The organism is Microcoleus sp. PH2017_35_SFW_U_B (assembly GCF_020737865.1).
Lineage (GTDB): Bacteria > Cyanobacteriota > Cyanobacteriia > Cyanobacteriales > Microcoleaceae > Microcoleus.
In genome coordinates this window covers 1-57,671 of the sequence record NZ_JAEQDE010000036.1, presented here as the reverse complement: position 1 = coordinate 57,671, position 57,671 = coordinate 1, and the positions used below count along the sequence as shown (strand labels likewise).

Below are 57,671 nucleotides of genomic sequence, written 5' to 3'. Positions count from 1 at the left end.
GAACTTTGAGAAAAATAACATCAGTCACCAGAATGAAGATACCAGGAAAAAAAATGGCAACTACGGAATTTAGAATCATTTTACTGCCTTTTTCTAGCGCTGTATCTCGACCATCATAAAAATAATGAAAAACTCCATAAGACATAAAAAGAAGTGCCACAACAAGTATAAAAGTGGCAGGAAAAAACAGAAATATTCCAAATAGCGTCTTTGCTAGGGTATGATTAGATAAAAGGCAGACTATACCCAGCATATCACCAATAATAAAGCTGAAGAAAATTAATGAGATGATACCTATGCTGGCGATTATAAGTTGGTCTTTGGTTAACAACGTTTTCTCGTTCATCTTATACCCCTCCCCAAGCTGGTTCCCACCCAGCCACATCGTTGAGAAATTGCTTTTTATCTGCCAGAACTTTCATACCTAACCCTGTAATTCTGTAGTACCTCCGCCGCGCACCTCCTCTTTCTTCCGGTGTCTCATCACCCCAGCGTGCTTCTAAATAGCCTTTCTCCTCTAGCTTGTGGAGGGTTGGGTACAGGGAACCAAAGCCGAGTTTAATTTTCCCGCCACTCGCCTCCTTCACCGCCTCAATAATCTCCAGGCCGTAACGTTCGCGGTGAAAGACTGATGTGAGTACAGCTTCTTCTTTTGGCGACAAATCAAAAATGCTATCTTGATTGTTTTTCATACTCTCCTGTCATTTGATGTTCATCTCATGTCTAATGGTATATCAAACTATTTGATAGTGTCAAGGGACTTTAAGATCGAGTTGCTGAAGCTAGCGTTCGCTTGTCAGATCGCTTATGCCACGGACATTTCAGGATTGGAGGCAGATGAGTAGGAAGCGATCGCCCTTTATGCTATTCTATAAGTAGATACGTTTTGTATATACAATTTCTGCCGTTTGAATATGACTATCTCGCCCAAACGACTTGAAGAATTAGAAAATATTCCAGAATCTGCGATCGATACCTCTGATATTTCTGAGTTAGATGCGAGTTTTTGGGAAACAGCTAAACTGGTAAAACCGCTAACAAAACAAGCTATTTCTTTAAGAGTCGATCGCGATGTATTAGATTGGTTTAAAAGTCAAGGGAAAGGTTATCAATCTTTAATGAATGCTGTGCTGCGGTCTTATGTTGAACATCACGTAAAAAGCAGTGAATAAATGTGGATTATCCTCTGGATCATGCTGTATCAATTCCTGTGGTTTACCATTTAGCAAAAGCATTACTTACGAAGCACGATCGCCCTCACAACTCACTCAATAATGCTACAATCCTTAATATAGGTCGTTTAGCCACGATAAAATACCGCTATGACTACCCTCACCCTCAACCTAAACCCCATTATCAAGCTGACAGACGAGCAGTTTTTTCAACTCTGTCAGGAGAATGAAAATATTAGATTGGAACGCACGGCTAAGGGAGAATTAATTATCATGTCACCAGCAGGAGGAGAAACTGGAAGCAGCAATGCAGGATTAACGGCACAGATTTGGATTTGGAATCAGCAAAAAAAACTGGGTAAAGTGTTTGACTCTTCAACAGGTTTTAAACTTCCTAATAATGCAAATAGAGCGCCTGACGCTTCTTGGGTAAAATTAGAACGCTGGGATGCTTTGACTCCCGAACAACAAAAGAAATTCCCCCCAATTTGTCCTGATTTCGTCGTCGAGTTAATGTCTCCCAGTGATAGTTTGAAAGAAACTCAGGATAAGATGAAAGAGTATCGAGATAATGGTGCTGTTTTAGGTTGGTTAATTAATCGCAAGTCTCGACAAGTAGAAATTTATCGTCCGAATCAAGAAGTTGAAGTGTTAGAATCTCCAGTCACTGTATCAGGTGAAGATGTTCTCCCCGGATTTGTGCTGAATCTTGAGTCGATTTGGTAAAGTGCGATCGCACCTGTCCAATGTTCAATAGAGTAAAATAGAGTTAAAGTTCTCGTGGAGTATTGGCAATGGTTCAAACCCTGACGTACAGTAAAGAAGAGCTTGCAGGTTCTCACCTCGTTTTACATGATATCAGTTGGGAAACCTACGAACACTTGTTAGAAATATTTGCGGAACGTTCAACGCCGCGCATGACTTACTATCAGGGAACTTTAGAACTCATGGTACCTTTACCAGAACATGAGAGGTATAGCTGGACTCTCGGGCGGCTAATTGTAGCACTTTCTGAGGAAATTGGGATTGAAATTATCGGATTAAAATCATCTACTTGGCGTTCGGAACCGAAAAAAGCTGGCAACGAAGCTGATGAATGTTTTTATATCCAAAATGAAGCTTTAATGCGGGGAAAGTTAACTATCGATCTCAAAAATGACCCGCCGCCAGACTTAGTTGTGGAAATGGATTTGACTAGCTCATCTATTAATAAAATGGCGGTTTATGCGGAACTTAAAGTGCCGGAAGTTTGGATTTGGAAGAAAGGAAAACTAATAATTAACATTTTAACTGATACGGGTTATGCCGAGTCGGAAACGAGTTTGGCATTTGCCTCGTTTCCTGTCAAAGAACTCGCACAGTTTATGAATTTAGACTCAGAAAAGGGAGAGAATGCGAGAATTAGAGAGTTTAGAGAGTGGGTACGATCGCGCTTACAGAATCAGCTACCCTAGGGAAACGGTAGTGCCACCTCCGGCGCGAGCACGGATACGAACACGGCATAATACCCGGCGGTTGAAACCGCGTCTATACAGACAAAACCCGCCTCCGCGGGTTGAAGAAGACCGGGCAGTTGAAATTATCTTATTTTCTTCAGTCCGCGGAGGCGGACTTCGTTTGTGTAGACGCGGTTTCAACCGCCGTTTCATCTTTGCACATACTGTTTCATCACGGGATTCAAACTAAACAAAGTTATCTTTTCATCTTCTATTGCATCCAATAAAAACCGATTTCCCAGAGATCGCACTGCATTGACTATTTCTGACGGGGAAAATGGTATTTTGTTGAAAAATTGCGACACACCAACGGGTTCAGGTTGATTAGCCAGGTGAATCATCACTGCCAACTCTGCCGGAGTCAAACGCCCAAAAGGTTGAGATAATTGAAATTGCAGCGATTCATCTAAAATCGGCATTTCGCACTGCAAAAACTCCGCAACTCTCCCCCCAAATAACTCTCGAATCAGGGTTGCAGTCAACTCCAACCACAGAGGATTGCCTTGATAAATATCAATCAAAGTTTCCCATGTTTCCTCATCGGATAACTTTTGGGAGTTCAAAATCTCTTTAGCTGCTACTCCTAAACTTCCCAATACAAAACATCGCACGGGACGATTATCTTTTGATAATCTGGCAATTTCTCTGGGTTTTTCCCAACTATTCAATATCAAACAACTTTGATGACAAACTTCGGCAATAAGTTTAAAAAATAACTGATAATCTTCATATCCAGTTTTATATTGTCCCGCGAGTTGTCCGCTGCTAAAAAGCATCTGTACGTCATCGAGGACAATCAGACATCGATATTTTCGCAGGTAATCGAGGAGTTGGGAAATTTTGGTTTCGATGTTTTGGGGAATTTCGGATGGTTGGGAAAAGATTTGCAGCAGGTTGGTGAGGGTTGCGTCTAGGGTTGGGGAAAAGCGGAGGCTGCGATAGATGACGTAATCGAATTGGGTTTTGATGCGATCGATTAGGCTTAGGGAGAGGGTTGTTTTGCCGATTCCGCTGATTCCGAGGAGTGCAATGAGGCGTGTGCGATCGCGCGTTATCCTGTTTTCGAGGGTGGAGAGTTCAGAAGTGCGATCGAAAAAGGTGAATATTTCCGGTGCGTCGCCTAAGTCTATGTGGAGTTGTTTAGGAGTTTGTGGGGAGTTTTGGGAATTTGTTGGACTTCTCGCCCTTTCTTGGCAAATATTGACGTTATTAATTTCTACAAAATTCTTGCCTATAGGTGATGAAATATTGTAAATTTTACCACTATCTAATATTGCTCGAAAATTTCTTTTAGTAATATCTTCTCCGAATCCCTCTGAGAGTATTTTCCATAATTCCGAACCAATATCTCTGGTATGACCTTCGCTGGAATGAGTCTCTTCAGCAATTTGTGGGTATGTCCGACCTTGGAATGTCCCTTCAAGGATAGCTTTTTGCAGATAGTCTATATGTTCTCCCGTCTTCGCGAAGATTAGTTCGTCGGCGAGTTTTAAGACTTCTGCGATGTCCATAAGTCAGTCGTGTGCTGGGATTTGTCGTATTATATCCGATCTTTCCGACATTTCCGACAAGATTCCGACATTTCCGATCTGCTTGTCTGAGGAAAGTCCCGACATTACCGATATACAAGAGTTACCTTTTGCTAGACAATATATACAAATACTTAATAATTCTTCATTATTCCTCTAATTGGTCAAGTATGAATACTTATACAGTCATCATGCTAGGGCCACGCGGCTCAGGCAAAACGGTATTTTTAGCTAGTATGTACAATCAGTTATGTACCCAAGGGGAAGGAGGCTTTTTTCTGGAGCTTGAAAGTGTAGAAAAAAGCAAACAATTACACGATATTTATACACAAATAGCTTTTGAAGAAAAGTGGCCACTTGGAACACGACGCAGCGAAGTATCAGAATGGACTTTCACTTGTCGCGTACAAACGAAGGATCTGCCTATCTATCCAGCTTGCAAGTTCACCTATTTAGATTATGCAGGTGGTTTGTTAACTGACCAGACAGACGAAGATGATCCGAAATTTGATGAGCAAGTCAAGAAAGCAGATGCTTTACTTGGCTTGCTGGATGGTCAAAGACTTTGTGCGTTGATGCAAAATGAAAAACTAGGCCAAAAGTGGGCAGTCAACGAGCTACCTAGAATTCTCAGCATCATGCAAAAAACTGGCAAACCGATCCATTTTATAATCAGCAAGTGGGATATTGTAGAAAAGAAATACACCCTCGAACAGATACGGGATTGTTTGCTGAAAGAAATTCCACATTTTAAAAATTTAGTCTTTAATTATAACAAGGCTGGAAAACCAATTAGATTAATTCCTGTGAGTGCAGTGGGTAAAGACTTTGTTACTATGAAACCAGATGGCAGTATGGAAAAAAATCTGAACATATTGCCCCAACCCTTTCAAGTAGAAATTCCTTTAGCTTGCATCCTGCCCGATTTAATTCAAGCTGATTGCAAAGAGGCCATAGACAAAATGAGAGAAGAACTTAACAGTCCGATCGAAGTTAAGGCAAATCTAAAATGGTGGGAGCAAGTGGGTCAAGTTGTTGGCGGAGGGCTAAAAGCAGCGCAAGACATCCTACCTATCCTAGGGGACTTATTCCTACCTAGAAAATATACAGCCTTGCAGGATGTAGTCCTAAAGATGGTTGAATTTGCTAGTGAATATGCGGAAGCACCAGCCAAGCAAAAGCAAGAAGCAGCAGATAGAAGATCCGAAGAATTAAGTAAGGAACGAGAAGAATTATTTAAGAAAGTAGAGGATGAAGAAACGGCTTTCAAATACGCTCTTAATTGTTTCCTATCTGTTCAAAATGACCTTTATCGCAAATTTCCAGAATCAGATTTAAAATTGCCATGAAAAATACTACAGCTTGGAGTTTTTTGGTTGGTTGTAATCAGTCTCTTGACTACCGAACAGTGGTCGCCCCAAATTTCATGTGTGAGTCTGGTATAGCTGGTTTACTTGCTAGAGTAACAGAAGGAGACTTGACGGAAAAAGGAACAGCATTCTACCGAGAAATTCATAACTCTAAAGTCGGAGATATAACTTTGATTTTCCGAGTAATAGAGGCAATAGCAGAAGATACTGGCATTTCAGGTAACGGCGTTCTCAAAGACCTTTTTGGTAGAGAAATTTATTTAATAGAAGGCATCGCTCTAAAAGGAATAGTGCCAAATATTGTGACGACTGCGAACAATCTGGAAGAAGCTCACAAGCGGGTTTTAGGAGATTATAGTAAGTTTTGGGAGGCTGAGGATTCGGTTTCTGCTGTTGCTTCAGACTCTTTTACATTGCAGATCAAAGGAGAAGAAACGGGTTTAAAATATAACAAACTTAAGCCTTACGTCGCAGGTAATAAGGTTGCAGCTACTAAGTGGGAGCGCCTGTATCCAGAACCACAACGTTTTGAAGGTGCAATTCACTCTATTGCAATTTTTCCAGATGGAAAAAATATTGCTATCCGATATGGCGATCGCAAAATTGTTGTTTGGAGTGTGCAGGACAAACAAGAACTCTATTCCTTGTCAAATTTAAGGGGGCTGACAGGAGGGTATCCCACTCCGATCGCGATCGACCCCACAGGGCATTTCCTTACAACTGCTATGATTGAGAACATCGATCAAAATAAAGTCAAAGTGTGGGACTTGGATGCAAGGGAACATAAAGATATAGGAAACTTAGGAATAGGTTTGGCTCATAGAGTTACATCAGTAGCCTTTACCCCCGATAGTAAAACAGTTATTATTGGGAGTGCTGATAGTAGGATTAAGTTGTTAGATGCTAGAGCAGAAGGGCTAGAAATTGGTACACTGTCAAGCCATGCTGGGCAGGTAAAATGTCTGGCTGTTGATTTGAATAATTGGTTTCTTGCTAGTGGGGACAGCAAGGGAGAAGTTAGACTCTGGAATTTACGAACTCACAAACAAGTTATACTTATTCAAGGACATTCACTGCCTGTTAATTCACTAGCTTTTAGTCCAGACGGTCAAACGCTTCTTAGTGGAAGTGATGACCACACAATCAAGTTTTGGAATGTAAAAACAGGCGATAATTCTAATGTTTTGGAATTCGATTATGACATTACATCAGTAGTTTTTAGCTCTGATGGGAATTTGTTTGCAACTGGAGACTACGGCGGTAATATCCAAATTTGGGATTTCCAAAGTAAGAAAGATATTTTTAAGGAGCGCGTACATTCCGCAGCAGTTACTTCAGTAGTTTTCAGTCCCGACGGGCGTACTCTGATTAGTGGCAGTAAGGATAGTACAATTGCAGTGTGGCAGCAAAAATAGGCTATACTTTCAGTTCATCATTAAAGTAGTACATCAGAATAGCAATTTAGTATCGAGAGAAGTGAGTGAAGCGCAGCTATCCCGTAGGGAATCGCCCTTATCTTCCTAAAGTGCGATCGCCTTCATGCCGAGTTTTTGATGAACTTCCACAGGTTCAAGACTGTTTTCTCCTGATTGTTTACGCTTCATTGACTCTAACAATTTCAGCTTAACTTCTTCCTTAACTTCTAAACCTGCATCAGCATCGCCCAAATATTCTTCTAAACACTGTTCAACGGTATGTCGAATCAAGTCCCGCAGTTGCTCAACTGTCATATCTTTGACTTGCATCTTAATCTCCTAGTCTGTGGGATTATCAATAAATAATAGCAACTTTAGTACAGTTGTCTCTGTAACTGAGCTATCCATTTCATGAATTTCGTTCCCGATCGACATATTCTTGAGCATCAATCCCATGCCAAATTTCCTTACCCAAACCTGATAATTCTAAAATACTGCGCTTGGGTGATAGAATCACCCGTTGACGAATATGTGTAAACAATTCAGAGATGAGTCGCATTTGCTCATCTGGTGCAAGTTTGAGAACCTGATTCAGTACCGTGCTGTAAGTAGACATAGACTCTGCATTAAGATTTTTGGGCTGATTGTCATTATAGCAATTTAGGATCGAGGGGACTGCGCGCGATCGCAGCTATCCCGTAGGAAATCGCCCTTATCTTCCCTGCATTGCGCCCTAATACACTTCACGACGATGAGCAATAACAGTCACAACCACCCGCTTTTGCTCCTCATCAATGTCATAAACAACCCGATAATCTCCAACGCGATAGCGATAGTATCCAGCTAAGTCGCCTTTGAATTGCTTAATATTTGGATGACTGCGAGGGTCAGTTTTCAACATTTCAAAACATCGATCTAGCTTGCGTTGTAAAGAAGCTGATGCTTCTTCAAAAAACTCCTGAGCATCAAAGCTAAGAACCACTGAATAAAAATTCAGATTTTCATCAGTATTTTCGTTTGAGTTGCTCAACGGTCGTCACCTTACCTGCTGCTACATCCTTTTTGGCTTTATTAAATGCTTCAACAAAGCCTGGAATTTTCAATAATTCCACCGTAGCTTCATTGCTTTCACGTTCTGCTAAATAAGCTAAAAAATCAGCCACAACGAGCAGCCGTTCAGGAGATAAGCTATCTATCGATTGCTTAAGGTTCTGGCGAAGTTCTTGAGTTTTCATAGTTCATAGCTATTGAAAATTATTAGAGCTACTTGCCTGATTATACCAGATAGTCTGAAATTCACCAAAGTGCGATCGCCCATCTTTACTTAAGTCTCAAACGGGTTAATCAGTGTGAGTTCAGCAATCCACCGAAAATCCCCTATATTTACTGCCTAATCTGCGCGTGTTCTGGTTGAGAAGCGTAGATAATATTACTGTCAAGCAGCATTATTCATCCCTGCCTGGAAGTGGACGATCTTGACGCAATTCTCGCTGCCATTCCACAGGATCGATAATATCAGCAAAGACATTACTTGCTGCAATTTTTTCCAATATTTCAACTATTCTCTGACGGCGAAGCTCAGCACTTAAAGTCGATCGCTCTTCTTGCAAAGTAACGTAAACTTTGACAGGCTCATCGCCCTGTTTTGGAACCTCATTAGCCCATTCTAAAAGGTTTCCCTTCAATATAGCCTCAAATATTCGCTGCATAGCTAATATCAACTATTCTCTATTTTTACTATTATAGCTGAATCGAGCATCATAGACTTCTCCCCGGTTCATACAGAAGATTCTCCCAATTGCAACGCTTCCCAACTCGCTACCGCAAACTCAGCCTCCATCTGTAGCACTTGAGCTTGATACTCTGGATCTTGTGCCATTTCAATCAGTGCTGCATCAATTTCCGATCGTTTATCCTGAGTTTGGGTTGTTACCCGATCGCGCATCAAAGCTGACAATACTTCTAAAAGCTGCTGTTGCTCGTCAGGAGTGAGACTTTGAGCCTGACTCAGTACCTCGCTATAAGTAGACATAGGCTTTATGTTGAGATTTTTTGGCTGATTGTTATTATAGCAATTTAGGAGCTAGGGAAGCGCGATCGCCTTTATCTTTCCAAAGTGCGATATTATTCATCCCTACCAGGAAGTGGACGATCTTGACGCAACTCTCGCTGCCATTCCACCGGATCGCTAATATCCTCAAAGACATTACTTGCTGCAATTTTTTCTACCAACAGCTTCAATTTGAGTTCTTGGGAGGATATCCCCCGATCGCGACCAGCTTTATAATCTTGCCAAGCAGCTTCACTCTCTGCTATTTCTTCTGCTGAAATCACTTCATCATCTTCTGCAACTTCTTCTCGTAACTGAATCATTTTTTTCAAGTCTTCTAATAACCGCAGTTGGTCTGCAAGCGTGAGGCTTTTAACTTGATTCAGTACCTTGCTATAAGTAAACATAGACTTGGTTGTAAGAGTTTTTGCTTGCTCTCTATTATATCTCAATTTACAATTCTGGGAAATGCGATCGCCCTTTTATTCCCAAAGTGCGATCGCTCTTATACTATCTTGCACAATTTGTTGGCTGCTGCGAATTCACCTCAAAGGCGATCGCAAACTCCACTTGCGGCAGCAATCTTTTGATAATCCGCAAGTGTTCCTCGGCGTCGTTTCGGCGGCGAAAACGCGCAACTGTCAGGCGTTGCAGGTTGGGCAGGTGACGGTAAATCACCCACGGGTAAAGTTGTTGTTTGTAGTTCATCGTTGTTCTGTCATAGATTGCGAGCAAAATGAGACACTAGAAAGGCAGGGCTGATTTCCCGTACTCTGCCCTTTTGCTGTCTATATAGACATAGTGTCTGGACAAAATTGTTTTGTCAAGCGGTCTAGACACAATGTCACATTTTGTAATGATTAAGCGAAGACAACCTCAAGAAGAAGCTGGCGAATCACTGCTGAAAAAACTGAGAGATGAGTTAGGAATGTCCCAAGAAGAATTTGCTCGGCAAATTGGGACATCGGTACGCACTGTGAGTCGCTGGGAAGCCGGAGATAACGTGCCGACATTCACAATTGCCCAGATGAAAGCTTTGGCAAATTTTTTGCGATCGCGTGGGTTAACTCTTGATGACTTGCCCGATCGCTTTGGCCCGCCTGAGTGAGGAGGTGAGAAAAATAGGATACGATCGCCCTCGATTTGCCTTCGATCGAACGAAAGAGGAGTATTTTCGCAGAGCGATCGCCCTTGATACTATATTATAAATAGATGGGAATATTGAGCCATGAATAACGTCAATTATGCTGGAATGAGCGATCGCAAATTAAAGCGATACATTCTCACCTACAGAGACGATCGCAAAGCTTTCTATGCCTATGTAGTGACTTTCAAAGCACAAACTATCGAGGAACTTCGCCAATAATTCCAAAGTTCGATCGACGATGATATAATTTTAATCCGCTGGTGAGGCTGCTGCACCATCTTCAAAGTTAAACTCATTTTCAATTGATGCAAAAAATTGGGAAATCTGCTCAGTCGATGTGATGTGATAAACACTTTTGGTACTTCGCGCCCGATCGATATATTCGCGATATTTTGGGTTCAAATATTTGTCGCACAACCAAAGCACGCGGTAACTGGTAAGCGAACTCTTTAATATTGGGGTGTTTTCCGGCCAGCCTGCGGGTGGTTTAAAGTAACCCGACATCAGTCTTTTAGTCACCCACCAGAAATGCACGTATAGCGGTAGATCGATAAAAACCAGGGTATCCGCCTCATCAAGTCGCAGCCAGAGGGTTTCTATGCAACCAAACCCGTCAATAACCCATCTGTCAGTCTGCAAAATTTCTTGATGGGCGCGCTTAAAATCTTCCTTTGGAACCTCAGCGCCGCCCGATCGATATTGAATCTTGTCTAAGATGTGAAGGGGTAATCCAGTGATGTCCGATAATCTCTTGCTGAGAGTGGATTTACCGCCTCCGGTGTTGCCAAATACTGCTACTTTTTGCATAGCTACTCCTGCGCCCGAGTTCAAGTTTAATTTTAGCCGATCGACTTTGCGAACAAGTCCAGAGCGCGATCGACTTTTCGATACCGCTGCATTCTACAATAATTGAAAATGGTATGATTCCCCGGGTTCCGGCTGCTAGCGGCGAGGTGCGTACATAATCACCAAAACGCCCAGCAATGCAATCCACCCTCCTAGTAAATCGTATTTATCAGGAGCAACGCGATCGACAATCGGGCCTATACAAAAAGCAACAAAGATTGCATCATATTATGTCCGATCGAATGTCTTGCTGCTAACATTAAATCATTGATTTTTCCAGGGATTACTGCGATGGCTAAGTCTAAAACTTACATTGGCAAATTAAAACCTCGATATTCCTTCATGCTGAACCCGTATAGCGATATCCGGTTGAGCAAATGCCCGAAGTGTGAAAAACTGACACATCTGCGGAAATTTGCTTTGTTTATCTGGATTGAGGGCCTGGGCCCACTCATACAGGGAAAAACCTGTCGCTACTGCTCGAAATGCGAGTTAATTATGGCGCATCAAGATGAATTGGAGGCAGAATTGATATTAGGCTTGCAGAAAATCGCACCGCAGGCGATCGGCAATGACTATTTTGTTGTCGGAACCTTCGATAAAAAGGTGTGGCAGGGCGGACTCAAAAATGAAGAGAATTATTTGAACTCGGAAATGTTCAACTATTTGGCTGATTTCAAAACAATGCTGGATTTGGAGGTTGAACCGGGAGGTTGGTATCTAGAGTAGGTATTCGATTTGGGGAGTTGCTGGTGCGATCGTAGGGAATCGTCTCTTATAATTAAAGACTTAGCATTTTATTTTTGAGCAGGTACGTTGTTGCGCTTGGGCGCTCTTTTTGGGATATTGGAAAGAGCGCTAAAGCGCAACAACGTACCTGGACTTAATAGTTGTAGCAGCGAGAGTTATTACTGGCGACGCACATTATATTTAGAAAATCAATGGGGTAGGCACGCACCATCCACTACCCCTACAAATTGATTTAAATCATTTAGGATTGCTATATAACTTTGCTTTTTCGCCAACGATCGCAGCGATGGGAACCGCATAATGAATTTCATCGCCTCGAAAATGCGCGCCAATCCCCAGACTGTCAACACCAATATCTTCTCTAAAAAGTTGTCGCAGCTTATCATCATCGCCGGGGTTGGGGAAAGAAGCAGCTAACTGCTGTTCTAGTTCCAATTCTACTTTATAAAATGCTAATTTGACATTTTGCAGATTCGCATCTGCGACTAATTTCGGCAACTCTTCCAGAGTCAAGGCGCGAGTATGAGATGGATCGCGCAGCTTCTCAATATAGTTGTAAGCATCCACTTTTTCCGGTGGCATTGCCACATCAGCAATCAAAATGCGATCGCCCGCGCGACACACCCGAACCATCTCCGACAGCACAACATCGGGCTGCAAGAAGTGATGGAAAGCGTAACGACTCAGCACAATGGAAAAACTATCATCGGGAAACGGTAGCGTTTCGATATCGCCTTGCAGCCACGAGAGATTAGTCAAGTTTTTTTGCTCTGCCAAAATCTGGGCTTGTTCTAGCATTGCCGGTGTTAAATCGATGCCCGTAACGCGATTGGAAACTGCCGCAAAAGCACACGCCACAATACCCGGGCCGCAAGCCACATCTAGAACTGTATCATTGTCAGATACGCTTGCCATCTTCATCAGTAAATCGAGAGACTCTTGATTTGTGTGCCCGTACAAGTTAGAGAATGGCACAGCTTGACGGGTGAACTGATCGATGATGGATTCGTGATATGCGGTCATAGTTAAATTATGTCATTTTTTATGACTAGCGGGTGTAGTAGGAGTGACTTTTGCCACTCCTACAAAATTTATCTTATCCTTGTGGATTTTGTAATACACCACCTGCGAGAGCAGTTAAAATCGCCACGCCAAAGGCCAGCCGGTACCACACAAACACCCACGTATTCTGAGTTTGTAGGAACTTCATCAGCCAGGCGATCGACAAATAAGAAAATACAAACGCCGAAATCGTTCCCACTGCCAAAGTCACAACTCCAGCGTCGCCGATTCCTTCTCCTAAAACACCCTTCAATTCCACTAATCCCACCAAAGTAATTGCCGGAATTCCCAATAAAAAAGAAAACCGCGCAGCCGCGCCTCTTTCCAATCCCATGAACAATCCTGCTGTTAAGGTGGAACCCGATCGCGAACACCCTGGAATCAACGCCATTGCTTGGGCTAATCCCATTAAAATACCGTCTTGAACAGTTAATTTTTCATAAGTGCGAGATCGCTTGCCAATTTTTTCGGCTGTTGCTAACAGCAGCGACATAAAGATCGAAGCAATGGCGATGCTGGCCAAACTCCTCAATGGCGACTTGTCAAAATCTGGAACCAATATCTTGATTAACAGCCCAAAAAAGAGTATAGGTATTGTTCCTAAACCAATCCCCAAGGCCATTTTAAATTCCTGTGATTCGTAGTCGCGCCGCATTACAGCGTTGACTGCACCAAAAGTTATAGCTGTCAAGTCTTTCCAGAAATACCAAAGCACAGCCACAATGCTGCCCAACTGAATCACAGCAGTATAAGCAACACCCGGATCGCCCCATCCCAGGGCGATCGGCACTACCTTCAAATGAGCGCTGCTACTGATAGGTAAAAACTCTGTTAATCCTTGTACAATTCCTAAAACAATCGTCTGCACTAGATTGAGTGGAGCGGGCCCGGAAACATCAGCAGCAGGCGTTTGGGCGAGGAGTGCATCAAGCAAAGCTATCATTAGTTATGAATTCCCGGTTGTCAGTTTCTAGTCATCAGTTGAATTTAACATCTTGCACCCTTCTCAGAAGCGAGAAGCCCGCGCCACAATAAATTTATTTATTGTCGGGTTGGCACTTCCAGCTAGTTCCTGAAAATGCGATCGCAAACGGTGTTCTGGAGTCAGTAGAATCACCGTGCGATCGCTACAACAAGCAAATTATCATAGTCTATCCAAAACTACCCTAACCTACTCAGGAACATTTGCATACAGTTGCTGATACAATTAGGAAAGTTTTTCCATCTGATTTCGCCAGCCTACAGCAACTGCCAACAACTTATGATATTTCCCGAATCCCAAAAATTAATTGTTACTGCTGCTTCTGGCATCAGCTCGCTGCGGAGAATCTTCTCAGCCAGTCTGTTAACTGTGACGCTGGCACTTAGCTTGATACTGCTCACCGGTCAGCCGCCCGCCTTCGCAACACTCACGGACGATCGCTTCGACGGCACCATCTTCGCTCTCTACGCCGGCAACGGTTCCCTCGTTCCTCCTAAAGTCAAGCTCACAGATTCTTTCAACCGCAAAAAACCCGCATTGTTAGTTTTTTACACTGACGACAGTAGCGACTCCAAGCAATACGCGATCGTTGTCTCAAACCTCCAGGAATTTTACGGCCGCGAAGCAGATTTTATGCCGATAAGCATTGACTCTTTGCCTTCGCAACCGTCACCAAAAATAACCGAACCCGGTCATTATTACGAAGGTTTCGTACCTCAAACTGTCATCCTCGACCAATCGGGAAAAGTAGTTTTTAATGAAAAAGGACAAATACCTTTTGAGAAGGTAGATGATGCCTTTCGGAAAGTATTCGACTTGCTTCCTAGAGAAAAATCGCTCCCGCTCAAGCGCCGTGTCGTGAACGAACTTAACATCGAATTGTCCAATAAATAGCTAAGGATCGCGAATTAAATAAGTTACAATTTTTATTGTTATTGTGGGATGGGCGTCCCGCCCGTCCAAAAAGAGCGGGCGGGACACCCCACAAACTTGTGTAAGTTATTTAATTCTCATTCCTAATAGCTAATCGCCTATTCAGGACTTACGCAATTTTATATAGGACGAACGGGTAGCCAGAAACCCGGTTTTTCACCAAAATATATCGTTGCAGGGCTGAATTCTGCCAAAAACCCGGTTTCTCGACTCTGACGAACGGGTAGCCAGAAACCGAGTTTTTTCACCAAAATTATTGGTTACAGCCCGTAATTCTGCCAAAAACCCGGTTTCTTGAGTCGGAGTGCGATCGCGAACTGTGCTATTTTTTTCACGAATTATCAACAGCATCAAATGAAGCAAATTATAAAAATATTATTAATGGCTGTTTTGACTGTACTTTTAGTTTTAGAAGCAGCCGAAGCAGGGCGATCGATAATTAGTGCTTTTGCCGATAGTAGTTCCCGCAAACCCCTAGCTTTAGAGCGACATACAGGCGTCGCCTACCTCGAACCAGTGCAGTGTACGGGTTCGGTGTTAACCGGAGGATTGTACGTACTCACGGCCGCCCACTGCCTCAATGAAGGCGGGGTCAAGGTTCCTGCTGGAACTGCTGTAACGGCAACTTTTAAATTGCCCAGCGGTCAAGTTACTATCCCTGTTAGCAACTATTATATCCATCCGGGATGGACTGGTTACGAATCAGAAGTCGGAAACGATATTGCTATTTTAAAGCTTAAAAAAACCGCACCGCGTACTGTGGAACAGTACGAAATTAACAGGAATAAAAATGAAATTGGCAAAGTGTTTACAAAAATTGGCTATGGATATATCGGCCTGGGTAATAAAGGACAAAATGAGAATTATAATTCTGAGGCGAAACGATATGGAGGTCAAAACCGCTACGATGCACTAGGCGAAATATTCAAAAGTTCTACTGAATCTGATATGTCTGAATTAGTCTTGGGGAGTCAGTTAATTTTTGATTTTGATGACGGAACCGCCGAACACGATAGTTTGGGGAGGCATTTTCCTAAATTAGCCGATCGCGGTTTGGGGAAAAATGAAATAGCTACGGCTAGCGGAGATTCGGGCGGGCCTTCGTTTGTTGACGGGAAAATTGCGGGGATTAGTTCTTGGGGTTATAGCGATCGCGGATTTTTCAAAACAAATATCGGCGATATTGATAAAATTGACGATAATGGCAGTTTTGGCGAAATTTCCGGCGACACGCGGGTATCATTTTATGCTAATTGGATTGACAAAGTGACAGGTGGAAGATAGAAGGTAGAATTTAAAATATAGACATCAATTGTTTAAACTTTAAACCATGAGTAGAACCTTAATTCCTGTGATTCTGGCCGGCGGTAAAGGCGAACGTTTTTGGCCGCTGAGTCGCAAGCAGCGCCCCAAACAGTTTCTCAGTCTCGACGGTAGCGGCAAGAGTTTGCTGCAAGCTACAGCCGATCGACTATTAACATTAGGTAACGGCTGGGAAGATTTGTGGGTAGTAACATCGGAAATGCTGGCCGACGGAGTGCGGGAACAATTGCCGCTGCTACCTCCTGAGAATTTGCTGGCGGAACCGGAAGGCCGGGATACTGCGCCGGCGGTGGCTTGGAGTGCGATCGAAATTGCGAAACGTTACGGTGAGGATGCGGTTGTCGGGTTTTTCCCGGCGGATCACTGGATTGGGGAACCGGAGGAGTTTGTCAAGACTTTGGAGGCGGCGGCTGAATTGGCGACAAAGGAAAGTGCGATCGCCACTTTGGGAGTCAAGCCGAGTTATGCTTCTACTGGTTACGGCTACATCGAACAAGGCGAGGAAATTGGCAGTTTTGGCGGTTTTCCGGCCTATCGTGTGGCTAGGTTTACAGAAAAGCCCGATCGCGCCACCGCCGAGGAATTTGTAGCCAGCGGCAAGTTTAGTTGGAATGGCGGAATCTTTGTATTTAAAGTTGGCACTGTCTTGACAGAATTGCGAAATCATGTGCCGGAAATGATGGCAGCTTTGGAAGCAAAAGGCGCTGCTGCTTACTCGGAATTGCCGAAAATTAGCATCGATTACGCGCTGATGGAGAAGACGCAAAAAGCCTGTGTATTACCTGTAGGCTTTAGTTGGGACGATTTGGGTGACTGGAATGCGATCGCCCGTTTGTTGCAAGGAGACAAGCCGAATGTCGAGTTAGCAAAACACATCGGAATTGATACCAAAGACGCTATTTTCTATGCAGCGGATGAGAATGAAGTCATCGTCACCATCGGTTTAGAAGATGTCGTCGTTGTCAGAGATGGTAATGTGACTTTGATTGTGAAAAAAGACAGGACGCAGGAGATAAAACAGGTGATTAAAGTATTGGGAGAAGATGAGAAATTGAAAGATTTACTGTAACTAATTCCGTAGGGACACGGCACTGCCGTGTCCTTACTCGATATCTATAATTCTAGAATTACATAATTTCTACTAAATCCAACACAAAACCCGGCAGTACATCTTCCCCTGAAAGAGTGGCAGGATTTTGGAGAATTTCCACATCTTGACCGGGGCGATAAATTTCTACCCGCCGATTTTGCCTGTCAATTAACCAACCCAATCTCGCACCGTTATCTATATATTCTTGCATTTTATCTTGCAGCTTTTTCAACGAATCAGTCTTTGAGCGCAACTCAACTACAAAATCGGGACATAAAGGAGCAAAACTGTCTTTTTGTTCCGGTGTTAAAGCATCCCACCGTTCTTTTTTGACCCAAGAGGCATCAGGAGAGCGATCGGCACCATTACGGAGGGTGAAACCTCCAGAAGAGTCAAAGGCAACTCCTAGATTATTTTGCCTGCTCCAGGCTTGAAGTTGATACGATAGATCCATATTGCGCTTGCTAGTTTCGCTGCCCGTTGGTGGCATAATAATTAACTCCCCTGATACTGTACGTTCAAATTGATAATCGCGGTTGTTCTGACAAAGCTGAAAAAATTGCTCGTCAGTTAAGTCTATGGATAATTCGATCGAGGTTGCAGGAGATTGGATGGCAATCATGTTTTTTATTGGGTTTGAAACACATTGAGAATTTGGCTTGTAATAACTTACTAATTCAAGTCTTTGACACAATTTTTCAACTCAATAATTTTAATTATAAAAAGATCGTGTCTGGTTTAACTGTAATATTAGCATGAGGATTAATGCCACCGCCAAAAACCGTAGCTTGCGGGGCGGAACGCCATCGCCCTCCCCCACACCCCAAAGTACGCGCGGCGCAGCTATCCCCAGCAGGAATTGCACCCATTCCCGCTATTTCTACCAAAGTTATTCCTCAAGACCAAGGTCAGCTTGGTTAACAGCGCTATCCTAGTAGTTATATAGCCCTTAAACCCGATCGACCCGGAGGCCACCACGTGTTCAGCCTAGTTCAAAACACTTCTCGCAAAGGAGAAATTCTAGAGGTCGTCTTCCGCAACGGTTGGGACTACATGAAAAGTCTCCTCACCGGCCGCAAAACCGACGCACCCAGTCTCCCAACTCCAGCGGTTCTCCGCAACATCCTCGTCGAATTAGGCCCAGTTTTTGTAAAATTGGGACAATTGTTGAGTACCCGTCCCGACCTTTTACCCGCTGCTTACATCGAAACCCTCTCTTCTTTACAAGCGGAAGTGCCGCCCGTATCATGGTTGGAAGTAGAAGCAATCGTCCGCCAGGAACTCAAACAGTCGATCGAAGAAACCTTCTCCAAATTTAACACTCAGGCGATCGCCGCAGGTTCGATCGCCCAAACCCACAAAGCTACCTTAAAAGACGGCCGCGAAGTCGCCCTAAAAGTTCAGCGCCCCGGTATTGATATTGTCATCGAACAAGACATCGCCGTGCTCCGAGGTTTAGCAGAACTTGTCATGCTGACAGACCTCGGTCAACAATACGATATTGTGGCCCTAGCAGAAGAATTTGCGATCGCCCTGCGTGCAGAATTAGACTTCATTCAAGAAGCCAGCTACACAGACGAACTGCGCCGCAATTTATCAAAAAGTCGCTGGTTTGATCCCACACAAGTTGTCCTCCCAGAAATTAACTGGGAATTAACTACAAAAAAACTCTTAGTCATGGAGTGGCTGAACGGAGTCCCAATTTTGTCAGGCGATTTGCAAGGAATTCGCCACAAAGGAGATATAAATGCCGAACGCGAAGAAATTACAACCCTGCTTTGCCGCGTTTTCTTCCAGCAGTTATATATTGACGGCTTCTTTCACGCAGACCCGCATCCAGGCAACTTATTTTATCTCAAAGACGGCCGGATAGCTTTGCTCGACTGCGGCATGGTCGGCAGATTAGACCCGCGCACCCAACAGAATCTGACAGAAATGTTGCTGTCAATTGTCGATTTAGATGCTCAGCGCTGCGCTCAATTAACATTGCAAATGGCAGAATTTGCTCAGCCTACAAGTTTAGCTAATCTAGAGAACGATTTGGCTCGAATGCTGCGGAAGTATTATAATGTCAGCTTGTCGCAAATGAACTTGTCGGAAATTTTTTATGAAGTGCTGGAAATCACTCGCAAAAATAAGATTAGGCTTCCCAGTAATCTCGGTTTGTATGCAAAAACTCTCGCTAATTTAGAAGGAGTAGCGCGTTCTTTTAATCCCAGATTTAATATTGTAGAACAGGTCAAACCGCTGATGACCGATATGTTTCGGCGTCAGTTATTAGGAGAAGACCCGGTGCAAGCTTTGCTGAGAACTGCTTTGGATCTAAAAAGCTTATCTTTACAATCTCCGCGACAGGTGGAAGTGCTTTTAGACCGAGTTACTTCCGAAACTTTGAAGTGGAACTTGACGCTAAAAGAACTCGACCCGCTGCGTCGCACTTTGGGGGATTCAGCCAACCGACTTTCTTTTAGTATTGTCGTGGGTTCGCTGATTATGGGAGCGGCAATTATCTCTTCTAACGCGCAAACTGCTCAACTATCTTTTTTGAGCAACGGTTTGTTTGGGGCGGCGAGTTTTTTGGGTTTTTGGTTGATTATTAGCATTCTCAGGTCTGGCCGTTTGCGGGGATGATTGGTACAAGATCAGTATGTGTTGTGGAACAGGCATCTTGCCTGTTCTTGAGAATCGTGGTACAAGATCAGTATGTGTTGTGGAACAGGCATCTTGCCTGTTCCTAAGAATCGTGGAAGATGTAGAATATAGCCTAATGCAACAACCGCATAAAGGTAGGCTATGTCACAGCATGATTCTTCTCTCCCAAAGTCGGCAATTAGAGACAACCGTCATCGCGGAACTGTGGGCAATTTTTTGAAAGCCAAGGTCGAGAAAAACTCAACCCTATCCATTGTTTCTGCTTACTTTACAATTTATGCCTTTGATGCTTTGAAGGAACAACTTCTAGGTATTAAAAGCTTGAAATTTTTGTTTGGTGAACCGCGCTTCATCAAGTCCCTTGACCCCAGTAAAACCGATAAAAAGGCGTTCCAAATTGAGGATCAGGGCTTGCAGCTACAGAATCGGTTGCAGCAAAAACGGGTTGCGAAAGAATGTGCAGAATGGATTGAAAAAAAAGTCCAGATACGGTCGGTCAAGCAATCTAATTTACTGCACGGCAAAATGTATCACATTGCTCATAACGGAACTGAAAATGCTATTATGGGCAGTTCTAATTTTACCATGCGGGGACTGGGATTAGGTAGGAAAAACAACAATATTGAACTCAATTTAGAAGTAGATAGTAAACGGGATACCCGCGACCTTAAAGCCTGGTTTGATGAACTCTGGAATGATGCCGAACTCATCGAAGATGTCACACAAGACGTGCTGCTGTATCTAGAGCAACTTTACCAGAATAATTCTCCTGAGTTTATCTACTACAAAACTCTGTTTCATATCTTCGAGACATTTCTCGATGACCTAGAAAAAAGCGATATTCTCAGCGAACAGCTACACCTATTTGATACAGAAATCTGGAAATCTCTATTTGAATTTCAAAAAGACGGAGTTAAGGCAGCCATCAATAAAATCCGACGATATAACGGGTGTATTATTGCTGACAGCGTTGGTTTAGGTAAAACATTTGAAGCTCTCGCGGTGATTAAATATTTTGAACTTCGCAATGAAAAAGTTTTGGTTCTTTGTCCCAAAAAACTCCGCGATAATTGGACTGTATATCTAGCACAAAACAATAGCGATCTCAATCCTTTGGTTAAAGACCGCTTCAACTATACAGTCCTGTCTCACACCGACTTGAGTCGTGACTCTGGTTACTCTGGGGACATTAATTTAGCAACGATTAATTGGGGTAACTACGACTTGGTAGTTATTGATGAATCGCACAATTTCCGCAACAACATCAAGAGCAAACGGGACGAATCTGGCAATCTAATTAGAAAGAGCCGTTACGAAAGGCTGATGGATGATATTATCAAGAGCGGTGTCAAAACTCAGGTGCTACTCTTATCAGCAACTCCGGTTAACAATGATTTAAAGGATTTGCGGAATCAACTTTATTTTATAACAGAAGGTAGCGACGCTGCGTTTAGGGAATCGCTGGGAATTGTTAGTCTGCGCGATACACTAGCTGATGCTCAGCGGAAATTTACCAAGTGGGCAAAGAAAAGTCGCGATCGCAAAACTAGCGAACTCCTGGAAGAACTAAGTTCTGCTTTCTTCAAACTGCTTGACGAATTGACGATCGCCCGATCGCGCAAACACATTCAAAAATACTACAAAGATGCGATCGCCCAATTAGGCGGCTTTCCAGAACGGCTCAAACCCATCTCGGTATTTCCTGAGATTGACCGAGAGGGTGAGTTCATGTCCTACGAACAGCTTAACAGTGAAATTTCTAAATATCAACTCTCCCTATTCAACCCTTCAAAATATGTCCTGCCGCCATACCGTTCGGCTTATGAAAATAAAAGAGTGCAAAACTTCAAACAGAGCGATCGCGAACGCTCTCTGATCGGCATGATAAAGGTTAATTTTTTGAAACGCCTGGAAAGCTCGGTGAATTCCTTCGCTATCACAATGCAGCGGACTATTGACAAAATATCCGAGTTACAAAAACGACTCGAATCCTTCAAGAATTGGCAAGACGAAAACGCGGTAATTGATTTCAACTATTTAGAGTTTGAGGCAGAAGAAGACGAGGATTTACGAGCGGCGTGGGAGGTTGGCAAGCTAAAAGTTAAAATGCTGCACCTCGATGTCGAAACCTGGTTAAAAGACCTAAAAAACGACAAGAAACAGCTTAAACAAATCTACAATTCTGCCCAAAGCATTTCTGTTGAACGCGATGCCAAGCTGGCTGAGTTAAAATCACTAATCGCCGAGAAAGTCAAGCATCCTACGACTAACAAGCATGGTCAACCAAATCGCAAGGTTTTAGTCTTTACTGCCTTTGCAGATACCGCAGTCTATCTCTACGAAGGATTGCGGGAGTGGGCTACATTAGACTTGAAAATTAACTTAGCTTTGGTGACTGGTGGTTCGGCGAAAAATCAGACTACCTTTGGCAAAAATGAGTTCAATCACGTCCTGACAAATTTTTCACCTTTCGCCAAGAAACGCGCCCAAATTCCATCTATGCGGCAAGACGGCGAGATTGACCTATTAATTGCCACAGATTGTATATCAGAAGGGCAAAATTTACAAGATTGCGATTATCTGATTAACTACGACATCCACTGGAACCCAGTCCGAATTATCCAGCGGTTCGGTAGGTGCGATCGCATTGGTAGCCCCAATCACACCGTACAATTAATCAATTTTTGGCCGACAGAGGACCTGGATCAGTACATCAATCTGAAAAATCGAGTAGAAGCACGGATGGCTTTAGCGGACATAGCTGGTACATTTGAAGATAATCTGCTGGAGGTAAAGGAGATTCAAGAACTAATTGAGAGTGATTTGAAATACCGCGACAAGCAGTTGCTGCGATTGAGAGACGAGGTGCTGGATATCGAAGATTTCACCGAAAGTGTCGCCCTAACGGAATTCACTCTCGATGATTTCCGAATGGAACTAGCCAAATACATTGAGAGCAACCGCAAACTACTCCAAGATGCTCCTTTAGGACTTTATGCAGTAGTTCCAACTAACTCGGAGTACCCGATAATTGCTCCTGGCGTAATTTTTTGCCTCAAACAAAAAGGCGATTCTCTTGATAATAAAACCGTCAACCCGCTGCAACCATATTTTGTAGTTTACGTGCGCGAAAATAAGGAAGTGCGATTGAGTTTTGCTCAACCCAAACAAATACTTGAAATATATCGGTTGCTGTGCGCGGGATGTACGGTTCCCTATGAAGAGTTGTGCAATTTGTTCGATCGAGAAACTAATAACGGATTTGATATGAGTTTGTATAACGATTTGCTCAAGCTGGCCGTTGATTCAATTGCAGATATTTACAAGAAGCGGAGCATCGGCAATCTGCTGTCTAGCCGCCGTGCTGTGTTGGTTGAGCAAGCGCATCAGGTTAAAGCAACAACGGATTTTGAACTGATTACCTGGCTGGTGATTAAATGAGCGTCAGCGAACAACAAGCCAAAGCATCTATCAATCAAGCTTTAAGTAGTTTTGCAAAGGGAAAACTAGCGGATAACGCCCGTAATTTGTTCTTTACTCTTGGATACCGCAGTGATAAAACTCTTCCGTTTTATCCTAATAGTTCGGAGAATTTTATTGCCGAATTTGACATAGATCAAAAGCTCAACTCCCAAAAAGCTCTCTTAGAGGAATGGCTGTCGGTTGATTTTCTCTTCCAGTTTACCGGGACAGAAATTGCAGATAATGACCAGTTTGTCGAATTTGATACTAGCAGTGGTGAGAGTGCCTTTTTTACTTCGTACTTGTTTTTCGCGATCGCACTGCGGAGGAGTGCGTACACTATAGAACAACTTGACGGGATTATCCGCGAGATTAATAAAATTTTACCGATTCCCGCGATCGTTCTTTTTCAGCATGGAGAAACTCTGACTTTATCCATTATCAACCGTCGCCAACACAAACGCAATGAATCTGAAGATGTATTAGGAAAAGTCAAACATATTAAAGATATCCCATTCGCCAGTCCGACAAACTCTCATTTAAAAATGCTCTTCAATATTTTTTTGACAGAGTTGTATGAAAATCATGGCTTTAGCAACTTTGACGAATTTCATGAAGCTTGGCATAAAACTATTCCTGACAACATCGAATTTAAAAAAGATCGTATACTGTCAGATTCGCTTCGGGTTTACCTGCAACAAATCTGTCGAATTCCCCTGCTCAAAGCTTACGAAGAAATTGAATTAGCTCGTAAAATTGCTGAGTTAGAGTTAGAGGGGAGCCGAAAAGCTAAAGACAAAATGGTAGAGTCTAACTTGCGGCTGGTAGTCTCAATCGCTAAAAAATATCAAAATCGAGGGCTGGATTTCTTAGACTTGATTCAGGAGGGAAATATCGGTTTAATCAAGGCTGTAGAAAAGTTTGATTGCACGAAGGGAACCAGGTTTTCTACCCACGCATATTGGTGGATTCGTCAGGCAATTACGCGGGCTATTGCCGATCGATCGCGGACTATCCGCCTACCAGTTCACGTTTATGAAACTATCTCGAAGATTAAGAAAACTACCAAACAGCTTTCTCAAGAAATCGGCCACAAGCCTACCGAAGAAGAAATCGCTACTAAAATGGAGATGACAATTGTAAAAATGCGATTGGTTATTCAATCGGCTAAATCTATCATTTCCTTAGATACTAAAATGGGTGATTATGAAGACTGTACATTGGGAGAGTTGATTGAATTCGATGGAGAAACACCAGAAGAACAAGCATCTAAAAAATTGTTTACCGAAGATTTAGAAAGCGTTTTAGATACTCTTACCCCTCGACAACGTGACATTATTCGGATGCGATTCGGATTGGATGACGGCAGCGAGAAAAGTCTACAGGAAATCGGCAATATATTTAATCTTACCCGCGAGCGGATTCGGCAAATTGAGGGTAAGGCTTTACTAAGATTGCGCCATCCCAACCGCAACAGCATTTTAAAAGATTATATTCGCCCTACACCAGTTTATCAAACTGAGACAAAAAGACCGATCGCCAAACCGAGCCAGCCCAGACAGTTCAATATCTCAGAAAACTTGTCTCCCAGCCGCGACACTTTCTTACTGGAGCCTGTTCGTGATAAAATAGTTGAAACAGCTAATACGACCGAACCATTAATTCCTTTTAACAATTTCATAGAAAAATCAAATATAGAACAAACAAAGTTGGCTCAGACTCACCTGTCAAGTGCCGATGGAAGTCAAAACAATCTCACCTATGCAAATTTGAACGAGCATAATTTCCACATTGCCGAACTGACAGAAAATGACTTAAATAAAGCGATTAAACCGATGAAACAAAATTCAGCAGACTTACTCAAACAACTCACCGCACTAGAAGATGTTTTTTCCCAATTAGAGAAACGGCTGTCAGAGGCGAGTCGAAAGTTGCTAAACCCTGGTATACCTATATCTCAAAAGCTGATTCAAGAACTTGACGAGTCCCATAAAAAGTTTATTCAGCTTCGCGACAAGGTGCTAGAAGTGGCTGAATATTTGGCAGTATCGACAACGCTGAAAGTTGAAGAAATTTGTTCTTTAACAGATATCAGGTCTGTACTTGAGCGTGTGGATTTGGCCGAGAAGCAAAAAAGTGCGATCGCCCTTGTCCGCGACTCTGCTTTGAGGGTTCTGGAACGAATTTTAGCGATCGCCCATCGAGTAGAGAGCAATTTTCAGTCATTGCTGGAATGTCAGGAAAAAGCCCGCGAACTTCAACGCGCCATCTCCGAATCCCACAAGTCTGACTTGCATCCCGACACCCAAATCTTGGCTGATGGCAATCATCCATTCTGCAAACTTCTAACACTAATTTCAGAATGGGAAGAAGCAGATGACGAGCATTTAGCTTCTTTACAGGATGCCGTAGCAGAATCATTTGGAAGAACTCTGGCGATGGCAGCAGTAAGAGGAAAACTGATGATCCAGGCGGAAGCAATACCAGATTTGCCTGCTGTTTCTACTAACAATAACTTAGACGAAACTTCCTTAGTTGATGAGCCGGAATCTGAAACTGTTCCTGTTGTCGAACAACCACCAGTAGCAGAGTTGAACTCGGTATTGACAGAGGAGGCGATCGCGCAGCCAACCCCTGAATATATCCCAGATATTCCACCAACAGAACCGCCAACCACAACTCAGATTGAGCTGCCAAATTCTGAAAATAAGCAAGGAAAAAAAGTTGAAAATCAGGCTGATTATACCAGAATTTGCAGTGTATTGGAGCAAGGCGATATCCTGACGGCTAAGGAATATATATCTATGCTGCAAGAGCGGCGATCGCTTCCTGAACCAGAGGAAAAGAGAGATGCTTTTAAAGACTTCTTTGGGCATAAGTATGCTGCGATCGAAAAAGTGCTTGAGGAGTGCGATCGCGATCGACAAAAAAAGCAAGAGCTAATTCCCAATATTTCCAAAGGAAAAAGTATCGCCAAAATCCAGATACCGCAGGGGGCTCAAGCCAAAAAAGCCGCTGAAATGCTAGACGCTTGGTTTGCAGCCAAGGGAAGGAAGCAAGAAATCACAGAGAAAGATGCTCGCCAAATTCTCAGCAACCTCGGTTTTAACATAACATCTCTTACATTTAAAAAATCAGGACAAAATACCTGGATTGACGTTAAAGCTGAGCCGATATTTGACCAAAATCGCTGTCCTGTGTCTGCCTATGGTTCAGCCGCGAAGGGTCATTACCGCATTCTTTGCGTATGGGATAGACCGAACGAACAGGATCTCCTCAATGCCGTTGGAGAAACTGCTCTTGGAGGGCCGGTCTTCGTCTTTCATTTTGGGCGAATGACCGTCAAGAGACGCCGAGATTTGGCTGATTTATGTCGGCAGCGTCGGAGCACTTTCATTGTTATAGATGATGTGCTGATGCTCTATCTTTGCGGAGAACAAAAAACACGCCTACCTGTATTGTTTGATTGTACCTTACCCTTTACTTTCCTAGAACCGTATAAAACCGCAGCAGGAGAGGTTCCCCCTGAGATGTTTTACGGGCGAGTACGAGAACGGGAATCCATAATCGATCGAGAAGGTTCTTGTTTAATTTATGGAGGCCGCCAGTTAGGTAAAACGGTTTTGCTTAAATATGTACACCGGACTTTTCACGCAACCGACGCGGGCAGGAACGCCCTATTTTTGGATATCAAAGAAATTGGACGCAAGCAACTGTTAGATAAGATTTGGCATCTACTAAACGAAGAATTGGATAAATTAAAAATTCCCGATACCAACCGGCGAAATTCCGTCCGCGAAAGCAGCTTGCAGCGGATTAAAAGTTGGCTAGAATCGGACAATCAGCGGCGCTTTTTGCTGTTGTTGGATGAGGCAGATAATTTCTTGGAAGCTGATGGTAAGGAGGATTTCCTGCGCTGCGATGAGTTCAGAAAATTAATGACGGAAACTCACCGACGTTTTAAGGTGGTCTTTGCCGGATTGCACAACGTTCTGAGAACCACTAGACAAGCAAACCATCCGCTGGCTCACTTTGGCGCGCCTATCTGCATTGGGCCTCTGCTGAATAATGGTGAAATGCGAGCCGCAACAGCTTTGGTAGAACGTCCGCTGGCTAGTCTTGGCTATCGTTTTGAATCACCAAATTTAATCCCGCGCATTCTGTGGCAGACTAACTATTATCCGAGCTTGATTCAACTTTATTGCGAGCAGCTACTCAAGCACATCACTAACCCAGATATCCCTACTTTCGATCCTAAAATTAGTCCGCCTTATGTGATTACTTCTCGCCATGTAGAAGAAGCTTATCAAAGTCAAGACCTTCGCAATAATATTCGCGATCGCTTTAAGTTGACACTGGGACTCGATCCGCGCTACGAAGTAATTGCCTACTCAATTGCTGATGGTTCTCAGCAGAATGAAACAGGTATGGAGGATGGGTTTTCTGTATCTTGGATTCGCGAGCAAGTCTTGTATTGGTGGTCTGACGGATTCGCGGGAAGGTCATCGGAAGATGAAATTCTTGCTTTACTAGAAGAAATGATAGGATTAGGAGTTTTACGAGAAAGCAATCCAGGTTACTTCACTCTGAGAAATTCTAATTTAGCCTTGCTTATGGGTACGCAACCAGAAATTGAAGCAGAACTTCTGAGACACCGCGAACCTCCACATGAATACGAACCTGCTACTTTTCGGTCTCCTCTTTTGGTTAAAAATAAAGCTGATTCCCAGCGCAGTCCTTTAACTGTTAAACAGGAATCAGAACTTCTGCTCCGCGAGTACGGTGTCTCTATTATATTTGGGTGCCAAGCCGCAGGAATTGACGATTTGAGAGTTTTTATGGAAGCAGCATTTAGTAAGAAGGATTGCAAAGTTCACTATTTAGAAAATCTCTCAGATCGATCGGATTTCAGCCAGCGTTTGACAGAAATTAGTAACCGTCGCAAGAAAGATACCACGACGCTCGTTGTTGTATCAGCCACCACTTCTTGGAGTAAGGATTGGGTTGATGAGGCAATTAAGAAAATCAAAAGATTGAAAAAAGAGGACTCATTTCTCCAGCTTGTTTTTGTCGCCTATCCTCAGAAGGCTTGGCAGTTAGTTATTCATAATTGGACAGGTTTTGATTCCTTTAAGGAACTGAGATTTTTAAGTCTCAAACCTTGGCACGATGCCGCGCTGCGACATTGGTTGGAAGATGCCAATTTGCCGAGCAAACTAGAAGTTAGAAATAAGATTACGGCAGTTACAGGGAATTGGTCAAACCTCCTGCAAGAATTCTATCAATTTGCTCAAGCTAATCCGCATTGCTGGCAAGATTCCTTGGCCCAACTGAAGAATCAATTTAATAAATCTGACAAATTAATTAATTCAATGGGTTTTGACGGTTGCGAACCTCAAAGAAAACTGGTGATGAGAACTTTAGCTGAATGGGGAGAAGCAGTCGCGATTGAGGTATTAATTGAGGTTCTTGATGATGTACCGCCTGAAGTTGTCAAGCAGACTCTCAGATGGGCTGAACTCCTCAGTCTTGTCTCGCATTTAGGAAATCAGAAGCAAGATGGTAAGGATTACTGGCAGATTGACCCTGTAGTTGGTCGTCTGCTCGAATCTATGGCAGAGTAATACGCACTTTCTGCTGTGCGATGTACTTAAGCACATCTCTGACTTAAGATAGGCGATCGCCCGCAGCAACTAAGTCTAAACTAGAAACTGTAGTTAGATTCAGGTTTGTATTAGGGACTTTAGTCCCTCCAAATTCAGGACTTTAGTCCTGACTACAAACCTATGTTAAAGTAAGATTAGAGATAGATATTATTTTAAATGAGCAAACTTAACCCAGTGTTATTAAGTCAAAAACAGCCTGAATTAGGATTGGTCTGCATTACGACTTCCGATGCAGTTCGTTTCCGCACAGTCACGCGGAAGCGGCTGTTGCAACTTACAGAAATAGAACAAGAAAAAGTATTGCGCGAGTTGTATGCAGATAACTTAAAAAGACTTGACAAAGCGCTTGATTTCTGCTACGCCAATGGGATTAAATTGTATCGCATGACTTCTGCACTCTTCCCTTTTGCAGATATAGATTTGGGGGAAACAGTTTTAGATTCGATGAATGAGGAATTGCGAAGAGTTGGCGATCGCGCAATTGACCTCAATATCCGTTTGGTGTTCCACCCCGATCAATTCGTCGTCCTCAGTTCCGACAAGCCGGATGTTGTGAAAAACAGCATTAAAATTCTGGCGACTCATGCTTTAATTATGGACAAGTTGGGACAACCCCGATCGCCCTGGGCACTGATGAACATTCACGGCGGTAAGGGCGATCGCACTTCGCAACTCAAATCAGTCATCCGCGACTTACCCGAATCTATTCGATCGCGCTTAACCTTTGAAAATGACGAATACGCCTACAGTTCGTCGGAATTGTTAGACGTTTGTCTCGATACAGGCGTAGCAATGGTTTTTGACGCGCACCACCACGTCATTCACGAACATTTAGAAAGTTACAACGATCCAAACGTTGCCGAAATGCTCGCAGCAGCCCGCACTTCTTGGCCTGTTCCTGAATGGCAATTAGTCCACATATCAAATGGCAAAGAATTTTTTGCAGATCCGCGCCACAGCGACTTGATTGTAGATATGCCCAATTGCTATTATGATGCTCCTTGGATTGAAGTAGAAGCTAAATTCAAAGAATTAGCTATTGACAAGTTGCGCGCCGAATGGTTGTCTGCAAATGTTCCACAATTTAGCAGTGTCTCCTAGGGGCGGGTTCGCCAACAATCTCGGCCTAATACGAATAATCTCAAAAACCCGCCCCCACCCAACGGTAAATCGCAATCTACTTTCTTGTTAATACCAACTATAAATTATGTGCGGCAGATTCACGTTAAATACTCCAGCTAAAATCATCGCCGAATTCTTCAAACTCTCGGAAATTCCCGACATCAAACCGCGATACAACATCGCCCCAAGTCAATCAATTGCTACCGTCACAGTTTCTCCCGAAAAAAATCAGCGACAGTTTCAATTTATGCGCTGGGGTTTGATTCCCAGTTGGGCAAAAGATATGAAAATCGCCAGCCATACGATTAATGCCCGATCGGAAACAGTAGCAGAAAAACCTGCTTTTCGCAGCGCCATCAAGCACAGGCGGTGTTTGATAATCGCTGACGGCTTCTACGAATGGCAACCGCAGGGCAAGAAAAAACAGCCTTACTATTTTACAATGACAAACAGCGAACCTTTTGCGTTTGCCGGTTTGTGGGAAAATTGGGAATCTGCCGAAGCAGAAAACATTGTATCTTGCAGTATAATTACTACTGCTGCTAACGAAACAGTGCAACCCGTGCACGATCGAATGCCGGTGATTCTCCCCGCAAGCGATTGGGAACAATGGCTCGATCCTTCTGTTGACAAGGCTCAGGAAGTTTTGCCACTGTTAAAGCCCTACGATCCAGCAGCAATGATAGCAAATGCCGTAAGTGCGATCGTCAACAGTCCAACTAAAGACAGCCCCGAGTGTATTCAAGCTATCCCCTTATAACTCGGCGGTGTGAAACCGCGTCTACACACAGGAAGTCCGCCTCCGCAGACTAAGAAGTCGAGGAGTATTACAGTTAAACTCAGTTGTGATATTCTTAAAGACTTTTCTTCATCTTAACATCACTGAAAGGACAAAAAATATGATCGGATACGTTACAATCGGCACAAACAATATTGAACGTGCAGCCAAGTTTTATGATACTTTGCTTGCTGAAATTGGCGCTCAACGATTCATGGAATTCGACCAATTTATCGCATGGAGCGTTTCTCCAGAGATGCCAGGACTTGCTATTACAAAACCATTTGATGGCAACGAAGCAACTGTTGGTAATGGCGTAATGATCGCACTTCAAGTTGACAGTCCAGAAAAAGTCAATTTAGTTTATAACAAGGCGATCGCACTTGGCGCTCAGGATGAAGGAGCAGCAGGGCCGAGAGACGCTTTGCCGGGGTTTTATGCGGGATATTTCCGGGATCTTGATGGAAATAAGTTGAACGTGTTTTGTATGATTGAACCAAACAGTTAAGATTTTTCGGATCCGACTAAAGAAACCGGGTTTTTTCGAGTTTCTCCACTGTCATCAAGTATTCTCGTAAAAACCCGGTTTCTGACTACCAGTGCGCTAACGATAAAAGATGAGAACATCAGAAGCAGAGGTAAAGCTGATTGATTTCAGCCAAGAAAAGGCAACAGATTTTTTGTTGCCTCAGCCCGCTGTTCTGACAAGTTCGGGATGGGATAAAATCTATTACGAACACCATCAACAGCCGCAGTTTGACACGCCCGAACATCAAGGTACATGGCACGTGATTGCTCATTGTCCTGCTTTTGATGTATCGGGAGAGCGATCGGGAGAACGATGGTTGGATGGTAAGCTGAAAACAGAAGCGCGGAATCAGGGAGACATTGCGGTGATTCCGGCGGGTATTTCCCAGCGCTGTAATTGGAATAGGTTATCTGAGTTTACCATTTTGGCGATCGCCCCTACACTCCTGGAACAAGTGGGTCAAGATTTGGTAAATTGCGATCGCATTGAACTCATTCCTCATTACATGGAAGAACAAGATATCCTGATTCAAGGGATATTCGGTGCTTTAAGACAAGAATTAGAATTTGGACAAATCGGCGGTTATTTGCTGATTGATAGTCTTAAAACCGCATTAGCGATTCACCTGTTGCGGAATTACTGCACCACACAACCTCGGCTTTCTAGCTATACGGATGGATTATCTAAACCCAAACTGCAACAGGTGAGGGAATATATTAACGAACATCTTCATCAAGAGATAAAACTAATTGAACTTGCTGCGATCGCCCAAATCAGCCCTTATCACTTTTTACGTCTGTTCAAGCAAAGCATGGGCATAACACCTCACCAGTATATCTTGCAGCGCCGCATAGACACAGCCAAGTACCTATTGCAAGACAGTAAACTAAGCATTGCAGACATTGCTTTCCGAGTCGGATTTTGCGATCAAAGTCACTTGACTCGATGTTTCAAGCGCCTGCTGGGGATGACACCGAAACAATTTCTGTCAGCGCGATCGCAATAATCTACCAAAATCCCGCAATTTTTTTCTAGAATTCAGAATCGCCAATTTTCTAAGCTATGAGCAGGATTAGAAAACTGAACGAGCGAAGCTGGAAAAAGCAAATGAAAAATAGCGAAATTAATACCACAACAGTCAAAATCCTTAACAACAACTTACAAATCGATGCTTACTTAGCCCAACCAGTAGAAAAGGGAATTTTTGCTGCGGTTATTGTGTTTCACGAAATCTTTGGTGTCAATGAAAATATTCGGGATATTACCGAATTGATAGCACAACAAGGATATATAGCAATTGCACCTGCGATGTATCAACGTATTGCTCCCGGTTTTGAATTTGGGTTTAGCGAACCAGATATTGGTTATAGTCCAGAAGCTTACCAATTGGGGTTGCAATACTATCAACAAGTCAAATATTGGGAAATATTCAGCGATATTCAAGCAACTATTGCCTATCTAAACACATTACCCAACGTTAAAGCTGATTCTATTGGCTGCATTGGTTTTTGCTTTGGTGGTCATATTGCTTATATGGCTGCAACCTTACAGGATATCAAAGCAACTGCTTCGTTTTATGGCGGGGGGATTACAACTTCTAGCTATGGAGAATATACTCCAACTATCGATCGCACATCGGCAATCAAAGGCACGATTTATACATTTTTTGGTACGAAGGATACATTGGTTTCACAGGAAGAAAACCAAAAAATTGAGGCAGAATTACAGAAACATCAAATCAATCATCGTGTATTTCGATACGATGCAGGACATGGATTCTTTGGTGGATTGTTCGTAGATAAGTACCCGTTTTTAGCACACCATCCTAATATAATAGGATACAGAGAAGCTGCTGCTGATGCGTGGCAACAGGTTATTGAACTCTTTCAAAACAAACTTTAAAGCTTACCAGCGAGATCGTTAGTATTTGAAAGCAGATGGTAGAAGGCATAATTAAAAATTCAGCTTTCTACCTTCTGTCAACTGTCAACTGTCAACTGTCAACTGTCAACTGTCAACTGTCAACTGACTAAATTAACTGTCGTACATCCGGGCTTCGGCCGCGTCGGGATTTTCTTCGCAATACTCGTCAAAAGCCGTTTTTTCAAGCTTGATCGATCGCTGGTGAGCGGCCTCAGCCTGCATTTCCTCTACGATGTCCCAAGCTACCGCGCACTGTTTAGAAGTAGCACCTTTCTCTGAACAGACTGTTCTAGCATCGGCGATCGCCTTTTGAATTTCATCCTCAAAGACAACACTCTTCGGCTTCTCAACAAAATCACTTTTTGTCAAAATATCCGTTACCGAAATAATGCCCAGCAGTTTGTCCTTAATCACCGGAGCTCGACGGATGCGGGTATTGGCGAACAACCTCGCCACATATTCGACGCCCAAGTCGGGATTCACCGTGATGCACGGTTTGGTCATAATCTCGAAGACGCGGACTTTTTGCGGGTCTACTCCGTAGGCTGTTACTTTGTAAACAATATCCGTTTCTGTGACTATGCCATAGGCGTCTTGTTCGTGGCGGCGTTCCACAATTAGCGCGCGCAGACACAGTTCGTTCATCATCGCCACTGCTTCAGCTACCGTTGCCGAACCACGAATGGTGACAACTTCCTTTGTCATAATATCTTGGGCTTTCATCATCATTTTTTCTTGCTCCCAGCTCATACACTTAGAGTGTATCGCGATTGTGGGACGCCCGATTTACCATGACTATCGCAACTTACGCCTGGGATCGCCTCCGCCTCCGAGAGTCCGCTCTTGGACGATCGGGCCCGCCTGTGTAGGACGATCGCCATCGCAAGAGTCAAGCATTCGGGCGATCGAGCCTTCAGCTTATTTTGCCCAATTTATCAGCCCCAGTCTCAAAGAAGTAAAAGTTAACACAAACAAACCAACTGCTTGCGCTCGCACAGATCCCCGCCTCTGATAAACTTGATGGCTGGGAGTGCAAAAAGCACAAGGCACGCAAGACTTAGTTGGGAGTATATAGTTCGTGGATAATGCAATCGGTTTAGAGATTATCGAAGTAGTTGAGCAGGCAGCCATCGCCTCCGCTCGATTGATGGGCAAAGGCGAGAAAGATGAAGCCGACAGAGTGGCTGTAGAAGCAATGCGCGAGCGGATGAACAAAATTCATATGCGCGGCCGCATCGTGATCGGTGAAGGCGAACGCGATGACGCACCCATGCTTTACATCGGCGAACAAGTGGGTATTTGTACTCGTGAAGATGCTAAAGATGTCTGCAACATAGATGAATTGATCGAAATTGATATCGCTGTTGACCCTTGCGAAGGTACTAACCTGGTTGCTTACGGTCAAAACGGTTCGATGGCAGTTTTGGCAATCTCTGAAAAAGGCGGTTTGTTTGCTGCTCCCGATTTCTACATGAACAAATTGGCTGCTCCTGCGGCTGCCAGAAATCATGTAGATATTCGCAAGACACCAACCGAAAACCTCAAAATTATCTCTGATTGTCTCGGCCGTAGTGTTGAAGATTTGGTGGTTGTGGTGATGGATCGCCCTCGTCACAAAGATTTAATTAATGAAATTCGCCAAGCTGGTGCAAGAGTTCGACTGATCAGCGACGGCGACGTTTCTGCTGCGATTTCTTGTGCGTTTTCTGGTTCCAACATCCACGCCTTGATGGGTATTGGTGCAGCACCTGAAGGTGTGATTTCCGCAGCAGCCATGCGCTGTTTGGGCGGTCACTTCCAAGGACAGTTAATTTACGATCCGGCTGTTGTAAAAACTGGTTTGATCGGTGAAAGTAAAGAGAGCAATATCGCTCGACTTACATCAATGGGCATCACAGATCCAGACAAGATTTACAATGCTGAAGAATTGGCATCTGGGGAAACAGTTCTGTTTGCGGCTTGCGGAATTACTCCCGGAACGCTGATGGAAGGAGTTCGCTTCTTTGGTGGCGGCGCTCGTACTGAAAGTTTGATTATTTCTTCTCAGTCGAAGACTGCTCGGTTTGTGGATACAATCCATATGTTTGACCAGCCTAAATCTCTGCAATTGAAATAATCATTAGTTAGCGGTTAACAGTTAAATTTTAAATGTTAATTTTTGACTATTAACCGTTGACAGTCACCAGTGATTAACAATTAGCGATAAACTAAGAGTTAATCACAGGTGACTGTAGATAACTAAGAAATAAATAGTGACAAATGACAGATATGAATATTGCAGTCGTAGGTCTCAGCCACAAAACAGCGCCGGTTGAAGTTCGGGAAAAACTCAGCATTCCAGAACAAAAGATTGAAGCGGCGATCGCCCAATTGCGCGGCTACCCCCACATTCAAGAAGTTGCAATCCTCAGCACTTGCAACCGTTTAGAAATTTATATCGTTACCACAGAGTCAGAGCCGGGAGTGCGAGAAGTGATGCAGTTCCTTTCGGAATGCAGTAAACTTCCTTTGCAGTCTTTGCGCCCTCACCTGTTCATTTTGCTGCACGAAGATGCGGTGATGCACTTGATGCGAGTGTCTGCGGGCCTCGACAGTTTGGTGCTGGGAGAAGGACAAATTTTGGCTCAGGTGAAACAAACTCACAAACTCGCCCAGCAGTACAAAGGTGTTGGCAGAATTTTAGAACGTTTGTTTAAGCAAGCTTTGACAGCCGGGAAGCGTGTTCGCACAGAAACTAGCATTGGTACTGGTGCGGTTTCGATTAGTTCAGCGGCGGCGGAATTAGCTCAATTAAAAGGTCAGCATTTAGCAACTAGCCGGATTGCAATTATCGGTGCTGGGAAGATGTCGCGCTTGTTGGTGCAGCATTTGCTGTCGAAAGGAGCGAGTCATATTGCGATCGTCAATCGATCGATGCGAGGCGCTGAGGAATTGGCCGGTTTGTTTAAAGATGCTACACTGCACTTGCATTTGCTCTCGGACATGATGCAGGTAATTGGGGATTCTGACTTGGTGTTTACCAGTACAGCCGCTACAGATCCGCTGTTAAATAAAGCTAAATTAGAAGCTGTCTTAAAACCCGATCGCCCTTTGATGTTGGTGGACATTTCTGTGCCGCGCAACGTTGACTCGGATGCTAAGGAATTGGCTAACGTCAAGTCGTTTAATGTGGACGATTTGAAAGCAGTGGTAGCTCAAAATCACGAAAGCCGCCGCAAAATGGCAATGGAAGCTGAGGGCTTGCTGGAACAGGAAGTCGAGGCTTTTGATGTCTGGTGGCGCAGTCTAGAAACTGTTCCTACCATTAGCTGTTTGCGGGATAAGATCGAATTAATTCGAGAACAAGAGTTAGAAAAAGCTTTATCGCGTCTGGGTTCCGAGTTTTCGGAGAAACATCAAGATGTGATTGAATCTTTAACAAGAGGGATTGTGAATAAGATTTTGCACGATCCGATGGTGCAGTTGCGGGCGCAGCAGGATATTGAGGCGCGCCGACAAGCGATGCACACTTTGCAAACTCTGTTTAATTTGGATGTTGATGTCAATCAGCAGTACAGTTAACAGTTGACAGTTGACAGTTGACAGTTGACAGTTGTCATTGGTGATGTTTTGCATCAGCTTTTAATGTAATTAGGACTTACCCATTTGCTCATTAAGTAATGGGGTTTCTTAACTCAAATTTAGGGTTTTATATCCTTTCTGTTTGCATTGGAACGATCATTTTGTGCATTGCTGTCCCTGCTGGCGAGTCGCGCGAGCGGGGACAGCACTGTATAATTCCGATGTAACTGATATCTTGCACCATTCTTAACTAGCCTTTCACGGACGGGCAGGATGCCCATCCCACAAGAAAATTTATTTTTTGTGGAACAGGCATCTTGCCTGTTATTGAGAATGCGGCAAGATGTGAGATGTAACCGCAAAAAATATTACTTGTTACCAGGCTGGAGCCTGGTAACGCAGATTCGGAGGTTCTGCCTCCATTTTTGGATGAGGCAGAGCCTCTCGATATCGGTTCCCTGACAACTAACAACTAACAACTAACAACTAACAACTAACAACTAACAACTAACAACTAACAACTAACAACTAACAACTAACAACTAACAACTAACAACTAATGACTATTAAGCGAATTCATCAATTAATTCTATTGCTTGTAGGGCTGTGGTTAGTTTTTGAGTTTTCCTCGCGGATTGTGGCAGAAATGCTGTGGTTTGAGGAAGTTGGATATCTTCAGGTTTTGCTGTTAAAACTGAAAACTCAAGGGTTGCTGGGCGCGATCGCACTTTTGGTATCTTCCGCCTTCTTCTGCGGAAATTTAGCCCTAGCCCGCCGCCTGCAACTTCCCACCGAAAACATCAAATCACCTGTTTTTAGGCAGTTAATCGCGCCCGCAAGTGGCAAAAACACGAAGAAAAATCATCAATCACCTGCTGCTAAATCTCAAATTGCGTTTCCCTGGCTGTTGTTGGCGATATTTGGATTAAGTGCGATCGCCAGTTTAACAGTAATTCACTGCGGGCTCTTAGCCACCGGTAGCATCGGCGATTTTAGGATAGTCGGGGGTTTGTCTGCGCCGCCAATTCACTTCGGATTTAAGTCAATCCAGGTTGGCGTGGTGCAGCTATCGTCTGATTGGTGGCAGTTGGGCTTGCTGCTGGGGATGATGTTCGCTGTAGCAATTAAGCCGGATTTTTGGTTGCGGGCGATCGCTCTTTTGCTCAGTTTGGCGATCGGGATAATTGCCGCTAGTCGCTGGACTAAACTTTTACACTATTTCCACCCTACTAATTTTAACATCACCGACCCGATTTTTAATCAAGATATTAGCTTTTATGTATTTATTTTGCCCATCTTAGAATTACTAAGTTTCGGGCTGACTGTTGTATCTGTGTACGGTTTAGTATCTTGCACTTTAACCTATTTGCTGTCTGGAAACAGCCTGAGTCAAGGGATATTTTTGGGGTTTTCGCGATCGCAACAGCGGCACTTGTACGGCTTGGGAGCAGCTTGCATGGTAGCCATCTCGCTCCGGTACTGGCTGGGCTGTTACACCTTGCTGTACTCGCGCGGAGACGTTACCTACGGGGCTGGTTACGCTGACGTGACAGTGCGGCTTCCCGTCTATGGCTTTTTGAGTGTGGTGGCTGGGGCGATCGCACTTTTCATGCTTTGGCCTGTTTTCCAATTAAACATCAACAATAATAACTTAAAAAAAATCATCTTAGCATTTTTAACTTTAAGTATATCTCTAGGTTTGCTGCTGCCAAAAATCGTGCAGCAACTGATAGTCAAACCCAACGAACTAGCCCGCGAACAGCCCTACATCCAGCGCAGCATTGCCTTTACTCAACAAGCTTTTGACCTCAAGAAAATTGAAATCAAAACCTTCGATCCAGGCGGAAAACTTACATATCAAGACTTAGAAAAAAATCAACTTACTATTAGCAACATCCGGCTGTGGGACAAACAGCCACTGCTGCAAGCCAACCGACAGTTACAGCAAATTCGACCTTATTATACATTTCCTGATGCTGATATCGATCGCTATACAATCAAAAACGCCACAGCAAAAAAGGGAGATGTGGAAAGCCAGCAAGTAATTCTGGCGGCGCGGGAATTAGATTACACAGCGGTGGCGCCGGAAGCTCAAACTTGGGTAAACGAACACCTCGTGTACACTCACGGTTACGGCTTTACTCTATCTCCCGTAAACACAGTCGGTGCCGGCGGTTTACCCGATTATTTTGTCAAGGATATTGGGGTGACAGCCCAGACAGGAGATACTGTTTTAGATGTCACTAAAGATAGCATTCGGGCCAGTATCCCGATCGGCTATCCGCGCATTTACTACGGCGAAGTCACCGATACAGACGCCATCGCACCGACAAAAGTCAAGGAATTCGACTATCCCAGCGGCCAAGACAATGTTTACAATACCTACAGCGGTACGGGCGGAATTGCGATCGACTCTCTATGGAAGCGCTTGCTGTTTGCGAGTTATCTCAAAAATTGGCAAATGGCGCTAACCCGCAATTTCACACCCGAAACTAAGTTACTTTATCGCCGCAATATTAACAAAAGAGTCCGGGCGATTGCTCCTTTTTTGCGCTACGATTCCGACCCGTATTTGGTAGTAGCAAACGCCAATCTCAGCAAAGGCGAAATCGAAAAAAAACCGGATAAAATTGGCAACAAGATTAAACCTTCACCCTCGGTAAACGATAAATCTCCCAACTATCTTTACTGGATTATCGATGGCTATACAGCGAGCGATCGCTACCCTTATTCAGATCCAGGAAGCAATGAATTTAACTACATCCGCAACCCGGTAAAAGTCGTCATTGACGCCTACAACGGCTCTGTCAACTTCTACGTTAGCAATCCTTCCGATCCGATTATTAAGAGTTGGATGGCTATCTTTCCCGGACTCTTCAAACCCCTGGACAAAATGCCTCCGGCACTCCGCAAACATATTAGATATCCCGTAGATTTGTTGAGCATTCAATCGGAACGGTTGTTAACTTATCACATGGAAGATCCGCAGGTATTTTACAATCGGGAGGATTTGTGGCGCGTTCCTAATGAGATTTATGGTGGCAAACAGCAGCCCGTAGAACCGTATTATTTGATTACAAAACTACCGACAGAAACATCAGAAGAGTTTATTTTGCTATTGCCATTTACGCCAGTCAGTCGTAATAATTTAATTGCTTGGATTGCAGGGCGATCGGATGATGATGATTATGGTAAATTGCTATTGTATCAATTCCCCAAACAGCGATTAGTTTACGGCCCGGAACAGATAGAAGCTTTAATCAACCAAGATCCGGTGATTTCCGAACAAATATCTCTGTGGAATCGGCAGGGGTCAAAGGCGATTCAAGGCAATTTATTAGTAATTCCGATCGAACAATCTTTGCTGTACGTGGAACCTCTTTATTTGGAGGCTGAACGCAATAGTTTGCCAACTTTAATTAGAGTGATTGTTGCCTACGAAAATAGAATTGTGATGGCGGAGAATCTCGACAAGGCACTGAAGGCACTTTTTCAGCCAAAATCTACGAATAAACCCGCAATTGTGAGGCCAGTAGAAGGCGCAGCCCCCGCGTTGAATTGATAATATTTGTAGGGAAACGGCATTGCCGTGTCCGGCGCGAGCCACTTACCATAATACTTGTAGGGTGTGTCGCCATCAACAATCTCAAAAAAAGATGAAAAATCTCATAGCGACGCACCTCATCCATCAACAATCTCAAAAAAAGATGAAAAATCTCATAGCGACGCACCTCATGTCTATATCCGGTAAAAACAAGTATTAGGTTTATTTCCAGAAGCCCTTGAATAGCAAAGGTGCGTCGCTATGAGATTATCGCTCTAATTCAGAGATTTTCTAGGGCGACGCACCCTACAATGACTGATCTCTTAGTCCGCGGAGGCGGACATTGTTTGTGTAGACGCGGTTTCAACCGCCGGGTGCTCAAGGCGATCGCGAATCCCCACAATTATTGCTACAATAACAAAAACCAACCGCCTCACCATCTCACCAATGTTAGATAAAATCTGGCGCTTCCTCAAACAATTAATTCAGCGGATTTTGTGCGCTTATACTCAGTATTTTAACCCCCCCTGGCCCCCCCCCTTGGTAAGGGGGGGGACAAGAAAGAAAATCTTGCTTCCCCCCTTAGCAACAGCGGGGGGGAAAGAGGGAACAAATCTTGCTTCCCCCCTTAGCAAGGGGGGACTGAGGGGGGTTCTTCCAACTTTGACTGATGCGGAATACGAGGCGAAGTTGATGAAACTTCTAGAATGGGTGAATCAGGGCTGGGGAAGAGGCGATGTTGCGGAATTCTTAATCGCAAAACAAATTAAAAATGGTGATTTGGCGGCTTGGTTGCCGAGGTTTGGATCTCGATTGTTGGAGGGCGCGCAGGGGAGTACAGCGTCTGCGGATGCGGTGTCATCGCTTCAGGAATTGGCGCGGGGGCTGGAGGCTGAGGTTTGGTATAAGCGAGGGAAAGAACAAAATGATTTAGGCTTGTTTGAACAGGCGATCGCATCCTACGAAAAAGCTTTAGAATTCAAACCAGATTTTTACCAAGCCTGGATTAATCGGGGCTGTATTCTTTGTGACAATTTCAACAAATATGAAGAGGCGATCGCATCCTTCGACAAAGCTTTAGAAATCAAACCAGATTTTGACAAAGCCTGGTACAATATGGGCATTGCACTGGATAATTTCGGAAAGTTAGAAGATGCCATCGCATCCTGGGACAAAGCTTTAGAAATTAAACCAGATGAGCACAACGCATGGTTCAATCGGGGCCTTGCACTGCGTAAGTTAGGAAGGTTAGAAGAGGCGATCGCATCCTACGACAAAGCCTTAGAAATTAAACTAGATAAAGAGGAAGCCTGGTTCGATCGGAGCGGTGTACTGTATCATTTAGGAAAGTTAGAAGAGGCGATCGCATCCTGTGACAAAGCTTTAGAAATCAAACCAGATGACCACGCAGCCTGGAAAAATCGGAGTATAGCAGTCGAAAATGCACCTAAACATAGGCTGCTAGTTTATGAAATCTTACAGGGACAATTCCCTAAATCTCCACCAGTAACCAGAACTCTCATAACTCACAACCTGACACAGCGCGGCTATGAAGGTCAAATATTAACATTAAAAACAGGCTTAGAGTATTGCCAACAAAATACCCACCCCGAAGGATATGGAGAACTGCATCAAGCACTAGGAGATGCTCATTATAGTCGCGGAAAACTCACTTCTCCCAACACCTATTGGAATAAAGCCACCACCAACTACCAAGAATCCCTCAAAACTCTAACACCAGATACTTTCCTAAAACTGCATCTACAAGTATTGCAGAAATTAATCAAAACCTTAGTCAGCTTAAAGCAAACTGATGAAGCAAATAAATTACGACGAGATGCCACCGATTTATTGCAACGCTTACTGAAACAGCAAAACTATTCCCAACTCACCCAACAGCAACTCACCGACAAATTAGTTAGCTTTGAACAATTAACCGTAAATATATTCATGCAATCTGGGCAGTTTGCCGAAGCCTTAGCCACAGCAGAAACCGATAAAAATGTCTGCTTATCTTGGCTGGTGGATGCCTTGCCAATTCCCGATTACGAAACAGAAGAGACAGTCACTCACGCCCAAATTCAGCAACTCCTCAATCCGACAACAGCCGCGATTTACTGGCATCTCAGCGACGCATCCCTGACAACATTCATCATTAAATCCGATGGCTTGTTGTCTCCCGAAACCTGTTTCAGCGATTTTCCCGATGAACTTGAAAAATGGGTGAAGGAGTGGAATCAACAATACACCGACTATCAATCTAAGGAGAAAACAAGTCAAGTAAATCATCCTTGGCGTGGGGGAATGGCAAGTAAATTTGCCCGACTCAATGCAATCCTGAAAATTGATGCGATTGAACAGCAATTAGAGGGAATTACCCAGTTAATTTTGATTCCGCATCGGGACTTGCACCGCTTCCCGATTCATGCTTTGTTTAGTCGGGATTTTGTGGTTAGTTATTTGCCTAGCGCTCAATTTGGGTTGAATTTGAAACATCGGTTGAATCCTCCAACTGCGGCAAATACAGCAAATACACCAAATACAGTCGGCGAATGGAATTCGCGGCTACACAGACAAAACCCGCCTCCGCGGGTTGAAGAAGGGGAAGTGAATTCTATCCTCAGTATCGAAAATCCCAACAGTATAATCATTGATGAAAACGGCAAACGAAAAGAATTGCTTCCTTTACCAGCCGCCGAGATAGAATCCGAAATTATTTGCCGAATGTTTGCCAACTCTACCCGACGGGGAGAAAATGCAGCTACCCTCGATGAAGTCACCAAATTATTGCCACAGCCCCACAACATTTTTCACTTTACCGGACACGGTAGCTATGATTTTGACAATCCTCAACAATCAACTTTATACTTAAGCGATACTCACCGATTAACAGTCAAAGAAATCATCCAACTCAACCTCAGTAACTACAAATTAATCTGCCTTTCCGCCTGCGAAACCGCAGTCACAGACAAGCAAACAATTCTCGCCGAATATGTAGGATTGACTAGCGGTTTTATGCGGGCGGGAGTTGGCTTTGTCGTCAGTACCCTGTGGCCAGTCCAATCCGGGGCGAGTACGTTATTAATGATAGACTTTTACCGACGGTGGCGAGAAGAGGGCGATTCGCTACCCGTCGCCTTAGCAAATTCTCAAAAATGGCTGCAATCAGCCACCCGCGAAGATTTAGCCGCTTGGTATCAGCGGGAAATTGACAAGATTTCCGAAAACAGCAGCGAACTTTCTGTAGCTGAAGTTAGCCTGCGCCGATTCTTTAAAAGCAATCAGCAAAACTTGGCTAAAATGGAATCAGACCAACCTTATCAACATCCGTATTACTGGGCAGCCTTCACTCTAACGGGATTATGATGAAAAATAATAATGACGATATTTTTACAGCTTTCATTGGCGCGGTACTCCAACAAACAGAACCGCTACCCGCACCAGTTCAATTAGAGTTTAATAAAATTGATGAAGCTTTCACAATTATCGATATCGAAAGACTTGCCGAATTGCATCCCCCTCTGCTAGCTGCTTATGAAGAAACTCATAATTGGTTGATGTATCATAGCAATGAACGTAGCAAAGGATTAGATGTTTTGCCGGATAGTGAATCTGAAAAAGAAAACACTACTAACCCCGAAATTAGTAACGCAGCCAGCGATATCAGCGATTTAACAAATTTACCAAAAATCATCAATGAAATCGATACCAAAGTTAAGCCGCGAGGGTTAAAAAAAATTCTGGGAAAAATCTTGCAAGCTGGGGATTCAGTGCAAGCAAGTCGCGATACAATTTTATCGTCAATAGCAGACAGTTTCACCCATGACTAACGAAAATTGGCTGATTTACCCTACCGTCGATTTGTTTGTCTACGATTTAGCCGACGGTATCGGACAAAGTGAAGACAAAATCAGCCAAAACCGCCAGCAGTTTTGGCAAAAAATCTATGGCGATAAACTCTCGCAGCCACAGCAAACACAAATCGAACAAGCTGAAACCGAAATCGGTGATTACATCGATTTACTCGGCAACCAAAAAGTAGTAGCATTTGAATCTCCCCTCGATGGCTATGCTTATCCTGTCAAATTCGGCGATACTTATGCGGTGCAGTTTGACTTATCCGGCAAAATAGAACCCGACAGCGATAAGAAATTTGTACCCAAAGAAATCGATTGTTTAGAATGGCTGAAATCTACAATCATCTCGCGCTTCAATCAACCTGCTACTATCGGTCAAAGTTGGCTAGTTTGGGGTGAATTGACTAGCGGGCAAGATGCTTTAAAAACTGCCAAAAATTGCTACAACAAACTTGAGTTAGTCCCGAATGCTAAATGGGATCGGGATTTAAAAGCATCAGGGCAATTTTTAGGGGCAAATTTTTATGAATTGTGGCTACCTCCGGGAGATAGAGGCAATATCAGCCAAAATTATCATGTGTTAATTTGCTTGTTTTCTAACAGTGGCGAGGCATCAATTCCCACTACTCGCCAAAAAATGACTAAACTTTATCCGCAGTTCCTCCGATTATTTGGATACCGCAATAAAGTGATTTGGGCTTATCAACAAAGCCGCCAACTTAAGTCGAATCTCAAGGATGCTTCGCGGAAGATTCAAGAAATTGTCAGCCTACTGCCAGAACAAGTCAATGCTGCTAAAGTTGACTTGAAACAATTGCAGCAAAATTTGGTCTATTGCTTGACAATTTTTTCGATTTATGCTAATTATATTAGTCGATTGGAAGAACAAGAAAATACAATTAAAACTAATCTGAACAACTATAATAAACGGCTAGAAACTATAGCGGAAAGAATGGGAAATGACAAAAATGAGTTAAAATTTATGGCAAGTTTCAGCGATTTTGCTGAGGAAAAGTATGTCACCCAAGTTAAAGCGGATAATAGAAGTTTGAGTGCGGGTTTGCGGTTGTTGGAAAATGCGATCGAGACTGTAGAGGGGATTATCGAGATTGAGAGGGCTAAGAGCGATCGCACTTTAAACTTTACCATTGGTACAGTGGGCGTGGGAATTGGCACCAGCGGAGTCGCCGCCAGCATCTACGCCAGCCAAATCAAAAGCCCCGCTAGCCCGGAAAATCCGATGTCGGCCAGTCAAGTTCTCGTGTTGAGTCTGCTTTTGGGAATTGCAGGAGGCTTAGTCAGTGCGGGTTTATTAAAATTGCTTGACAGAATTCGGGGCTCGAAATAAACCGCAGATGGGGCTGAGGGCGCACAGAGAAGACAAGGGGAGAAAGTTATTGAGGGTTGATAACTCTGAGGATTTCTGTTAGTTAGCAGGCTTGACATCTTCCCACCAAAGTTGGACATAAGGCCAGAATACTTTATCATCATCTAGCCTGACTGTCACTTCATAGCGATCGATCTGAGTGAGTTCGCCTGTTTTACCATTGAATTGCAATTGTTTGGGATCGTCAGTGTGAATTTCTACCTTCTGATTCAACAGCGGCAGCATTTGCTTTGAAGAACCATGAAACGGATTTTTGCCTCTGAGCACATAGCCACCAATGAAAGATATGTACATTAAAGTTAGGAAAAATACTGTACAGAAACTCACAATCAACAGTGTTTTTGGTTGTGAAAAATTGGTATAAACGCTCGTAACTCCTACTACCATTGTTCCGAAAAATAACAGACTCGGCAGCAAGAGTCCATCTCCCAGAAACTCGCTACAAAAAAGCATCAGGGGTATCTGAAAACCAAATAATGCAGCTACCCAAATCCACCCACTCAGCAAGGATTCAGATAGTAGCCAATTCATTCCTACTGTAAGGCCGATCGCAATTCCTATCGCCCAAATCGGTGCCGCATAATCGTACTGTCTGAAGGGAAGAACTACAAAAAAGAATACAGCATAAATAAAACCCGCAATAGCTAAGGCTAATCCACTAATTATTTCGTTCCAGTTCAGCATTTTTAAATTCGGCGCAAATAGTGAAATCTTAATTAATATTATGTCGGCTTGAACAATAGTCCGGACATTTTTTTATCGCGAACGGTATAATAAGGGTTTCAGCTTCTTCAGACGCTGAAATCTTAACGGTAGAATGCCAGTTTCAGCCACCACCCCAAAAAAACTGTCCGGATTATTGCTCGAACAACCCCTATAAAATAGGTTTGAGGGTTCGGACTTCTCAGAACAAACGCATCTTATTTTTAGGATGCTTGCTAGACAAAGGTTTGGGCTATTGTGCATTTGTGTTCCCAAATGCTGAAACCCTTGCTAGGTAATGCTTACAGAATTCATGCCAATTTGAAAAATTAATGCAACAATATTGGTAGGGTGTGGATTCATCGATCGTACAAAAAAAATACAGAAAATCTGACAGCGACACAAAGCGCGACAATACTTGAGTAAACAAAGTCAACTAAGAGTGTTGCAGCAAGGATTTTTTAAATTGGTATTAGATGCGTTTGCCATGGGACTTCAGTCCTTTGATTTTTGATGCGGACTGAAGTCCGAACGATCAAACCTTATAAATGATAAAAATTAATAAATTAGACAGGAGAAGGAAAAAATTTGCGATCGCCCAAAGATGTAAAATCTAATTCCGCTAATGCTTTCTCGCTTATTTTGATGTGTTCTCAATCTGTGAATAGTTACCAATTAACCGGGCTGGCAATTACAGATTAAGGCTATCACAGACTTTTGCTACTTGCTGTCGATGGTGATAGTCCTTATTGAAGCTAGAAAGCGGAATTTTCAGACCGATATATCATTTAGGGTCGATCGACTTGACAAATTGTTGCACAGGCTGCGGTAGAGCCGGTACAAAAGTCTTTCTAAAACCCCGAGCATCCAACACTCGCCACAAAATACCCACCGCTACCGTCAAGAAAAATAACGCTCCCAAAAAATTGAACGCACCAGACAGAAAACCGCCATCCCTTTTTTTCGGAGGCGTAATGTGTTTGATCCGATATACAGCCGGCTCGTAATCTTTCCGTTCCTCGCGACTGGGCACCGGCTTTTTGGCATTGGTGCGCGAACTCTTACGGGGGCTCCCACTCAAACCCGTTTGATTAGTTTTAGTAGAACTACTGGGCGAGTCCAAATCAGAAGCGCCACGCATCGTGAACTTGCTAACAGATGTCCCGGTTTTGCCAACACCAGCATTCTGTATTCTACTGTTAGAGCGCTGAGTTGATTGGCGATCGGCTAAAGTTCGCATCAAACTTTGCAATTGCTGAGTCGCAGCCGGCGGGCGTTCCGCTTTCCTCGCCCAATTTAACAGCATCGCCGCAGTAATGCCGCAAAGATTCGCAGCCCCCACAGAAGCTATCCGCTTCAGCAGAGGCTGACTGTTGGACACAAACACCACCAGTGCGTCGGGATGTTCCTGAGCCAGACCGTAAACGCACTGAGCTGTAGCTACTACTAGCATTGCTTGTGCGCTTTGATTTTTCATCGAGGGTTCTAGGCCCCGATGCGTTTCTTGAGCATCAGTCACAATCCAGCCACTATCTGCAAAAAAGCGCATAAACTCTCTGGCCACTTGCTCTTGAGCTTTTTCTACCGCTTTCCCTGTCAGATAATCTATTTCGTCATACACTACTTCCGGGAGATAGCAACTTCCCACCTTGGCATATTCTTGCCAAACTTGGGTTCTGCCAGCCATCAAAACATCCGCATCAAAAGTTACCAATACAGGAGGAAGTTGATTAGCCATAACTTTAGCCTAGATGCTCATATCCGTGATTTTTACTTGCTAAATTAAGTTTAAACAAATTCCGAGCTTTTCTATTGGGTTAATTCATAAATATCTGGGGTGCGCCCAAGCGCACCCAGCCCACCAATGGTCAGATGATTAGTTGCCAATTCCTAAACGCCCAGCTAAAGCGGGAGTCAAGGGCAAAAGTACAGAAATCATTAAGAACAAAGCCAACAAACCCAAAGCTGCGCGAGCGTCGTCAGGTTCAGTCAGCTCGTTAAGGCTCGGCCGCTCCAGATTCCGCTGTAAAATCAGAATCACGATCGCCCAATACAAAGCCAAAGGATTAACTAAAGAAGCGATCGCCAGCACCACAAACGTCGCCAAAGTAGCGCGACTGGCAATTTTCCGGCCGTAGATTGCTTGCACAATTCTACCTCCGTCCAACTGTCCCGCAGGCATCAAATTAATCGCCGTGATTACCAAGCCCAACCAACCAATAACTACCAGCGGGTGAACGTCAACAATCTGTTGCTGCAACGCCGCACCCAAAACCACTTTTGCCAAAGTTCCCACCAAAACCGAGCCCTTGAAATACTCTGCGGGAATTTGAAACAAACTGCCGGGGTGAGAAAGCAGCAAACCCGTTACCAGCATGAGCAGAGAAATTATTCCCCCAGCGGCTGACCCAGCAAAAGCAATGTCAAACAAAACTTTACGGTTGGGAAGCAGCGACTCAAAACGCTCGATCGCCCCAAAAGAACCTATCTGAAAAGTTGGTATAAAAAACGGCCAACTCAAGCCAACCTTGTACTGATTTGCCAGCACTCGGCGAGCAATTTCGCCTGAACCTAAAACCGCCCAAATTCCCGCCGCAATTGGCAGCACTTCTGGATATCTACCAGGCGAGTTAAAGAAATCGAAACTCAGCAGCAAACCGGCTGTTTCCAAACTGGTAGCAATTGTTGCTAGTAGCAGTACGACTGCGAGGATTTTTTGAGATAGGGTAGTGGGCTGCGGGTCGTTTGTGCTGGGCAAGATAATAACTACCGGCTTCTCGTCCTGATTTTCTACTAAAAACAGGCGGTAGCGATCGTTCAATCTTTCTTGCAAACTTGCCGTCAAACGCGAGTGTACTTGTTCTGGGTCTCCCCGGAGATTGCCTTTCAAGATTACCCCATCTTGATAGGGAATCGTTTCTATAGCAAAGAAAGTATCGATGCCAAAGATGCCTTGAATTGCCTTGAGGTCTTCAACTGGAACGGGAATTATTTCTAATTCATTAGTTGCAGGCGATGTGACGATCTTAATAATTTCTTTTGCTGGTACCCGTTGTTCGTTTGCAGGGGAGTTTCCATCGCTTTGGGACTCGATCTGGGCCGGATCGGGGCGCGAGTCGATCACTGCATCGGCTGCTGCCTTCCGCAATTGCCTGCCCAGATAAATGTACAATCCCGTGGATGTCACCAGCAGCAACAATACCGCCACTAGATTTAGGTAAATCCCGGCACCGAACAAACCAAAGAACAGCAGCCACGGACTCATCAGCACCACTGACTGCAACCAAGCTAACATTCCCAGTTTGCCAAAAGGTCTGGCGCGATAAAATCCCCAACCCAGAATTCCCACAGCAACCAATACCAGTGCAATTGTGGCGGTATTTTCCGATGCCACGATCGGCATTCCGGTTGCTTGCGCCAATATCGGCTGTAACTGGTCGATCGCGCTGCGGTCTAGTAATAGCATTAAATTTTGGGGTATATGAAATAAAATTGCTCTTAACATATCCAAACCTGTCCAAAAATAGCCCGATCACTAAGGATAACTCCTGAGGGCTTCTCGACCCACAATCGCCTGCTGCTGTTTTAACTTTTGGGCGATCGGCTATTGACACAAAAGACTTTTTATGATAACACATCCGGTGTGTCAATCGATTTTAGATTGTAGATTTTAAATTTTAGATTTTAGAGGCGACCCCACGGATAAATTCGGGGGAAGAGAGGATTTGAGATTTTCGATTTGGGATTGATTCCACCGATAAATCACGTGGCGGAACATGCAGAAATTCGCTTGTCAAACATAAGAGGAAGAGGCGTAGGAGTGTCGATCGCGCGGAAGCCGGAAGATTTGCCAAATTTGGCAGGTCGGGCTTCAGGACGAATTTCATGGTGTTTTGGATGCCCGAATCCGCAACAACTGCGAAACAAACAAGGTTTCAGGTAGTCTGTCAGCTTTGGGGAAAACGTCTGAAACTATTGTCATGTATAGGTTTGGTTAACGGGTACGGCAGGACTTGAACCTGCGGCTCGCTGCTTAGAAGGCAGCTACTCTATCCAACTGAGTTACGCACCCAACTCAAAAAGTCTTTAACAGTATCATTGTATCGGTGGAGTGTGCGATCGAGCAAGTAAATATTTTTTAACTTAGACAGAAACCGGTTCTATCTAAAAAACTACGATGTGGAGCGCGGCGCGATCGGGAGCGAACACGCTAGTGATGAGAGTGCCCTTGCGTCCAGGATAGCAATTCACAAAAGCTGGAGGGACTCACCTGCAAACAACACAATTGTTAAAATTCGATAGTGACAAAGCCTCAAACGTAGGCCACAAGATCGAAAAACCAGAAATCCTCCTCTGATTTTAGGCATGAGTTGAGGCAATCGTGACTAACTTGCCGATCTTTGATGATGTTTGCCAACATTCTGCTCGACTTGATATTTGAGAAAAATGTGGTAGAACTAGGATTGAAAGACTCAGGTGAAAATCCCTGATGGCAGGAAGCCTATATATAAGCTTCCTCTACGGCATCAAAGCAAAATAGTCAATCGCCCGATCGGCACGAGCTCAAAAATCAAGCGTTGCCAGTACAGCAGTCGTAAGTTGTGCGCGGGGGAATTTCCTTCGTGCATTAGTTCATATGCCATGGTTGAGAGACAATCTCAGCTTAGATACTTGTTAGCATTTGTTAGCAAAAAAGTATCGGAACGCTTGAGGAGGGGAATCCTGCTAATTAAAGTGAAATCGTTGAATCAAGCATCTCCGAGCCTAAAAGCCTGGAGATCTTCAAAAGCACAGCACCTCGGCCATGACAGGAGTCAAATCGCAGTGTCATGTTTATTCTGAAACGGCAGGATGTTGAAATATCCAATTTTCAACACCCAAAACGGGATCAACAAATTCCCATTCTCAATTATCAGGGGCAGACTTTTCGTCTCATTAGCGCCTTCAACGGCAAGCAAGCAGAAGACGCCAGAGCCTTGTGGCGGGATTTAACCGACAACCGAGGCAAAGCCTGTGTTCTGCTAGAAGAGCCGGATAGATACAGCGTCTGGGGAAAAGTCCGTCTAGATCAGCTTGCCGGTGAAGAACCGGCAGGTACAGAATCCGCTAAAGCACCGCTATTCGCGCAGGGTTGTCTGCTACTCCTCCAAGCTGTTTACTTTGACGTAGAAGACCTCTTAGGCGCAAGGCAAGCCACATCGTTTCAGAAAGATATCACCAAGGTATTTCAGCAAGGAAACTTCCCCCAGGCAGACTCCGCTGATGCGATCAAAAATTGGCTGACCGTTAGTCCCTTGCAAAATCATAAGGTGCCCCCTTGGCAAGAGCAACATCTCAAAACCTTATTGCAAGAACTTCACCGTTTGGGCAAATCATATTTTGGCAATACCGACTTCGCTGAGGGAGTGAGCGATGTGCTGCAAGATATGCCAGCACAGGATCGCACTCAGTTTCTCGATTGGCTGAAACAATCAGCCCTCAACAAGTTGTGGATCGCAGCATAGAAAATCTTTGACAATTGCTCTGACAATTGGGCCCAGATAATCGAGCTGAGATAATTTCACTGTCGGGGGCAAGGGAGATACAGGTTGGATTGCCAACTTGTATCGATCGAGCGACATAACTGTTAAATCAGTTAAGAGGCCAGCTACAGTCTGGCAATTTAACTAAATTTTGATCGCAGTTCCCACCCAGAATCATTGATATGAGTGGGGGAGTGTGAAAGCCAAAAACAGAGAAAACAACATTTGAGGATATAACTTCCGAGTTTAATAGGTACGGTAAAACCCTTAATGGTGAAGGCGCAGACCGTATTTTTATCATCTATTCCCGGGGGAAATATCGACTAAGAACTAATTCTTTGAATTAGTAAATAGATACTATTCTTGCTTAGTCTTCCGAGAGTGTACGAAGGCCAAAGTCCCGATGACACGCTGAGGACGGCAGTTTTTCCCGGAGCGTCAGATCAAGGTTCTTTGGCGAAAGAATCCTCATCTACAATCAAAGATTGAGATGGGGTGCGTTCAACCGCTAGTTAGGTATCGTGAAATCCCTATGAGTAGCACTTCAGAAAAGTCATCTACATCTACATCTTTACTATCAGCTCAGACCCTCGTGATTGTGGGCATTGTCTGGGCTGTCCTGGCGCTGCTGTTCTTTTTGCTGTTCAGTGTTCCGCTTTCACAGCAAGATGGTTTACCGCCTTGGTACTCGATCGGCACTTATGTTTTTGAATGCGGGGCATACCTTGGAGCGTCTTTAGTCTGTTTGAGAAACTGGAAAAGCCCCCACATGGCAAGCGGGCGTAACGTCTGGCTGGGAATTGGTTTGGGGATGCTCTTCTATTTTATCGCCGGCGTGCTGTTCGGGATTTGGGAACTCTATTTCGAGTTAGACCCAGATGTGTCCCCAGCAGATGCGTTTTATCTGGGCAGCTATGTGGTACTGATCGGAGGCATGGTTCTAGCTGTGACTTCCAAGCGACTGAATCTAGAATTTTGGCAATGGGGTTTGTTAGCGGCAATAGCAGCCTTTGGGATTGCTGTAGCTATCTGGGTTGCTGCGCCCGACTCTTGGAGACAACAGCTAGGAATGGCTCCGGCTGCTCCCCAGGAAGTAGTTACAGGATCTGCACCTGACTCAACGGCTGCCAAAGGAAAAGCCCCTGCTTTGGACAATTCTGCCCAGTCAAAAGCAAAAGGAACGGCAGCGGCTGCTAAATCGGCACCGGAAGAAGAATCAGCAGAAGCAACTAAAGCTCCCGAATGGGTGATGGCACTTGACAAGCAACTATCACCTTACGCCTATGCAATCAATTTGTTTTACATCGTCGGGGACGTTTTTCTGCTGATTATTGCTACTGCGCTGCTGCTGGCGTTTTGGGGAGGACGTTTCTCCCAATCTTGGAGAATGATTGCGGCTGCAACTTTTTCGCTTTACATCGCAGATATGTACTTCAAATGGCGCGATACTCAGGCTGAGGGTAGTTATCAAAGCGGCAGTTTACTGGAAGTCTTTTTTGTTTTCAGTGGCATCCTGTTCGGAATAGGAGCTGTTTTGGAACATGACATCTCCACCCGTTCTCGTCAAAGCAGGCGGACTCGTCGCTCCGCGTAGCGATTTGAGATTGGGGTTGCTTCGGCAAGGGAGGGGAACGTGAAAGCTTTTTTGCCCTTCCCTGCATCTGTCAACTTCAAATCGAAAATAAAAAATCATACTTTGCCGATCGCACTTCCTACGTCTTTTCACGTCTTTTTGGTGGAAAACTTGGCATGACGCCCACAAAACTCTCCGATTCAGACAAACGGGAACTCCTCAGGCTGTACCGACAGTCGGACGAGAATACTATCACTCTGGCCAAGCGCTACGGAGTGAGTAGTTCGACTGTAAGGCGCATCCTTCAGGGGGCTTTGTCCGAGTTAGAATACGCATTTCTAGTCCAGCAAAAACAAAAGCGTTCGTCCGATCGTAGCACCAGCAGCCTTTCTCAACCAACAGAAACGGCTGCTGAATCGCCGGCTAAGAACTCCATCGCCCCTGGAGATACTCCCCTGTCTGAGTCACTCCCCGTCACGCAGTCAGCCCCAAATTCGAGGCCGACGATCCGAAAGCGTTCTGTATCAGCCACCCAACCTGTACCAGAAATCGAAATTCCAGGAACTTTACAGTCGGATTTCGAGGTTTCTGATTTACCAGATGCCCCCGTCGGCAATCTTGCCGAACCCAGCCACCGTGCTGTTGTGACTGGGGAACTACAGGCAATGCTTGGTGGTGAAGATTTTAGCGATTTCGACGAAGATGAGGATGAGGAGGAGGATGAGGATGAGGATGAGGAGGATTTAGATGACGACTTCGACGAAGATTTAGAGGATGAAGATTCTCTGTTTGAAGCGAGTCTGCTGGGTTCGATGTCCGGGGAGTCGATAGAACTTCGGGCTGGCCCGATTCAAGTTTTGCCTTTAAGCGAAGCATCTGTGCCCAAAATTTGCTATTTAGTAGTCGATCGGGCGGCAGAGTTAATCACCAGACCTCTGAAAGCATTTGGCGAACTCGGTCAAATTCCGGCGGCCGAAATTCGCGAGAAAACCCTACCAGTTTTTGATAATCACCGAGTGGCGCGCCGATTTTCTACTCGCAATCAAAGAGTTTTCAAGATTCCCGACGGCAGGCTGTTGCAAAAAGCCGCGCCTTACTTGCTAGCCAAAGGAATTACTCGGCTGCTGATTGAAGGTCAGGTTTATTCCATCGAAGGTGTGAAAAATTAACTTAATATTCTGCGGTGTCCGAGTCTTCGGGATTTGCTTTAAATCTAGGACGCGAGTCTTGGGAATCTGAAAGGTTCCAAAGCGGTTGTAGCACTGCACCGCCTATCAGTCCCGCACTAATGCTCATGGCCAATACTAATCCTACAGGAATCTGTATGGATTTAAACAAGATAAAGCTTAAGGCTACTGGCGCGGCGTTCTGGACTGAGATTATGCCGATCGCGCTTGCTAAAATTGCTACTAAAAAACTTATGGCGAGCAGAGGAATTATTTTCATAAACTGGCAGACAACCTAACACTTTAACTGATATTACTGCTTAATAATTTAAATTTATATCAAAATATGATTTTGGCAAACCTCCCATTGTTAAATAATATACAATAAGATTAGGGGCAAAGTCAAGTAGATACCGGAGAATTATATTTTTTGTTAGATTCAATATAAAAAAAATTACAACTCCAACTATATTGCAAGTATATAATTGGCTGCTATCTCAAGTAAATTGAATGATGTTAATGTTACCTTCATGTTGGCAATTTAACTTATAAATGTACCTCACAAACCTGAAATACGCTGTATTTATAACTTTTAAAACATGGACTATTTCACATCAGTGATCGGACAAAATCGAGCAGTAGAATTGCTAAGCCAAGCAGTCGAGCGCAACCGAATTGCTCCCGGCTATCTATTTGTCGGCTCCAACGGCACCGGCAAAAGCTTAGCAGCACAGTGTTTCATCGAGCTTTTATTCTCAGTAAATCTTCCCGAAAGGCGATCGAGAGAATCCGTGCAAAATCGCGTCCGACAGCGAAATCATCCAGACTTACTCTGGGTAGAACCAACCTACATGAACCAAGGCAAACGGCTTTCCGCAAAAGAAGCAGAGGAAGCAGGATTAAAGCGAAAAGCACCGCCCCAAATTCGCCTAGAACAAATTCGCGAAATCGGCGAATTTCTGAGCAGGCCACCACTAGAAGCTGGGCGTTCAGTCGTAGTTTTAGAACAAGCAGAAACAATGGGCGAAGGAGCCGCCAACGGCTTGTTGAAGACCTTGGAAGAACCGGGAAAAGCAGCGCTAATTTTAATTGCTCCGACTGTGGAAGCTTTGCTACCCACGTTGATTTCCCGCTGTCAAAAAATCCAGTTTTCGCGGCTGAATCCCGAAGCAATGGGACAAGTTTTGCAGCAAGGGGGATTTGCCGAAATTTTATCCCATCCCGAGGTAATCGGGATGGCGCAGGGAAGCCCTGGGGAAGCAATTGCTATTTGGCAGCAACTGCAATCAATACCCGAGGATTTGCTGCAAAAAGTTAAGCAGTTGCCTCAAAATTTGCGCTCAGCTTTGGAATTGGCTAAGGAAATTGATAAAACTTTAGATACTGAATCTCAGTTGTGGTTAATTGATTATTTACAGCATTGTTACTGGCAGCAATTTTTGGCAGGCCGAATTAGCCGATCGCCCTTAGAACCCTTAGAAAAAGCCCGCCAATATTTGCTAAACTACGTACAGCCGCGATTAGTCTGGGAATGCACACTAATGGGAATCTGTCAACCATAATAAGAGTGCCAAGTTTGAGCCCAATACAATAATTAAATAAATTCACCTAATTAAAAATAAAATATCGATCGCTAAAAAGCTTGCTGTATATGTCTTATCACTTCTCTCGGGACGATAACTAAAGCCGTCCTCCGACTTCTATTTCTGTTCTTCCTTCTTCCGACTTCCATTTCTATTCTTCCTTCTATCAACTGTCAACTGTCAACTGTCAACTGTCAACTCTTCCTTCTTCTTAACACAATGGAAAAAGCCACATTTGCCGCCGGTTGTTTTTGGGGAGTCGAACACAAGTTTCGCGCCGTTGCGGGTGTCATCTCGACTGCTGCGGGCTACACAGGAGGTCACTGGCCGAATCCCTGCTACCTCGACGTTTGCGCCCGAGTTACCGGTCACGCTGAAGCAGTGCTCTTGGAGTACGATCGATCGCAAATCAGTTACGAAACACTGCTAGATATATTCTGGAACTGTCACGATCCAACCCAAATCAATCGCCAAGGCCCCGACAGAGGCGAACAGTACAGGTCAGTCATTTTTTATCACAATTCGGAACAAGAAAAAGCCGCCCGCGCATCCAAACAAAAATTGCAAATTTCCGGTAAATACGACAAAGATATTGCCACCGAAATCAAACCCGCTGGTGAATTTTATATGGCCGAGGATTACCACCAGCAGTATATTGAGAAGAAGCGGCAGCCCTCCGCATCAAAGGACTAAAGTCCTCACTACAAACCTGATAAAAATATATTTTCCCAAACAAAAAGCGCCCCTATTTCTAGGAGCGCTTTTTGTCAATCAAGAGTTAAAAATTAACCGTTGATGGAAGGAGCAACCAAAGCCACGGGAGTTGTTTCACCAGCAGCCAAGTCGAGCGGGAAGTTGTGAGCATTGCGCTCGTGCATTACTTCCATACCCAAGTTAGCGCGGTTGATGACATCAGCCCAGGTGTTGATGACGCGACCTTGTGAGTCGATAATCGATTGGTTGAAGTTGAAACCGTTCAAGTTGAAAGCCATTGTGGAAATACCCAAAGCGGTAAACCAAATGCCAACTACTGGCCATGCGCCTAACAAGAAGTGCAAGGAACGGCTGTTGTTGAAAGAAGCGTATTGGAAAATCAAACGACCGAAGTAGCCGTGGGCTGCAACGATGTTGTAGGTTTCTTCTTCTTGACCGAATTTGTAACCGTAGTTTTGTGACTCGGTTTCAGTTGTTTCGCGAACCAAAGAAGATGTAACTAAAGAACCGTGCATGGCGGAGAACAAGCTACCACCGAATACACCAGCAACTCCCAACATATGGAAGGGGTGCATCAGGATGTTGTGCTCAGCTTGGAACACGATCATGAAGTTGAATGTGCCGGAGATACCCAAAGGCATACCGTCGGAGAATGAACCTTGACCGATTGGGTAGATCAAGAATACTGCGGTAGCTGCTGCAACTGGTGCAGAGTATGCTACGCAGATCCAAGGACGCATACCTAAGCGGTAGGACAGTTCCCAT

General features: G+C 44.1%; 53 protein-coding genes, 1 tRNA gene and 2 pseudogenes (1 of these 56 running past the window's edge). 33 read left to right on the top strand and 23 right to left on the bottom strand.

Annotation, left to right across the window (positions count from 1 at the left end; genetic code table 11):
- Both JGK36_RS09840 and JGK36_RS09835 read right to left on the bottom strand, forming a co-directional pair.
- Positions 1-346, bottom strand: partial view of a hypothetical protein gene (locus JGK36_RS09840; protein ID WP_293196781.1) — the 5' portion only. The gene continues 338 nt to the left of window position 1, outside the view; the window shows 346 of its 684 coding nt (coding positions 1-346); its start codon is at positions 344-346; its stop codon lies beyond the left edge, outside the window.
- A gap of 1 nt (position 347) precedes the next feature.
- Positions 348-692: a PadR family transcriptional regulator gene (locus JGK36_RS09835; protein WP_293196780.1), complete on the bottom strand. Its 345-nt coding sequence runs from the start codon at positions 690-692 to the stop codon at positions 348-350.
- A gap of 222 nt (positions 693-914) precedes the next feature.
- Between JGK36_RS09835 and JGK36_RS09830 the strand changes: the two genes are divergently transcribed.
- From JGK36_RS09830 to JGK36_RS09820, 3 genes are all read left to right on the top strand, one after another.
- Positions 915-1,172 (top strand): BrnA antitoxin family protein, encoded by a 258-nt coding sequence (locus JGK36_RS09830; RefSeq protein ID WP_293196779.1) that lies wholly within the window; start codon positions 915-917, stop codon positions 1,170-1,172.
- Between the two features lie 150 nt (positions 1,173-1,322).
- Positions 1,323-1,898, top strand: coding sequence for a Uma2 family endonuclease (locus JGK36_RS09825; RefSeq protein ID WP_293176678.1), 576 nt, complete (start codon positions 1,323-1,325; stop codon positions 1,896-1,898).
- 68 nt (positions 1,899-1,966) lie between these two features.
- Complete coding sequence (locus JGK36_RS09820) at positions 1,967-2,626, top strand: Uma2 family endonuclease (RefSeq protein WP_293176680.1); 660 nt, start codon at positions 1,967-1,969, stop codon at positions 2,624-2,626.
- A gap of 191 nt (positions 2,627-2,817) precedes the next feature.
- Here JGK36_RS09820 and JGK36_RS09815 read toward each other — a convergent pair whose 3' ends face one another.
- Positions 2,818-4,179: an ATP-binding protein gene (locus JGK36_RS09815; RefSeq protein WP_293196778.1), complete on the bottom strand. Its 1,362-nt coding sequence runs from the start codon at positions 4,177-4,179 to the stop codon at positions 2,818-2,820.
- Positions 4,180-4,367: 188 nt separating this feature from the next.
- On the opposite strand from JGK36_RS09815, the gene JGK36_RS09810 reads away from it, so the two are divergent.
- Entirely contained in the window at positions 4,368-5,546 is a 1,179-nt protein-coding gene (locus JGK36_RS09810; RefSeq protein WP_293176684.1) for a hypothetical protein, read from the top strand.
- Entirely contained in the window at positions 5,543-6,982 is a 1,440-nt protein-coding gene (locus JGK36_RS09805) for a WD40 repeat domain-containing protein (RefSeq protein ID WP_293176686.1), read from the top strand. Before JGK36_RS09810 ends, JGK36_RS09805 begins: the two co-directional genes overlap by 4 nt.
- Before the next feature lie 105 nt (positions 6,983-7,087).
- Here JGK36_RS09805 and JGK36_RS09800 read toward each other — a convergent pair whose 3' ends face one another.
- The 8 genes from JGK36_RS09800 to JGK36_RS09765 all read right to left on the bottom strand — a co-directional run bounded on the left by JGK36_RS09800 (position 7,088) and on the right by JGK36_RS09765 (position 9,740).
- Positions 7,088-7,312 (bottom strand): hypothetical protein, encoded by a 225-nt coding sequence (locus JGK36_RS09800; protein WP_293176688.1) that lies wholly within the window; start codon positions 7,310-7,312, stop codon positions 7,088-7,090.
- A gap of 79 nt (positions 7,313-7,391) precedes the next feature.
- A complete protein-coding gene (locus JGK36_RS09795) occupies positions 7,392-7,598 on the bottom strand; it encodes a hypothetical protein (protein WP_293176690.1) in 207 nt (68 codons plus the stop codon).
- 117 nt (positions 7,599-7,715) lie between these two features.
- Entirely contained in the window at positions 7,716-8,012 is a 297-nt protein-coding gene (locus tag JGK36_RS09790) for a type II toxin-antitoxin system RelE/ParE family toxin (protein ID WP_293176692.1), read from the bottom strand.
- A complete protein-coding gene (locus JGK36_RS09785) occupies positions 7,987-8,217 on the bottom strand; it encodes a hypothetical protein (RefSeq protein ID WP_293176694.1) in 231 nt (76 codons plus the stop codon). The genes JGK36_RS09790 and JGK36_RS09785 overlap by 26 nt, the downstream gene beginning before the upstream one ends.
- A gap of 210 nt (positions 8,218-8,427) precedes the next feature.
- Positions 8,428-8,691 carry a hypothetical protein gene (locus JGK36_RS09780; protein ID WP_293176696.1) on the bottom strand — a complete coding sequence of 88 codons (264 nt, stop codon included), beginning with the start codon at positions 8,689-8,691 and terminating at the stop codon, positions 8,428-8,430.
- A gap of 68 nt (positions 8,692-8,759) precedes the next feature.
- Positions 8,760-9,014: a CopG family transcriptional regulator gene (locus tag JGK36_RS09775; RefSeq protein ID WP_293176698.1), complete on the bottom strand. Its 255-nt coding sequence runs from the start codon at positions 9,012-9,014 to the stop codon at positions 8,760-8,762.
- Between the two features lie 92 nt (positions 9,015-9,106).
- The gene (locus JGK36_RS09770) at positions 9,107-9,439 is read right to left on the bottom strand and encodes a hypothetical protein (RefSeq protein WP_293176700.1); all 333 of its coding nucleotides are present in this window, start codon (positions 9,437-9,439) and stop codon (positions 9,107-9,109) included.
- Between the two features lie 103 nt (positions 9,440-9,542).
- Positions 9,543-9,740, bottom strand: coding sequence for a hypothetical protein (locus tag JGK36_RS09765; protein ID WP_293176702.1), 198 nt, complete (start codon positions 9,738-9,740; stop codon positions 9,543-9,545).
- Between the two features lie 148 nt (positions 9,741-9,888).
- On the opposite strand from JGK36_RS09765, the gene JGK36_RS09760 reads away from it, so the two are divergent.
- Together JGK36_RS09760 and JGK36_RS09755 are read left to right on the top strand one after the other, a co-directional pair.
- Positions 9,889-10,140 (top strand): helix-turn-helix transcriptional regulator, encoded by a 252-nt coding sequence (locus JGK36_RS09760; RefSeq protein WP_293176704.1) that lies wholly within the window; start codon positions 9,889-9,891, stop codon positions 10,138-10,140.
- 120 nt (positions 10,141-10,260) lie between these two features.
- Positions 10,261-10,398 (top strand): hypothetical protein, encoded by a 138-nt coding sequence (locus JGK36_RS09755; RefSeq protein WP_293176706.1) that lies wholly within the window; start codon positions 10,261-10,263, stop codon positions 10,396-10,398.
- 30 nt (positions 10,399-10,428) lie between these two features.
- Here the strand turns inward: JGK36_RS09755 and JGK36_RS09750 are convergent, their stop codons facing one another.
- Together JGK36_RS09750 and JGK36_RS09745 are read right to left on the bottom strand one after the other, a co-directional pair.
- Complete coding sequence (locus JGK36_RS09750) at positions 10,429-10,986, bottom strand: adenylate kinase (RefSeq protein WP_293176708.1); 558 nt, start codon at positions 10,984-10,986, stop codon at positions 10,429-10,431.
- Between the two features lie 135 nt (positions 10,987-11,121).
- Positions 11,122-11,244, bottom strand: coding sequence for a hypothetical protein (locus tag JGK36_RS09745; protein WP_293196790.1), 123 nt, complete (start codon positions 11,242-11,244; stop codon positions 11,122-11,124).
- Positions 11,245-11,316: 72 nt separating this feature from the next.
- Between JGK36_RS09745 and JGK36_RS09740 the strand changes: the two genes are divergently transcribed.
- Positions 11,317-11,754, top strand: a complete 438-nt coding sequence (locus tag JGK36_RS09740) for a hypothetical protein (protein ID WP_293200901.1) — start codon at positions 11,317-11,319, stop codon at positions 11,752-11,754.
- Between the two features lie 258 nt (positions 11,755-12,012).
- Here JGK36_RS09740 and JGK36_RS09735 read toward each other — a convergent pair whose 3' ends face one another.
- Together JGK36_RS09735 and JGK36_RS09730 are read right to left on the bottom strand one after the other, a co-directional pair.
- Positions 12,013-12,798: a methyltransferase domain-containing protein gene (locus tag JGK36_RS09735; protein WP_293196776.1), complete on the bottom strand. Its 786-nt coding sequence runs from the start codon at positions 12,796-12,798 to the stop codon at positions 12,013-12,015.
- Between the two features lie 73 nt (positions 12,799-12,871).
- A complete protein-coding gene (locus JGK36_RS09730; protein WP_293196775.1) occupies positions 12,872-13,780 on the bottom strand; it encodes an undecaprenyl-diphosphate phosphatase in 909 nt (302 codons plus the stop codon).
- Positions 13,781-14,098: 318 nt separating this feature from the next.
- Here JGK36_RS09730 and JGK36_RS09725 point away from each other — a divergent pair, with 318 nt between their 5' ends.
- The 3 genes from JGK36_RS09725 to JGK36_RS09715 all read left to right on the top strand — a co-directional run bounded on the left by JGK36_RS09725 (position 14,099) and on the right by JGK36_RS09715 (position 17,144).
- The gene (locus tag JGK36_RS09725) at positions 14,099-14,713 is read left to right on the top strand and encodes a thylakoid membrane photosystem I accumulation factor (protein ID WP_293196774.1); all 615 of its coding nucleotides are present in this window, start codon (positions 14,099-14,101) and stop codon (positions 14,711-14,713) included.
- Positions 14,714-15,106: 393 nt separating this feature from the next.
- Entirely contained in the window at positions 15,107-16,036 is a 930-nt protein-coding gene (locus JGK36_RS09720; RefSeq protein ID WP_293196773.1) for a trypsin-like serine protease, read from the top strand.
- A 46-nt stretch (positions 16,037-16,082) separates the two neighbouring features.
- Entirely contained in the window at positions 16,083-17,144 is a 1,062-nt protein-coding gene (locus tag JGK36_RS09715; RefSeq protein WP_293176718.1) for a mannose-1-phosphate guanylyltransferase, read from the top strand.
- Between the two features lie 58 nt (positions 17,145-17,202).
- Here JGK36_RS09715 and JGK36_RS09710 read toward each other — a convergent pair whose 3' ends face one another.
- Positions 17,203-17,787: a Uma2 family endonuclease gene (locus tag JGK36_RS09710; RefSeq protein WP_293176720.1), complete on the bottom strand. Its 585-nt coding sequence runs from the start codon at positions 17,785-17,787 to the stop codon at positions 17,203-17,205.
- A gap of 143 nt (positions 17,788-17,930) precedes the next feature.
- Here JGK36_RS09710 and JGK36_RS09705 point away from each other — a divergent pair, with 143 nt between their 5' ends.
- From JGK36_RS09705 to JGK36_RS09660, 10 genes and pseudogenes are all read left to right on the top strand, one after another.
- The gene (locus JGK36_RS09705) at positions 17,931-18,086 is read left to right on the top strand and encodes a hypothetical protein (RefSeq protein ID WP_293176722.1); all 156 of its coding nucleotides are present in this window, start codon (positions 17,931-17,933) and stop codon (positions 18,084-18,086) included.
- Between the two features lie 57 nt (positions 18,087-18,143).
- Positions 18,144-19,796, top strand: coding sequence for an AarF/ABC1/UbiB kinase family protein (locus JGK36_RS09700; protein ID WP_293196772.1), 1,653 nt, complete (start codon positions 18,144-18,146; stop codon positions 19,794-19,796).
- 162 nt (positions 19,797-19,958) lie between these two features.
- Positions 19,959-23,258 (top strand): helicase-related protein, encoded by a 3,300-nt coding sequence (locus JGK36_RS09695; protein WP_293196771.1) that lies wholly within the window; start codon positions 19,959-19,961, stop codon positions 23,256-23,258.
- Between the two features lie 695 nt (positions 23,259-23,953).
- A pseudogene (locus JGK36_RS09690) lies at positions 23,954-24,778 on the top strand (sigma-70 family RNA polymerase sigma factor); the annotation flags it as partial.
- 336 nt (positions 24,779-25,114) lie between these two features.
- Complete coding sequence (locus JGK36_RS33830; protein WP_366516551.1) at positions 25,115-28,903, top strand: AAA family ATPase; 3,789 nt, start codon at positions 25,115-25,117, stop codon at positions 28,901-28,903.
- 198 nt (positions 28,904-29,101) lie between these two features.
- Positions 29,102-30,046 (top strand): UV DNA damage repair endonuclease UvsE, encoded by a 945-nt coding sequence (gene uvsE, locus JGK36_RS09680; protein WP_293196770.1) that lies wholly within the window; start codon positions 29,102-29,104, stop codon positions 30,044-30,046.
- 106 nt (positions 30,047-30,152) lie between these two features.
- Positions 30,153-30,827, top strand: a complete 675-nt coding sequence (locus JGK36_RS09675; protein ID WP_293176730.1) for an SOS response-associated peptidase — start codon at positions 30,153-30,155, stop codon at positions 30,825-30,827.
- 139 nt (positions 30,828-30,966) lie between these two features.
- Positions 30,967-31,353 carry a VOC family protein gene (locus JGK36_RS09670; RefSeq protein WP_293196769.1) on the top strand — a complete coding sequence of 129 codons (387 nt, stop codon included), beginning with the start codon at positions 30,967-30,969 and terminating at the stop codon, positions 31,351-31,353.
- A 109-nt stretch (positions 31,354-31,462) separates the two neighbouring features.
- Positions 31,463-32,380: a helix-turn-helix domain-containing protein gene (locus JGK36_RS09665; protein WP_293196768.1), complete on the top strand. Its 918-nt coding sequence runs from the start codon at positions 31,463-31,465 to the stop codon at positions 32,378-32,380.
- A 101-nt stretch (positions 32,381-32,481) separates the two neighbouring features.
- Complete coding sequence (locus JGK36_RS09660; RefSeq protein ID WP_363319244.1) at positions 32,482-33,276, top strand: dienelactone hydrolase family protein; 795 nt, start codon at positions 32,482-32,484, stop codon at positions 33,274-33,276.
- Positions 33,277-33,408: 132 nt separating this feature from the next.
- On the opposite strand, the gene JGK36_RS09655 is transcribed toward JGK36_RS09660, so the two are convergent.
- On the bottom strand, positions 33,409-34,026 hold the full coding sequence (locus tag JGK36_RS09655; protein WP_293176760.1) for a CP12 domain-containing protein: 618 nt from the start codon (positions 34,024-34,026) through the stop codon (positions 33,409-33,411).
- A 43-nt stretch (positions 34,027-34,069) separates the two neighbouring features.
- Here JGK36_RS09655 and JGK36_RS09650 point away from each other — a divergent pair, with 43 nt between their 5' ends.
- The 7 genes from JGK36_RS09650 (at position 34,070) to JGK36_RS09620 (ending at position 45,607) form a co-directional block, all read left to right on the top strand.
- Positions 34,070-34,309 (top strand): hypothetical protein, encoded by a 240-nt coding sequence (locus JGK36_RS09650; RefSeq protein WP_293196767.1) that lies wholly within the window; start codon positions 34,070-34,072, stop codon positions 34,307-34,309.
- 66 nt (positions 34,310-34,375) lie between these two features.
- Positions 34,376-35,413, top strand: coding sequence for a class II fructose-bisphosphatase (gene glpX, locus JGK36_RS09645; RefSeq protein ID WP_293176740.1), 1,038 nt, complete (start codon positions 34,376-34,378; stop codon positions 35,411-35,413).
- A gap of 152 nt (positions 35,414-35,565) precedes the next feature.
- Positions 35,566-36,858, top strand: coding sequence for a glutamyl-tRNA reductase (locus JGK36_RS09640; protein WP_293176742.1), 1,293 nt, complete (start codon positions 35,566-35,568; stop codon positions 36,856-36,858).
- Between the two features lie 559 nt (positions 36,859-37,417).
- Positions 37,418-40,420, top strand: coding sequence for a UPF0182 family protein (locus JGK36_RS09635; protein ID WP_293196766.1), 3,003 nt, complete (start codon positions 37,418-37,420; stop codon positions 40,418-40,420).
- 645 nt (positions 40,421-41,065) lie between these two features.
- Positions 41,066-43,768 carry a CHAT domain-containing protein gene (locus tag JGK36_RS09630; RefSeq protein WP_293176746.1) on the top strand — a complete coding sequence of 901 codons (2,703 nt, stop codon included), beginning with the start codon at positions 41,066-41,068 and terminating at the stop codon, positions 43,766-43,768.
- The gene (locus tag JGK36_RS09625; protein WP_293176748.1) at positions 43,765-44,232 is read left to right on the top strand and encodes a hypothetical protein; all 468 of its coding nucleotides are present in this window, start codon (positions 43,765-43,767) and stop codon (positions 44,230-44,232) included. Before JGK36_RS09630 ends, JGK36_RS09625 begins: the two co-directional genes overlap by 4 nt.
- Positions 44,225-45,607, top strand: coding sequence for a hypothetical protein (locus tag JGK36_RS09620; RefSeq protein WP_293176750.1), 1,383 nt, complete (start codon positions 44,225-44,227; stop codon positions 45,605-45,607). Before JGK36_RS09625 ends, JGK36_RS09620 begins: the two co-directional genes overlap by 8 nt.
- 78 nt (positions 45,608-45,685) lie before the next feature.
- Here JGK36_RS09620 and JGK36_RS09615 read toward each other — a convergent pair whose 3' ends face one another.
- The 4 genes from JGK36_RS09615 to JGK36_RS09600 form a co-directional block, all read right to left on the bottom strand.
- Positions 45,686-46,330: a hypothetical protein gene (locus JGK36_RS09615; protein WP_293189106.1), complete on the bottom strand. Its 645-nt coding sequence runs from the start codon at positions 46,328-46,330 to the stop codon at positions 45,686-45,688.
- Positions 46,331-47,132: 802 nt separating this feature from the next.
- Positions 47,133-48,086, bottom strand: coding sequence for a PIN domain-containing protein (locus JGK36_RS09610; RefSeq protein WP_293186757.1), 954 nt, complete (start codon positions 48,084-48,086; stop codon positions 47,133-47,135).
- Between the two features lie 138 nt (positions 48,087-48,224).
- Positions 48,225-49,751, bottom strand: a complete 1,527-nt coding sequence (locus tag JGK36_RS09605) for a site-2 protease family protein (protein WP_293189269.1) — start codon at positions 49,749-49,751, stop codon at positions 48,225-48,227.
- A gap of 595 nt (positions 49,752-50,346) precedes the next feature.
- Positions 50,347-50,420: transfer RNA gene (locus JGK36_RS09600), tRNA-Arg, on the bottom strand.
- 757 nt (positions 50,421-51,177) lie between these two features.
- On the opposite strand from JGK36_RS09600, the gene JGK36_RS09595 reads away from it, so the two are divergent.
- From JGK36_RS09595 to JGK36_RS09585, 3 genes are all read left to right on the top strand, one after another.
- A complete protein-coding gene (locus JGK36_RS09595; protein WP_293189104.1) occupies positions 51,178-51,852 on the top strand; it encodes an Npun_F0813 family protein in 675 nt (224 codons plus the stop codon).
- Between the two features lie 550 nt (positions 51,853-52,402).
- On the top strand, positions 52,403-53,464 hold the full coding sequence (locus JGK36_RS09590; RefSeq protein ID WP_293196764.1) for a hypothetical protein: 1,062 nt from the start codon (positions 52,403-52,405) through the stop codon (positions 53,462-53,464).
- Positions 53,465-53,619: 155 nt separating this feature from the next.
- The gene (locus JGK36_RS09585) at positions 53,620-54,612 is read left to right on the top strand and encodes a hypothetical protein (protein WP_293189267.1); all 993 of its coding nucleotides are present in this window, start codon (positions 53,620-53,622) and stop codon (positions 54,610-54,612) included.
- Position 54,613: 1 nt separating this feature from the next.
- Here JGK36_RS09585 and JGK36_RS09580 read toward each other — a convergent pair whose 3' ends face one another.
- Positions 54,614-54,889, bottom strand: coding sequence for a LapA family protein (locus JGK36_RS09580; protein ID WP_293196763.1), 276 nt, complete (start codon positions 54,887-54,889; stop codon positions 54,614-54,616).
- Between the two features lie 319 nt (positions 54,890-55,208).
- Here JGK36_RS09580 and JGK36_RS09575 point away from each other — a divergent pair, with 319 nt between their 5' ends.
- Both JGK36_RS09575 and msrA read left to right on the top strand, forming a co-directional pair.
- Positions 55,209-56,171 carry a DNA polymerase III subunit delta' gene (locus tag JGK36_RS09575; protein WP_293196762.1) on the top strand — a complete coding sequence of 321 codons (963 nt, stop codon included), beginning with the start codon at positions 55,209-55,211 and terminating at the stop codon, positions 56,169-56,171.
- A gap of 240 nt (positions 56,172-56,411) precedes the next feature.
- Positions 56,412-56,885, top strand: coding sequence for a peptide-methionine (S)-S-oxide reductase MsrA (gene msrA, locus JGK36_RS09570; protein WP_293186763.1), 474 nt, complete (start codon positions 56,412-56,414; stop codon positions 56,883-56,885).
- Between the two features lie 92 nt (positions 56,886-56,977).
- Here msrA and JGK36_RS09565 read toward each other — a convergent pair.
- Positions 56,978-57,671: pseudogene (locus JGK36_RS09565) on the bottom strand (photosystem II q(b) protein); the annotation flags it as partial.

Excerpts from the sequence above, each read along its gene's own strand:
- JGK36_RS09835 (WP_293196780.1), bottom strand. The coding sequence starts at position 692 with ATGAAAAACAATCAAGATAGCATTTTTGATTTGTCGCCAAAAGAAGAA.
- JGK36_RS09830 (WP_293196779.1), top strand. The coding sequence starts at position 915 with ATGACTATCTCGCCCAAACGACTTGAAGAATTAGAAAATATTCCAGAA.
- JGK36_RS09825 (WP_293176678.1), top strand. The coding sequence starts at position 1,323 with ATGACTACCCTCACCCTCAACCTAAACCCCATTATCAAGCTGACAGAC.
- JGK36_RS09820 (WP_293176680.1), top strand. The coding sequence starts at position 1,967 with ATGGTTCAAACCCTGACGTACAGTAAAGAAGAGCTTGCAGGTTCTCAC.
- JGK36_RS09815 (WP_293196778.1), bottom strand. The coding sequence starts at position 4,179 with ATGGACATCGCAGAAGTCTTAAAACTCGCCGACGAACTAATCTTCGCG.
- JGK36_RS09810 (WP_293176684.1), top strand. The coding sequence starts at position 4,368 with ATGAATACTTATACAGTCATCATGCTAGGGCCACGCGGCTCAGGCAAA.
- JGK36_RS09805 (WP_293176686.1), top strand. The coding sequence starts at position 5,543 with ATGAAAAATACTACAGCTTGGAGTTTTTTGGTTGGTTGTAATCAGTCT.
- JGK36_RS09800 (WP_293176688.1), bottom strand. The coding sequence starts at position 7,312 with ATGCAAGTCAAAGATATGACAGTTGAGCAACTGCGGGACTTGATTCGA.
- JGK36_RS09795 (WP_293176690.1), bottom strand. The coding sequence starts at position 7,598 with ATGTCTACTTACAGCACGGTACTGAATCAGGTTCTCAAACTTGCACCA.
- JGK36_RS09785 (WP_293176694.1), bottom strand. The coding sequence starts at position 8,217 with ATGAAAACTCAAGAACTTCGCCAGAACCTTAAGCAATCGATAGATAGC.
- JGK36_RS09780 (WP_293176696.1), bottom strand. The coding sequence starts at position 8,691 with ATGCAGCGAATATTTGAGGCTATATTGAAGGGAAACCTTTTAGAATGG.
- JGK36_RS09775 (WP_293176698.1), bottom strand. The coding sequence starts at position 9,014 with ATGTCTACTTATAGCGAGGTACTGAGTCAGGCTCAAAGTCTCACTCCT.
- JGK36_RS09770 (WP_293176700.1), bottom strand. The coding sequence starts at position 9,439 with ATGTTTACTTATAGCAAGGTACTGAATCAAGTTAAAAGCCTCACGCTT.
- JGK36_RS09765 (WP_293176702.1), bottom strand. The coding sequence starts at position 9,740 with ATGAACTACAAACAACAACTTTACCCGTGGGTGATTTACCGTCACCTG.
- JGK36_RS09760 (WP_293176704.1), top strand. The coding sequence starts at position 9,889 with ATGATTAAGCGAAGACAACCTCAAGAAGAAGCTGGCGAATCACTGCTG.
- JGK36_RS09755 (WP_293176706.1), top strand. The coding sequence starts at position 10,261 with ATGAATAACGTCAATTATGCTGGAATGAGCGATCGCAAATTAAAGCGA.
- JGK36_RS09750 (WP_293176708.1), bottom strand. The coding sequence starts at position 10,986 with ATGCAAAAAGTAGCAGTATTTGGCAACACCGGAGGCGGTAAATCCACT.
- JGK36_RS09740 (WP_293200901.1), top strand. The coding sequence starts at position 11,317 with ATGGCTAAGTCTAAAACTTACATTGGCAAATTAAAACCTCGATATTCC.
- JGK36_RS09735 (WP_293196776.1), bottom strand. The coding sequence starts at position 12,798 with ATGACCGCATATCACGAATCCATCATCGATCAGTTCACCCGTCAAGCT.
- JGK36_RS09730 (WP_293196775.1), bottom strand. The coding sequence starts at position 13,780 with ATGATAGCTTTGCTTGATGCACTCCTCGCCCAAACGCCTGCTGCTGAT.
- JGK36_RS09725 (WP_293196774.1), top strand. The coding sequence starts at position 14,099 with ATGATATTTCCCGAATCCCAAAAATTAATTGTTACTGCTGCTTCTGGC.
- JGK36_RS09720 (WP_293196773.1), top strand. The coding sequence starts at position 15,107 with ATGAAGCAAATTATAAAAATATTATTAATGGCTGTTTTGACTGTACTT.
- JGK36_RS09715 (WP_293176718.1), top strand. The coding sequence starts at position 16,083 with ATGAGTAGAACCTTAATTCCTGTGATTCTGGCCGGCGGTAAAGGCGAA.
- JGK36_RS09710 (WP_293176720.1), bottom strand. The coding sequence starts at position 17,787 with ATGATTGCCATCCAATCTCCTGCAACCTCGATCGAATTATCCATAGAC.
- JGK36_RS09705 (WP_293176722.1), top strand. The coding sequence starts at position 17,931 with ATGCCACCGCCAAAAACCGTAGCTTGCGGGGCGGAACGCCATCGCCCT.
- JGK36_RS09695 (WP_293196771.1), top strand. The coding sequence starts at position 19,959 with ATGTCACAGCATGATTCTTCTCTCCCAAAGTCGGCAATTAGAGACAAC.
- JGK36_RS33830 (WP_366516551.1), top strand. The coding sequence starts at position 25,115 with ATGAAACAAAATTCAGCAGACTTACTCAAACAACTCACCGCACTAGAA.
- uvsE (WP_293196770.1), top strand. The coding sequence starts at position 29,102 with ATGAGCAAACTTAACCCAGTGTTATTAAGTCAAAAACAGCCTGAATTA.
- JGK36_RS09675 (WP_293176730.1), top strand. The coding sequence starts at position 30,153 with ATGTGCGGCAGATTCACGTTAAATACTCCAGCTAAAATCATCGCCGAA.
- JGK36_RS09670 (WP_293196769.1), top strand. The coding sequence starts at position 30,967 with ATGATCGGATACGTTACAATCGGCACAAACAATATTGAACGTGCAGCC.
- JGK36_RS09665 (WP_293196768.1), top strand. The coding sequence starts at position 31,463 with ATGAGAACATCAGAAGCAGAGGTAAAGCTGATTGATTTCAGCCAAGAA.
- JGK36_RS09660 (WP_363319244.1), top strand. The coding sequence starts at position 32,482 with ATGAAAAATAGCGAAATTAATACCACAACAGTCAAAATCCTTAACAAC.
- JGK36_RS09655 (WP_293176760.1), bottom strand. The coding sequence starts at position 34,026 with ATGATGATGAAAGCCCAAGATATTATGACAAAGGAAGTTGTCACCATT.
- JGK36_RS09640 (WP_293176742.1), top strand. The coding sequence starts at position 35,566 with ATGAATATTGCAGTCGTAGGTCTCAGCCACAAAACAGCGCCGGTTGAA.
- JGK36_RS09635 (WP_293196766.1), top strand. The coding sequence starts at position 37,418 with ATGACTATTAAGCGAATTCATCAATTAATTCTATTGCTTGTAGGGCTG.
- JGK36_RS09625 (WP_293176748.1), top strand. The coding sequence starts at position 43,765 with ATGATGAAAAATAATAATGACGATATTTTTACAGCTTTCATTGGCGCG.
- JGK36_RS09620 (WP_293176750.1), top strand. The coding sequence starts at position 44,225 with ATGACTAACGAAAATTGGCTGATTTACCCTACCGTCGATTTGTTTGTC.
- JGK36_RS09615 (WP_293189106.1), bottom strand. The coding sequence starts at position 46,330 with ATGCTGAACTGGAACGAAATAATTAGTGGATTAGCCTTAGCTATTGCG.
- JGK36_RS09610 (WP_293186757.1), bottom strand. The coding sequence starts at position 48,086 with ATGGCTAATCAACTTCCTCCTGTATTGGTAACTTTTGATGCGGATGTT.
- JGK36_RS09605 (WP_293189269.1), bottom strand. The coding sequence starts at position 49,751 with ATGCCGATCGTGGCATCGGAAAATACCGCCACAATTGCACTGGTATTG.
- JGK36_RS09595 (WP_293189104.1), top strand. The coding sequence starts at position 51,178 with ATGTTTATTCTGAAACGGCAGGATGTTGAAATATCCAATTTTCAACAC.
- JGK36_RS09590 (WP_293196764.1), top strand. The coding sequence starts at position 52,403 with ATGAGTAGCACTTCAGAAAAGTCATCTACATCTACATCTTTACTATCA.
- JGK36_RS09585 (WP_293189267.1), top strand. The coding sequence starts at position 53,620 with ATGACGCCCACAAAACTCTCCGATTCAGACAAACGGGAACTCCTCAGG.
- JGK36_RS09580 (WP_293196763.1), bottom strand. The coding sequence starts at position 54,889 with ATGAAAATAATTCCTCTGCTCGCCATAAGTTTTTTAGTAGCAATTTTA.
- JGK36_RS09575 (WP_293196762.1), top strand. The coding sequence starts at position 55,209 with ATGGACTATTTCACATCAGTGATCGGACAAAATCGAGCAGTAGAATTG.
- msrA (WP_293186763.1), top strand. The coding sequence starts at position 56,412 with ATGGAAAAAGCCACATTTGCCGCCGGTTGTTTTTGGGGAGTCGAACAC.